The sequence below is a fragment of the Actinomyces sp. ICM47 genome, assembly GCF_000278725.1.
In the GTDB taxonomy this organism is placed as follows: Bacteria; Actinomycetota; Actinomycetes; order Actinomycetales; family Actinomycetaceae; genus Pauljensenia.
In genome coordinates, this window is the sequence record NZ_ALCA01000110.1 from 1 (window position 1) to 55991 (window position 55991).

The window sequence follows — 55991 nt, forward strand, 5'->3', positions numbered from 1 at the left end:
GCGGGGCGAGTGGCGAGAGCCGCTCGCCCCGTTTTCTTGGTCGGGCGCGCGCGTCAATACCGGGCAACCGACTGTGGTGTGTGCCAGAGTTGGGGTATGGCGGACACGACACCGAACGAGAGCGATGAACAGGCTACGCGGGAAACCTCGCGCCGGTTGTGGAGTGGCGTGCGTGGTTGTTTGCGTCTCGTGCTGGGGCTTTTCCTTGTCCTCGCGGCTCCTCTTCAGCTGGGAATCGCCATGTATGCCCAGGCCCATCACGGGATGGGGGATGCGGTGGAATGGCCGAATTGGACCGGCTGGATCATGGTGTTGTGCGGAATAGGCGTGCTGTGGCACGGTTGGAATCTTCGGTGCTCGGGACGTCAGAAAATGACGTTGATCGCAGAAAAATGGGCGGCCCTGGAGGGACAGCGCGGGCAGGTCGAGCGTGTGTTCTCCTCGCTCGTCAGTGCCGGGCACTACGAGGCCGGTCTGTCAGCGCGCTACGAGCGCGCCCAAGCCGAACACGCCAGGGTCGGCGCTCGAATCGCCGATTACCAGCCACCGGGTTTCTTCGCTTCGCTTAGCGAGACATCAAGAGGCGACGGTGATGAGATTCTTGCGGGCATTGCTCGCTTGGCGGATGCGGATGCCGCAATCATGGCTGCGCGCGACTTCTTCGCGTGTGCGCCCGGCTGGCGCGACGTGTGGAGCAACGAGGTCGGGCCGGTCTTTGAAGACTTGGACGTTCTCGACGACGTCGCGGATACCCTCGAAGGAATGGGCACGGATCCGCGCATCACGGCGGATGTAGAGGCTTTCAGAGAGCGTGTGGGTGATCATAAAGACACTGTGCACGACCTCGGGAAGCGCCTTGAGGGCGGGCAGATCGCTCCCGCCCAGGCGCTGGAAGAACTCGACCGGATCGCCAACGACGCGCGCACGCGCGTTGCCGAGCTCATCGAGGCGACGCTCGCAACCGATGCCTCGTCTCAGGGACGCGAACGTTACGCGAGGTGGAAGGGCACGGGCATCAGCCTGACCGCGGCTAACGCCGAGTACGACGAAGAGTACTGGAGCGAGGAAGCGGACGCTGACATCGAATACAACCCGGCAGCCACGATCCGACTGATCACAAACTCCGCAGGCGTTAACCTGGAAGGGCTGCCAGCCCCGGCGTCTGGTGTCCTGACGGCTGGTCGCTCGTTCGTCTATCTGCTGCCGATGTATCTTGACCGATACCTGACTAAGAATGTGGACGGCAGTGGCGACGCTTCCTCGTCGGCCTGAGCGGACTGAGGCGACATGTCATCCTTGTTGGTGCAAGCATGAGCGTACCGAGCGATTGCGTGGCGACCATGGCACAGTGAACACATGACTTCTGCGACGACTGATTCGGCACCCGAGGAACGCGGGCACATGTCACTGCGAGGCTTCCGGCGCTCGGCGCGAGGGATAGGCCGGATTCTGCTGGGTGTCGTTATGGTGATCTTTGTTCCCGCGTGGCTGGTATTCGCCGTCGTTGACTACAGTCAGCACACGGTGCTGACAAACGAGCTGGTTGCTCCATCCGTCGACGTGCATGATGAGACGGGAAGCTTCGAGCTGATCGACGGTCGTACGCTGACAGACACTCTCGGTGGCGTCAGGTTCGCGCGTCCCATTCACCTCGTCATCTTGTCAACGGACGACCTGGTGGGCGGCAACCTCGACGAGGCGACCCTCACGTACGCGCGGGCGGGGCATCAGGAGTGGATGTCGCCCAGTGGGTATAAGTGGGCCGACGGCTACCTGATCCTGTCGGTGTCGCCGACCCACCGTAAGGTGGGGACTTACTTCGGCGAGGACATTGCCCCAGTGTTGTCCGTCCAAAAGGAGATTCAGGACGCTGCGAAGGCTGATTTCCGGGCGGGTCGCTGGAGTCAAGGAATAGTCGCGGCGGCGACGACGGCAGCTGAGTACATTCCGAGCGAAGCAGGCCGGAGTATTGAGAACAGAGTCATCTGGCCTCATTGGACGTGGTGGCTCATCTCGCTTGCGGGTATCGGTGTTCTCGTGCGTGGGTGGAGCCTGCATCAGAAGGTGCAAGATAGCTCAAAACGCATTGCCGAGGCGTGGAGCGATATGGAGAAGCGCCGCTCAGAGGTGGATCGTACCTTCCACTCGATCATCGATGCGGGCTATTACAACAAGGGGCTGACCGTTCGCTACGGGTGCGCCAACCAAGAGCGCAAAAGGGTGCGCGAGCGCGTTGCTGTTCTGAAGTCCCCGGGGTTCTTCGGTTCCTTCAGCGCCGAGTCAGCACGCGAGAGAGAAGAGCTGGCCGCAGACATCGAACGTCTGTCGAGCGCTTACGACGCGATCATCGCCGCGCGTGACTTTTTCGCGCTGGCTCCGGGATGGCATACCCTGTGGGACAACGAGGTGGGTCCGGTCTTCGAAGATCTGTTGGCGGCGGACGTCGTCTCGATCAAGGTGCGAAAGCGAGTGAAAAAGCGAGAGGTCGTACGTAAGGTGGAGGAGCTAAACCGTTGGACGAATGACCAGCGCGACATCATCGTTGGACTCAGGACCAGCCTGGAGCGCGCTGAGGTGAGTCCGGGCGAGGCGCTCTATGAGCTGGATCGAATCGCGAACGAGGCCCGGGCGCGCCTGACACGGCTCATTGAACAGGCGCTTGATGCTGACACCTCCTCGGTTGGGCGCGAGCGCTACGAGCGGTGGAAACGCAACAAAGGTGGCACTGTGAGCGCCCATGATGTGCTCTACAAGGGCAGGTATCTCAGTGTCGGGCGCAGCCACGAGTACGATCCCGCCTCGACGATCCGTCTGACCGCAAATTCTGCGGGCGTGCGCCTCACAGGAAAGGCTGCGGAAAGGTCTGGTCGTTTCCAGGCGAACAACGTGTCCGTCTGGGCGTATCCGACGTATCTCGACCGCTACGTCGACGACGAACCATCCAGCTCCGCGACCAGCTTCGCGGACTATGGTTCCTCTTCGGGTGGCTTCTCAGGCTCGGGCTCGTCCTCGTCATTTTGAGAGTCATAGCGGTCGTGTACGGCGCCCATCAGACTGCTTGACAGAAGGAATGCGATATACCGAGCAACCGACTGTTATTCATGCCAGAGTGGAGCCATGACATCTATGACACTCGACGGGGCTGACAGGGAAGCGGAGCGTCCACCCGCATCCTTGCGCGCCCTGCGCTTCGTGGCCGGTCTCCTCCTATTCCTCGTCGCGCCCGTGTGGTTGGGCGCTGCCTACTACGTCAATGTTCATGCGGCACCGAAGCCCAGTGACCCGGTCACGCCCGTCGTGGAGGTCCACGACGAGACGGGGAGTTTTCGTGACATCGGCGGTCAGCCCCTGAATGCCGTCCTCGAGGACGTTCGTTTCACGCGCGCCGTTCACCTCGTAGTCCTGTCGACGGATAGTCTCAGCGGCGACGACATGGATCAGGCGGTGGTCACCTATGCGCGCGCCAATCATCCGGAGTGGCTGAGCGCGGGTGGATCGACCTGGGCGAATGGGTATGTAATCCTGGTCGTGTCGCCCGCTGATCATATGGTGGGCACCTACGTGGGCGATGATGTCGTTCTTCCCCTGGCTGCTCAGAAGGACGTCCAGGATGCGGCGAAGGATGACTTCCGCAATGGGCGTTGGAGCGAAGGCATCGTCGCCGCAGTGAACAAGGCAGCGGCGCTGATCCCGGGAGAGAACACTCAGCGTCGGGGGAATATCGTTCCGTGGCCTCCCCTTTACGCGTGGACGACGACGGCCGCCGGAATCGTCGTCTGGTTGATCGGAGGGACAGCCCGCCGTCGGCCAAACGAGGTCGCGAGGCCGCTCTCCGAACAGTGGAACGCTATGGAAAAGCGTCACATCGGGGTCGAGAGTTCCTTTGCTGCGCTCCTCGCCGAAGGGGGTTATGAGCGTGGTCTGACCGCGCGCTACCAGGCTGCGCGGGCGGAGCGCGAGAAGGTGCGTGCCCGCATCGCCTCGGCTCGGGGGAAACAGGCGACGATGCGGTCGCTCACCCAAGCCTTTCAGGACCTGTCGGACGCGGATGCAGCAATGGAGGCGGCGTGTGAGTTCTTCGCGCTTTCCCCGAACTGGCGCAGCGTGTGGGCCAATGAGGTGGGGCCGGTCTTCGAGGATCTGTACGTGGTGGACCTGGTCGCGCGTACGGCTGCGGACCGAACGAACTATCAGCACGTCATCACCTCGTATGCCGCCCTCAGCGCGTGGACGAACGAGCAGCGCGTGGCCGTGAAGAACCTGCAAGGCAGCATCGAGCGTGCAGAGGTGACACCTGCCACGGCCTTGGAGGGCCTTGACTGGATTGCGAACGAGGCCAGGGGCCGCCTCGCGGTGTTCGTCGAGAACGCGCTGGCGGCCGACACGTCGTGGATGGGACGCAGGCGCTACTCGCGCTGGCAGGCGGGCAAGGGAGAAAAACTCAAGGACTACGATCTGCGTTACATCGGCACGTACTCTGTCGACGGCTGGTCGCACTCCTACAATCCCGCTGTCACGATTCGCCTGACAGCGCACTGTGCGGGCATCGACCTGAGTGGAAGCGCAGCCATCCCATCGGGGCTTTTCATGGCCTACAACGCGCCGGTCTACGTGCCGCCCGCGTACTTCAACCGCTACATCGTCTATGACGGAATCGCGAGATATAGCTTCTCATACGAGACCTACCTGACGTCGCCGGCAAACCTTGGTACAGCGAATGATTATCGCAACCGTAGTCGTGTGAGCCTCTCGTCCTCCCATTCGCACGGCACGTCGAGTTCGGGTGGCTTCCACGGCTCAGGCTCATCCTCGTCGTTCTGAGCAGAGGAGAGGCCGACCTCCATAGCCGATCTCACGCTCACCTGATGGTGTCCATCTTTGAAGGCGTTGGGCTGCTGTGCCATAATGACATGTCGGCTTACCGGTTCACCGGCATGCCCCAGGCGCTTGCGCGCGCTGGAGGGCGAATCCCCGTCAGATGCGAGGAACGCTGCATGTCCGGACCCGGGGCACCAAACGATCCAGGAGAATCCCATGCGTAAGGGCATCCACCCCGAATACGTGGACACCGTCGTGACCTGCACGTGCGGCAACTCGTTCCACACCCGTTCCACGCTCACCTCCGGCGAGATGCGCGTGGACGTGTGCTCGGCCTGCCACCCGTTCTACACGGGCAAGCAGAAGATCCTCGACACCGGCGGCCGCGTCGCCAAGTTCGAGGCTCGCTACGGCAAGCGCGTGCGCCCCTCGAAGTGATGAGGGTGAGCGGATAGCTCGACGGCGGTGTCGTCGGCCTGAAGGCTGGCGGCGCCGCCGCTTTTTCAAACGTTTGACTCGTAAGGATGTGGTGAATCGTGGCCGCGACGGATGAGCTGGGCGCACTGGGCCCGTTGTTGGAGGAGTATGCGCAGGTGGAGGCCCAGATGGCTGATCCACAGACGCTGACGAACCCCCAGCTGATGCGCCGCGTCGGTCGCCGGTACGCTGAGCTTGGCCGCGTCAAGGCCGCTGCTGATCGGCTGAGCACGGCGGCGGGGGACCTTGAGGCTGCCCGCGAACTGGCTGCCGAAGACCGATCCTTCGCTGACGAGATTCCAGCTCTCGAAGAAGAGGAAGCAGCGGCTCACGAGGCCCTCGTCAAAATCCTGGCTCCTCGCGATCCCGAGGATGCGATGGACGTCATCCTCGAAATCAAAGCCGGTGAAGGCGGCGAAGAATCTGCGCTGTTTGCCTCCGACCTGGCGCGCATGTACGGCCGCTACGCCGAGGCACACGGCTGGAGCGTTACCGAGTTGAGCGCGACCCATACGGAGCTCGGCGGTTTCAAGGACATCACGCTTGCGATCCGCGCGAAGGGCACGCCCGCCCCCGACGAGGGTGTGTGGGCCCACCTCAAATACGAGGGCGGCGTCCACCGCGTGCAGCGCGTGCCCGTCACCGAATCCCAGGGACGTATCCACACGAGCGCCGTCGGTGTCTTCGTCATGCCGGAGATCGAGGACGACGACGAGATCGTCATCGACCCTAACGACCTGCGTATCGACGTCTACCGTTCGAGCGGCCCCGGCGGCCAGTCCGTCAACACGACCGACTCTGCCGTGCGTATCACCCACCTTCCCTCGGGCATCGTCGTGTCGATGCAGAATGAGAAGTCTCAGCTGCAAAACAAGGAAGCGGCCCTGCGTGTCCTCGCCTCTCGCCTCGCTGCGGAGGCCCGTGCGAAGAAGGAGGCCGAGGCCTCGGCCCAGCGCCTGTCCCAGGTGCGCACCGTGGATCGCTCCGAGCGCATCCGCACCTACAACTTCCCGGAGAATCGCATCGCGGATCACCGTACGGGCTTCAAGGCCCACAACCTCGACGCCGTCCTGTCGGGCGCGCTCGATGCCGTCATTTCCTCCCTGCAGGAGGCTGATGAGGCCGAACGCCTGGCCGCTGCCGCGAACGCATGAGCGCGCAGGTGGAGGGTCAGTGGGGACTGCACGAGGCGCGGGCGTGGGCGCGCGCACGCCTGGACGAGGCCGGGGTTGACTCGGTCGACGCCGACGTGCGCGAGCTCCTCGAGTGGGCGTGCGACGTCACCACGCAGTGGGATCTACCCACCGTCCTCGATCCCGAACAGGCGGAGAAGCTGCGCGGCGGCGTAGCAGAGAGAGCCCTGCGTATTCCCCTCCAGCACGTCACGGGACGCATGTTTTTCCGCTCGCTGGTCCTGACCGCAATGCCCGGCGTGTTCATCGTGCGCCCGGAGACAGAGGTCCTGGCGGGCCTGGCCATTGACGAGGCGCGCTCCGTCGTGGGTACCCGCGGCGAGGCGCGCGTCGTCGACCTGTGCACCGGCTCCGGGGCGATCGCGCTGGCCGTTGCCACCGAGGCCGCGCGCACCGAAGTGTGGGCCGTCGAAAAGGAACCGGATCCTTTCGCCTTGGCCTGCCATAACCGTGACCGTATCGGCGCGCGCGGCGTGCACCTGGAACGCGGCGACGCAACGAACCTAGCGACCCTCCACTTCCTGAACGGTCTGGTCGACGTGGTCGTCACCAACCCGCCCTATGTTCCAGCCGACGAGATGCCCACCCAGCCCGAGGCCAGCGCCGATCCGCATTCGGCCCTCTACGGGGGAAGCGAGGACGGACTGGATATTCCCGCGCGGATCATCCGCCGTGCCCTCACGCTGCTACGGCCTGGCGGCCTGCTCCTGATGGAGCACTCGCCCAGCCAGGACGAGGCGCTGCGCGCTTACGCGACCTCTGTCGGAATGGTTGACGCCGCGACCGAGGCCGACTTGACCGGTCGTATGCGCTTCCTGCGCGCCCGCACGCCCCGCTGATACCTCGCCCGCGATCCGTGACACAATAGCACCGATGAGTACTGAGACGATCCTGAGCGCAACACCGAACCTTGAGGCCGACGCGCTAGCGCACGCAATCCGCGAACTGAACGACGGCCGCGTCCTCATCGTTCCCACGGACACCGTCTACGGAATCGGATGCGACGCCTCCAACCCCGATGCCGTGAGCACGGTGCTGGCCGCCAAGGGGCGCGGTCGTCAGATGCCACCGCCTGTCCTCGTCGCGTCGGTCGACGCCATCGATTCCCTGTGCGTCGATGTTCCCGACTATGCGCGAGCCCTCGCGCGCGCCTTCTGGCCCGGCGGACTCACGCTCATCCTGCGTGCCCGCCCCGACCTCGGGTGGGACCTGGGGGAAACCGGCGGCACCATCGGCGTGCGCATGCCGAACCAGGACGCGCTCCTGACCCTTCTGCGTGACTTCGGCCCCATGGCGGTGACCTCCGCGAACCTGACCGGCCACCCGCCGGCCACGTCAGTCCAGCAGGCCATCGGTTACTTCGGCACCTCCGTCGCGGCCTATCTCGACGGCGGACCCACCCGGGGGACCACGGCCTCGTCCATCGTCGACTGTGCCCACGGCGACCCTCGCGTTATCCGCCTGGGGACCATCAGCCTCGCCGACCTGAGCGCGGTCGCCGACATGCCCATTCGGGAAACGGAGGGACGCCACCCGTGAAGGTTTACCTGCTGCTCGCCGCCATGGCAATGGCCTTGACGATCCTGCTGACCCCAGCTGTGCGCTGGGCCTGCCTGCGCTTTCATATCCTGCCGCCCGTGCGCGGGCGCGACATCCAAAAGACCCCGATCCCGCGCCTCGGCGGCGTCGCCATGACCATCGCGCTTATCGTCACAATGCTCGTCGCCTCGCGCATCCCCTACATGGCACCGCTGTTTACGACCACTGTCCCGTGGGCCGTCATGGCTGGTGCCGGTGCCATGTGCGTCCTCGGCGTCATCGACGACATCATCGAGCTCGACTGGATGGCTAAGCTCGGCGGGCAAGTCCTCATCGCGGGCGGCATGGCTTTCGGCGGCGTCCAGCTCGCGTCCTTCCCGATTTTCGGTATCACGCTGGGTTCCTCAAGGCTCTGGCTTTTCATCTCCGTCCTGTTCATCGTCGGCATCATGAACGCCGTCAACTTCATCGATGGACTCGACGGCCTGGCCTCCGGCATGATCGCAATCGGTGCCGGATCCTTCTTCATCTACTCGTACGTCATCACGCGCCTCATGGGGGCTGCCTCCTACGCGACAACCGCGAGCCTCATCGTTATTGCTCTCGTCGGAGTATGCGCGGGCTTTCTCTGGTTCAACTTCCACCCGTCCTCGATCATGATGGGTGGGGGAGCGGAGACCATGGGCCTCGTTCTGGCTGCCGTCGGCATCATCGTCACCGGCAAAATCGACCCGTCACTGCTCGGACGTCAGCAGGTAATCGTCTCAGCCCTGCCGCTCATCCTGCCGATGGCCGTTATCTTCATGCCTGTCGCCGACCTCGTCGTCACCTCCGTGCGACGGATGAGCCGTGGAAAGAGTCCATTCATCGCTGACCGCTCACATTTCCATGACCGCCTCCTCGTCGCCGGGCACTCCCACCGCGGCGTCGTGGCAATCCTGTGGATGTGGACCGCCATCGTGTGTCTCCCTTCCGCCGGGCTACTTGGCTTCGCGTGGTGGAAGGTCGCTTTAGGGGCGGTCATTGCGGCCGCCGTGGGTGTCACAGTCACGACTCGCGAATTTCCGAAGGACGAGATCGGGACGGACGTAGCATGACCTATCTCCTGGCCCTCGTCATGGTCGCCGTCATTTGTGGTGCCCAGTGGTTCTTCACCTCACGTGCTCTGGCCTCACCCGCCCGCTTCCTCGCGTGGGTGAGCGGCGGATATGTCGCGAAAATCGCACTGCTTGCCCTGGGCCTGTATGTTCCGCGCATGCTCGGTATGGACGTGCGCATTGCCGCCATTGCAACGATTATCGCCATCATTGTGTCCTCGAGCGTTGAGATGATCGTCATGGCCCGTAGGCGTACGATGAACGTGGATCCGCACCCTCACAACGACTAACTATTGCGCGCGCCGCGGGCGCGCTGATCTGTATAGAATGGAACAAGTTGCTCGTGAGGCAACACAACCAATGGAGTTCCGATGAAGGAGGCACGTTCCGTGTCCAATAACGCGCCCGCTCGCCGCGCTTCCGCGTCCAAGCCGCGCTGGTACTGGGTGAGCCTCGCGATCCTGCTCCTCATCATTGGCGCGACCGCCTACCCGGCGTTCACCCAGCATCCTCACCAGCCCGCCCTGGAGGACTTCTTCCCCTCGGTGATCTTCGGTGAGGGAACCTTTTACGAGTTCAACCGCCTGACTTTGGCCCGTGTCATCATGGGCGTGCTCGTGTGCCTCGTGCTGGTGGCCGTTGCGCGTAAGCCGAAGCTCGTTCCCACCCGCGGACAGATGGCCGTCGAGGCCATCGCCGGCTACATCCGCGACAACGTCGCCCTCGACATGCTGGGTCCGAAGACGGGCCGCAAGTTCTCCGGCTTCATCGCTTTCCTCTTCTTCGGTGTCCTGTCCATGAACATCGCGGGCATCATCCCGGGCATCAACATCGCCGCCTCGTCGGTGGTCGCCGTTCCGATGTTCTTCGCTCTCATCACGTACGTCACCTTCATCGGTGCGGGCATCGGCAAGCAGGGAGTGGGCGGCTTCTTCGCATCCCAGCTCTTCCCGCCTGGGCTGCCCGTTCCGATGTACCTCCTGATCACGCCGATCGAGTTCCTGTCGAACTTCATTGTTCGCCCCGTCACGCTGACGCTGCGACTCCTGTGCAACATGATCTCCGGACATCTGCTGCTCGGCATGACCTACTTCGGGACGGCAATTCTGCTCCACGAACTCTCCGTCCTGTCTGCCGCCTCCGCGCTGACCGGTGCCGCCATGTTCGTGATGACCGGCTTCGAGGTCTTCGTGGCCTTCCTGCAGGCATACATCTTCACGATCCTGTCGACCGTGTACATCAAGCTTTCCGTCGAACATCACTGACCCCCAACGCCACCCGGCGTTACTAACAGAAGGAAACCACTATGGGAACCGCAGCATTCGCCTACATCGGCTACGGCCTCGCCACCCTGGGCCCCGGCCTCGGTATCGGCCTCATGGTCGGCAAGAACCAGGAAGCGACCGCCCGTCAGCCCGAGGTTGCTGGCCGTCTCTTCACCAACATGATTATCGGCGCCGGCATGGTTGAGGCCCTCGGCCTCATCGGCTTCGTTATGCCGCTCATCGTTAAGTGATCGCTATGCACCAGATTGTCGCCGCTGCGGACCAGGAGGTCGGCGGCCTCGCCGTCATCCTGCCGCCGCTGTATGAGATTTTCTGGTCGGCTGTCGTTCTGCTTATCGTCCTGCTCCTCGTCGGACGCTACGCGCTGCCTCGCATCTACAAGACGATGGACGAGCGAGCTGCCGCAATCGAGGAAGGTCTCGGTGCTGCCGAGCAAGCGAAGGCCGACCAGGCTGCCGCTGCGCGCGAGCGTGAAGAGATCATCCGCCAGGCACACGCCGAGGCGCACACGATTCGTGAGCGCGCCAACGATGAGGCCAAGGCCATCGTGGCCGCAGCCCGTAACGAGGCAACCAACGAAGCGGGCCGTATCCTCGAGGGTGCGCAGCGCCAGATCCTCGCTGAAAAGCAGGCCGCGGAAATCTCCCTGCGCTCCGAGGTGGGTCTGCTCGCCTCCGAGCTGGCCGAAAAGATCATCGGTGAGCAGCTCACCGACACGGCCCTGACCTCTCGCGTCGTTGATCGTTTCCTTGACGAACTCGAGGCCGACAACGCGCTGGTCGAGGAGAAGCGATGACACAGATGCGCACGATCGAGTCAGTCCCGTTCGCGACCGACCTGGCGGCGGCCCTCGCCACCCCGGGCACCGACGCGATGCGGGTCGCCGAGGACTTCTTCGGCTTGGCCGACCTGTTTAAGGAGAATACTCGTCTCGCGCGTGCGCTGACCGATCCGGCCCGGTCATTGGCGGACAAGCAGTCCCTCGCGAAGGAAGCATTCGCCTCCCACGTGACAACTGCGACGATGACCGTCGTCAACCTTGTCGTCGCCGACCACTGGCGTCGCCCCACTGACGTCGATGACGCACTCGAAGTACTGGGCATCCTCAGCGTCTTGAATGCCGCAGGTGCGAAGGGGGCACTCGACCAGGTCCGTGAGGAACTGTTCCAGGTCCGTTACTTCCTGGACCATAACCGAGAGGTGCGCGTGCGCCTCTCCGACATCTCCACAGGCGACTCGCACGAGCGAGGAGACCTGGCCACGAGCCTGTTTGGCTCGCGAGTCAGCGTGTGGACGATGCGCCTGGTGCGTCGCGCCGTTGGCCGCTCCAACCACGGACGACTCCTGCACAACATCCGCAGGTACGCCCAGTGGGCAGCCACCATGCAGGATCGCCTCTTCGTCACGGTCGCCACGGCCTCGCCGATGACCGAGGCTCAGGTTGACCGTCTGCGAGCCATTCTCGAAAAGCGCTACGGCGTCACCGTTGACCTGGCAATCTCGGTGGATCCCACACTTATCGGAGGCTTCCGCCTGCGCGCCGGTCTGACCGCCATTGACGCGTCGCTGGCCACCAGGATCAGCGCCGCTCGGGACGCCATCGCTAGCTAGCGCCCCTCGTCCATCATTTACTTCACTTTTTCTTAGTTAGGAATCCTCATGGCTGACCTCAGCATCTCCCCGGAGGAAATCCGCGGAGCACTGGACTCCTTCATGGAGTCCTACCGTCCGGCGGACGTGGCCACCGAAGAGGTGGGTCACGTCATCGAAACGGCCGATGGTATTGCCCACGTCGAGGGCCTGCCTGGCACCATGGCAAACGAGCTGCTGCGTTTCGAGGACGGGACGCTGGGCCTGGCCATGAACCTCGACCGGCGTGAGATTGGTGCCGTCGTCCTCGGTGACTTCGGTGGCATTGAAGAAGGACAGCTCGTCCATCGCACGGGCGAGGTCCTCTCCGTTCCCGTTGGTGACGGCTACCTCGGTCGCACGGTTGATCCCCTCGGCCGCCCGATCGACGGTCTCGGTGATATCACGGACCTGGATGGGCGCCGCGCGCTTGAGCTGCAGGCCCCCGGCGTCATGATGCGTAAGAGCGTCCACGAACCCCTCGCCACCGGCCTGAAGGCCATCGACTCGATGATCCCGGTTGGCCGCGGCCAGCGTCAGCTCATCATCGGCGACCGTAAGACCGGTAAGACCGCGATCGCGCTCGACACGATCCTCAACCAGCGTGATAACTGGAAGAGCGGCGACCCGAACAAGCAGGTGCGCTGCATCTACGTAGCGATCGGCCAGAAGGGTTCGACCATCGCCTCCGTGCGTTCCACGCTCGAGGACGCGGGAGCCATGGAGTACACGACCATCGTCGCCTCCCCGGCCTCGGACCCCGCCGGCTACAAGTACATGGCTCCCTACACCGGCTCCGCCATCGGCCAGCACTGGATGTACCAGGGCAAGCACGTCCTCATCGTCTTCGACGATCTGTCCAAGCAGGCCGAGGCCTACCGTGCGGTGTCGCTGCTTCTGCGCCGCCCGCCGGGCCGCGAAGCATACCCCGGCGACGTCTTCTACCTACACTCCCGCCTGCTGGAGCGCTGCGCGAAGCTGTCGGACGCCCTCGGCGGCGGTTCGATGACCGGCCTGCCGATCATCGAGACCAAGGCAAACGACGTGTCGGCGTACATTCCGACGAACGTCATTTCGATCACCGACGGCCAGATCTTCCTGCAGTCCGACCTGTTCAACGCGAATCAGCGTCCCGCCGTCGACGTGGGTATTTCCGTGTCCCGTGTCGGTGGTGCCGCCCAGCCCAAGGCGATGAAGAAGGTCGCCGGTACGCTCAAGCTCACGCTCGCGCAGTACCGCTCGATGGCCGCCTTCGCGATGTTCGCCTCCGACCTGGATGCGGCGACCCGTCGTCAGCTGACCCGCGGCGAGCGCCTCATGGAGCTGCTCAAGCAGCCCCAGTCCACGCCCTACGCCATGGAAGACCAGGTCGCCTCGATTTGGATGGGCACGAACGGCTACCTCGATGACATCGAGGTCGAGGACGTGCTGCGCTTCGAGCGCGGTCTCCTCGACCACCTTCACGCGAACTCCACCGTCCTTGACACGATTGCCGAGACCGGCGACCTGTCTAAGGAGACGGAGGAAGCCCTGAAGAAAGCCGTCGAAGAGTTCCACCGCCAGTGGATCAGCGCCGGGCGCGGTGCTGCCTCCGCGGAGGACGGCGAGGTCGTGGCTGAGCGCACCCGCGAGGAAATCTCGCGCGGTCGCACGAACGAGAAGGCCTAAACGATGGGCGGACAGCAGAGGATCTACAAGCAGCGCATCGCTTCGACGACGACGCTCGCGAAGGTCTTCCGCGCCATGGAGATGATCGCTGCGTCTCGCATTGGCGCGGCGAGGCGCGCTGCCACCGAGGCCGGACCATACGAGAAGGCTCTGACTCAGGCAGTCGCGGCGGTTGCGGTTCATACAGACCTCGACCACCCACTGACCCTGGAACGCGAGGACACCAAGCGTGTTGCGATCCTGGTTGTGGCGTCGGATCGTGGCATGGCCGGAGCCTATTCGGCGACTATCCTGCGTGAGTCGGAGAAGCTTATCTCCGACCTGACGGCTGACGGCTTCGAGCCGTTGCTCTACACCTTCGGGCGCAGGGCGGCTGCCTACTTCCGTTTCCGCGGCGTTACTATCGAACGCGAGTGGGAGGGCGAGTCCGATTCGCCCTCGCCTGAGACCGCGCGTGACATCGCATCCGTGCTGCTCGAGCGCTTCTTGGACCCGGACCCGACGACCGGCGTCGGTTCCCTGCACCTCGTGTACACCCGCTTCAAGACGGTTATGAGCCAGGTGCCCGAGGTGCGTCAGATGCTGCCCCTCACGGTCGTGGACACCCCTGAATCAGACGAGGAACGCGAGGCCGAGCGCGGTTACGCGGATGATCCTGCTTCGGCGCTGCCCGAGTATGAGTTCATCCCGTCGCCCGAAGCGGTCCTGGATACGCTGCTACCTCTCTATGTTGAGGCGCGCATCCACAACGTCCTTCTCCAGTCGGCGGCGTCCGAACTCGCATCGCGTCAGCGTGCGATGCACACGGCAACGGACAACGCTGAGGAACTCATCACGAAGTACACGCGTCTGGCCAACTCGGCCCGCCAGGCGGAAATTACCCAGGAAATCACCGAAATCGTGGGCGGGGCCGACGCTCTGAGCGCGAGCTGACCCCTTCGAGACACGGAGTAAAACAATGACTGATACACCTGCAATCGCCGAGGGGCGCGTCGCCCGCGTCGTCGGCCCTGTCGTCGATGTGGAGTTTCCCCCGGATCGCATCCCGCCGCTCTACAACGCACTCACCGTCGAAGTGAATCTCGCCGGTCAGGGCGAGGGCGAGTCGACCTTCACGATGACACTCGAGGTTGCCCAGCACCTCGGTGACAACCTCGTGCGTACCATCGCGCTGAAGCCCACCGACGGCCTCGTGCGTGGTACCCCCGTCACTGACACCGGTGCCCCGATCTCCGTGCCCGTCGGCGACGTCACGAAGGGCCACGTCTTTAACGTGACCGGCGACGTCCTCAACCTCGAAGAGGGCGAGACCCTCGACGTCAAGGAGCGCTGGCCGATCCACCGCCAGCCACCGGCCTTCGACCAGCTCGAGGCGCGCACCAAGATGTTCGAGACCGGCATCAAGGTCATCGACCTGCTGACCCCCTACGTGCAGGGCGGCAAGATCGGCCTTTTTGGTGGCGCGGGCGTCGGTAAGACAGTCCTCATTCAGGAGATGATCCAGCGCGTTGCCCAGGACCACGGCGGTGTCTCCGTGTTCGCCGGCGTCGGCGAGCGTACCCGTGAGGGCAACGACCTCATCGGTGAAATGGAAGAGGCGGGCGTCTTCGACAAGACCGCCCTCGTCTTCGGTCAGATGGACGAGCCGCCGGGCACGCGTCTGCGCATCGCGCTGACCGGCCTGACCATGGCGGAGTACTTCCGCGATGTCCAGCACCAGGACGTGCTCCTGTTCATCGACAACATCTTCCGCTTCACCCAGGCGGGTTCCGAGGTCTCCACGCTGCTGGGTCGCATGCCCTCGGCGGTGGGTTACCAGCCCAACCTGGCCGACGAAATGGGTCTGCTCCAGGAGCGCATCACCTCGGCCGGTGGCCACTCGATCACGTCGCTGCAGGCGATCTACGTTCCCGCCGACGACTACACCGACCCGGCTCCGGCGACGACCTTCGCTCACCTGGATGCGACGACCGAGCTCTCCCGTGAGATCGCGGCCAAGGGTATTTACCCGGCCGTGGACCCGCTGGCCTCGACCTCGCGTATCCTCGACCCGGCCCTCGTGGGCCGCGAGCACTACGACGTCGCCACGCACGTCAAGGCCATTCTGCAGAAGAACAAGGAGCTGCAGGACATTATCGCGATCCTCGGTGTCGACGAGCTGAGCGAGGACGACAAGGTCACCGTCGCACGCGCACGCCGCATCGAGCAGTTCCTGTCCCAGAACATGTACATGGCGGAGAAGTTCACGGGCGTGCCCGGTTCGACCGTCCCGCTGTCGGAGACCATCGAGGCCTTCAAGCGTATTGCCGAGGGCCACTACGACGATGTTCCGGAGCAGGCGTTCTACAACTGCGGCGGCATCGACGACCTGGAGCGTAACGCTCACGAGCTGGCCAAGGAAGCCTGATGGCATCGGGCAAGTCCTTGCAGGTCGAGGTTGTCTCTCATGAGGGACGCCTGTGGCATGGCGCTGCGAGCGCCGTCCAGATCCCAACGGTTGATGGCAGCCTGGGCATTCTGCCCGGCCGTCAGCCGCTGCTCGCCCAGCTGGGCGATGGAATTGTCACGGTGACGTGTGCCAATGAGATCGTGTCCCTCGAGGTCAGTGGGGGATTCGCCTCAGTTGACTCCGATTTCATCACGGTCGTGGCTGACCGCGCTACAGTGGCATCACAGTAGGTTGACGCAACGCGAGGAGAACCTGATGAGCCTGATACATGTTTTGATCGCGGTAGTGGTTCTCCTCGCGTGCGCGGCGGTGATCCTGTGGGCGTACATGAATGTGCGCGCCCGCAGGATCGCTGCGCGTCTGGGCGCGTTTCGCTGTTGGTCGCGCCCGGACCATCATGCGGGGTGGACGGCCGGGATCGGCGTCTATGGCGTCGAAGAACTGCAGTGGTATCGCCTGGTGGCTATGTCCCTGAAGCCGGTGTATTCGATTCCTCGTCGCGGCATGGAAGTGTCCGCTCCGATCTCTCACTCGGACGATGGTGCCATGGTCGAGGTGCGCCTGGCCTATGGTGAGCATCGTTACGAGGTCGCCGTGGAACGCTTGACGTATAACGGATTGGTCTCCTGGGTTGAGTCCGGTCCTCCGCGCCGCCCGTGACCGGGATTGGTAAGCTCACGGGGTGCGTATTGTTATTGCTACCTGCACCGTTGATTATTCCGGTCGACTGAGCGCCCACCTGGACCCTGCTAAGCGCGTCATCATGCTCAAGGGTGACGGCTCTGTGCTCATTCATTCCGAGGGAGGTTCGTACAAGCCTCTCAACTGGATGACGGCTCCGTGCACAGTTTCCTTCGGTGAGCCGGGGGAGGGTGAGGAAGGCGTGGAGCAGGTGTGGACGGTTCAGGCCGACAAGACGGATGACAAGCTGGTCATCCGCATCCACGACGTCATTGCCGACGTCACGGAGGATCTGGGAGTGGACCCCGGCCTCGTGAAGGACGGCGTGGAGGCTCACCTGCAGGAGCTCCTCGCCGAGCAGGTTCCTCAGATTCTCGGTGAGGGGTGGGAGCTGGTGCGCCGGGAGTACCCCACGCCGGTGGGTCCTGTTGACCTGATGGTGCGTGACGCGGATGGAGCGTACGTGGCGATTGAAGTGAAGCGCCGCGGTGGCATCGATGGCGTCGAGCAGTTGACCCGTTACCTGTCTCTTCTCGGCCGAGATGCTCTCCTCGGCGACGTCACGGGGATTTTTGCGGCACAGGAGATTACGAAGCAGGCTCGCACGCTCGCCGAGGACCGCGGTATTCGCTGCGTGGTCCTGGACTACGATGCGATGCGCGGCTTTGACGACCCCGAGTCGCGTCTGTTCTGATGCCCGCTGACCTGCATACGAGCTTGTCACGCATCGTTTCCCAGGGGTTGGTGAGCGCGACCTGTGCGCACAGCCCGGTGGAGGCGGTCGAGTCTTTGCTCGCGCTTCAAGGCCAATTGGTGAGTGCCATTCCCTGGGCGATTGGGGTTCGCTGCCCGGGTTCGACTCGCGCCCAGGTTGAGGAGGCGTTTGCGCGCGGCGAGTTGGTTCGTTCCTGGCCGATGCGCGGCACGGTGCACGTCACGAGTGCTCGAGACCACCACTGGCTGCGACGTGTGCTGCGCCATCGTCGTGCGTCGTGGGAGCGTAGGGCGATCGAGCTGGGCCTCGTCGACGCGGTCGTTGAACGGGCGGCGGCCGCCTCGTATGCCGTGCTGGAGACCGCGCCGCAGGGCGTGAGTCGCGCGGAGCTGATCGAGGCGTGGCAGAGCGCTGGGATCGAGGTAATCTCTTCAGCCTCCTCCGAGGCTGGCCTGCGACGCCGTCATCTCATGATGCGCCTGCACCTCGATGGTTTTCTCACCTCGGGTCCAGTGCGGGCGGGGGAGCATCTGTTGATCGACGCGCGCTCGCTCCCGCAGGCCCCAGGTGTTGCGAAGGGGGAGGCTGGGCACGAGGAGGCGCTGGCTCTGCTTGCGGCGCGTTACGCGTGGGGGCACGGCCCCATCGATGCGGCCGACCTGGCCAGGTGGACTGGGCTGACACTCACCGAGGCACGGCGTGCGTTAGGGGGTGCCCTCGAGGTAGCAGAAACGGCTGGGATGAGGCTGTCGAGGCGCGGCGATGCAGTTGCTCGCGCTGACCTGGAGGACTTGGTGATGTCAGTCAGGGACGAGGCCGGGGGAACTTTCGCGCTGCCAGCCTTCGATGAGTTGCATGTGGGGTACAGGGATCGAACCTGTCTGACGGACGAGGCCGGGGAGAGGCTCATTTGTCCGACGAAGAACGGTATGTTTCGGCCTATCGTGGTGTCGGGTGGGCGCGTTGTTGCGGTGCGTGCGCCGGGTGGAGTTCTTTCGTTCGCAGACGGGGGAGAGGCGCATGCGCAGGAGGCTCGTGCGCTCATGAAGGACTGGGAGAATTGGATGTCGAAGTGACAGCGCTTGAGTGTCAGGTGTGCCACAATGAAGGTCATGACTGATTCTGTGCTGCGTGGCCGCCTGGTTCTCGAAAACTCGATTGTTGATGACGGAATTATCGAGATTGACGGCTCGACTATTACCCGTGTCTGCCCCGTATCCGACTATGACGGTGAGCTTCCCGAGGCCACCGATTCGACATTCCTGCCCGGCCTCGTCGATGTGCATTGCCACGGCGGGGGCGGCGAGTCCTTCCCGAACGCCGAGACAGCCGAGGCAGCGCTCGTCGCCGTCAAGGAACACCGCCGCCACGGTACAACGACCCTCGTTGCCTCGTGCGTGACTGCGTCTGCCGACGTGTTGCGCGCCCGTGCCAAGACGCTCGCTCAGCTCGCCGCCGCTGGTGAGATCGCCGGCATCCACTTCGAGGGTCCCTTCGTCTCCCATGAGCGCTGTGGTGCCCAGGACCCGACATACATCATCGATCCTGACGCGGATCTGACCCGCACTCTTCTGGAGGACTGCCAGGGGTACGCCCTGTCGATGACCCTTGCCCCCGAGAAACCGAACGCCTATGGGTCCGGCTCCGTTGCCGAAGCGCTCATTGATGGGGGAGCGCTGCCCTCGTGGGGACACACCGACTCCAATTCGACGAAGGCGCGTGAGGCACTGGCCTACTCGCGCGAGCGCTTCGCTCAGGTGCAGACCAAGCGCGGTGCTCGCGCGACGATCACGCACCTCTTTAACGGCATGCGCCCACTGCACCACCGCGACACTGGCCCCATCGCCGAGTTCCTCTCGGACGCGGCGCGGGGAGGTGCTGTCGCCGAGCTGATTTGCGACTCGATCCACGTCGATCCAACGCTCGTGCGAGACGTCTACGAAATGGTGGGTCGCGATCACGTCGTCTTTATTACCGACGCGATGGCGGCGGCCGGTATGGCTGATGGCGCGTACACGCTGGGTCCGCAGGATGTCGTCGTCAAGGACGGGGTTGCCCGCCTGGCGCAGGGCAATGCGATTGCAGGAGGCACCGCTCACCTCCTGGACTGCGTCCGCGTGGCCGTGACGAAGGGCGGTATCCCGCTCGTGGACGCGGTCTACATGGCGTCGGCGCAGGGGGCAGCCATCCTAGGCGACGACACCGTGGGCACGCTCTCGCCCGGAAAGAAGGCTGACATTGTCGAGGTCGACAAGGAGCTGAACGTGCGCCGCGTGTTCCGCCGTGGCACTGTGGTTGCGTGAGAGGTAAACGAAGCAAGAAACGGCCGTGGGGCGAGGCACGTCCACTCCAGATGGACCGCCTCGCCTCCGTGCCGCGCACGGAGCGAGGCCCGGACGGAGGCGACTACCAGGTTCGTCGTCTGCCCAGTGCGGTCAAGGAATACACCTGCCCCGCGTGCCTGCGTCCCATCCCGAGGGGAACGCCGCATGTTGTGGCGTGGCCCGAGGAAGCCCCCTTCGGTTTGCCGCAGGGTGTTGAGGGCCGTCGGCATTGGCACTCCGAATGCTGGCGGCGTGGGCTTCGACCCCTGTGAAATGAAATGTGATGTATCACTGCCTCGCCTGCGAATGCGCCTGTTCACTGGGTTTGCACGTAAAGTGGGGGCTGAAGAATGCCCGCAGTGTGGGCGTTGGATCTGAGGAGCTACCGTGGAACTCTTAAAGCGATACGTGGCGGCATCGTCGATGGGCGCTGTCGCACTCGTATGCATCCTTATTGGGCTGCTCGGCGTGACCGTGCTACGGCCGCCGGCGCAGCAGGTCTCAACGGTGGAATCCGCGACGGACCTGATCATGACGCGTGACAATGTGTTGTCGATCGTCAAGGATGACGTCACGGTGACCGCCACGTCGAAGTCGGGTGCCCCCGTCACGCTCGTGATCGGCACCTCGCAGGACGCGAAGGGCTGGATCGGCAATGCAGCCTACACCGAGGTCATCGGCGTCGAGGCTGATCGCACCAAGCTGAAGGCGGAATCGCATGCCGCGAACGGAACCGGCATGGTGAACCCGAACGCTCAGAATGCTGTGCAGTCCGGTGCACAGCCCCTTGATGACCCGACCTCAGCGCAGCTGGCCGATCAGCTGGCGAAGTCGCCCATGTGGTTCAAGCAGGAGAGCGGCACGGGTAGTGTCTCCCTCGATCTCGAAAACGTTCCCAGCGGGCGGTCGGCTGTCGCTGCCTCCGCGGGTGGCCCCGGTGATCTGACGTTCACGCTGACGTGGCAGGTCGAGCAGGTGAACCTGCTGGCGATCATCGCATTCCTGACTGCTGCGTTCTTCGCCCTCCTGGCCTTTGCTCTCTTCCTGACGCGCTGGCAGCTGCTGCGCCTGCGTAAGATCCGCGCACAGCGCATTGAGGAGCGCCGCAAGGCCGACACCCTGGACACCTCCACGATCGACGCGGCTGAGGTGGCTGAGATGGTTGCCGCCGCCCGCGAGTCTGGTTCCCGCGCTGCCCACGCCCCCGCTGTCTCGGAGCCCCCGCTCGCGCCGCCCCCCGCTGCGGAACCCGCCGTCGATGAGACCGCCGCAGACGAACCCGTCGTCGCTGACGATGACGATGACGAGGCTGTGGCATACACGTTCGAGGATGCTCAGTACGAGGAGATCGAGGATAGTACCCAGCAACAGGCTGCTCCAGCGTGGGGCGCTGCCGCCTTCGCGTCTTCAACCGGCCGAGCCCCAGCCTCAGAGAGGACACGCGACGAACTGCCCGCTCGGGACGCCGCAGTCCGTGAACCTCTTCCGCTTCGCTCGACGAGGGATAAGTCCATCGTCCGCGCGTCCATTGTTGGTGTCCCCGCCCCGGATATCAGCGCCCTGTCCGCACCCGACTATGAACCGGATCCGATGATGGACACCTTCGAGCGCCGCGGCCGACACGGTCTCGACGCCGGCCCCTTCGACGTGGATCCCCCGGAGCGCGCGACGACGGATACCGGTGTCATCGACCTGTCGGGCATCCGCGGAGGCCGTAACCTGCCCTCGCGGCGCGCTCTGCGTGAGGCGCGCAACAACGGTGAAGAGGTCGTCGTCGTGGACGGCCAGGAATTCAACACCGGTCTGATTCCGGTCACGCGCCCGCGTACCACCGAGGTGCAGGCCCCCCCGCCTGCACCCACGTCCGCTCCTGACGATGACGCGTCGGCGACCGGAGGCTGGACCTCGATTATGTCCGGCTGGCTCAAGGACCGTCAGGAAGGACAGTGATGAAAAGACGGACCCTCGCGGCTGCTACCGCCGCCCTGCTCATGACTTCTGCGCTCGGCATGAGTGCCTGCTCGAGTGAGCTTGTCGCCCAGTCGGGCAGTAGCTCCGCGCAGAGCGCCGCGAACCTGGACCACGAGCGTATTTCGTCCGTGCTCGAGACGGTTGGTGGCGTGATGGCGACGGCTGACGCTTCGCTGAACGCTGCCGACCTCGGCGATCAGGTGACCAAGGGTGCACTGGAGATGCGTACCGCGCAGTACGCGCTGGCGAACGCGAACGGCCAGGCGTTGCCGCCTTTGGACTTCGAACCGACGTCGCTGGCCATCACGAACTCGGATTCGTGGCCGCGCGCGATTTTTAACATCTCTGATACGTCCTCGACGGCGCTGCCCGTCCTTGAGGTCTATGTGCAGGACTCTGCGCGTTCGGACTACAAGCTCACGAACTATGCGCGCCTGCTCGGCGGCACGCATCTGACCCTGCCGTCCGTCGGTACTGGATCGGCATACGTCACCGGAGACTCGCAGGGCTTCACGGTTACCCCCGACACCGCTCTCGCGCAGTACATCACGATGCTGAACTCCGGCACCCAGGATACGACGCAGTTCGTGGCCGACGACTTCACCAAGCAGACGCTGCAGCAGGTGAGCGACCTCAATTCGTCGGTGAGCAGCGCCGGATCCGTGACCATGGCGGCCAGCGCGACGAGCTACCCGATCTCGGGCTTGGTCCTGCAGGATGGCTCGGCTCTGGTCGCAGCGAACGTCAAGTACACGCTGACCTATCAGCGTACGGTTGCCGGTTCGACGATGAACCTCGCTGGGAATACCGCCGCACTTAGTCCCAGCGGGACGAAGGTGGAAGGTACCGCGACCGCCGACTGCATCGCGACGATCATTATGCGTATCCCCTCGCAGAAGGCGGGCGGAAACGTGCAGATTGTCGGTGGCGAGCGAGCGATCACCAAGGTCGCGTTGGATCCGTCCAACAGTCCGGGCTGAGTTTCACCCATAGCGCACACGTCGTCCCCACGCCGATTGGCGTGGGGACGACGCTTATCATCGTTTGAGGATAGCTACGCGTTCTCGAGAGGACCACTATGAACACGCCTGACCCCCGCATCGGTGCCCCTGAAGCGACCGTGATTCCCGCCGATTCACACGGGGCCGTTGACCTGTCGGCACGCGCGAGCGCGCCCGCAGCCGAGGGCGCGGCCGCGCCCTCGGGGGAGGGGCTGCACATCCCGCTGATTACCACGACGGATGAGGAGAACTTCCAGGAAGTCATGTCCACCTCCCAGGCCGTGCCGGTCATCATGGTCATGTGGTCGCCGCGCTCGCTTGAATCGAAGCCCGCGCTGGCCATGCTTGAGGAGATTACGCGCGAGCATGCGGGTGTCTTCCAGCTCGTTGAAGTGGACATTGACAAGGCTCCTGCCATTGCTCAGGCCTTCCAGATCCAGACCGTTCCCACGGTCGTTGCTCTCGTCGGCGGTCGCCCGGTGCCGCTCTTCCAGGGTGGTGCGTCCAAGGAGCAGGTCCTCCCGGTCGTCTCTCAGTTGCTCGAGGCTTCGGCGCAGATGGGCATCACCGCGCGCATCGCGGTTGCAGCTGAGGATACCGCCGCGCCCATTCCCCCCGAGCATGAGGCACCGCTGGCCGCGGAGGAGGCCGGCAACCTCGATGAGGCGATCACCCTGTGGGAGCGCGTCGTCGAGCTGAATCCGCGTGACGAGGACGCGAAGTCTCACCTGTCCCGCGTGCGTTTCGCCGCGCGTGCCTATGGCGAGCAGAACCCTGACGACCCGGCCTCTCACGCTGATGCACTCTTCGCGGCAGGTGACGCAGCGGGAGCCTTCGATGTGCTCCTCGAACTCCTTGCCGCCACTACCGACGCCGAGGAACGCGACGCGTTGCGCCTGCGGCTCCTCGACCTCTTCCGTGTCGCAGGCTCGTCCCCCGAGGTTTCCAAGGCACGTACGCGCCTGGCGATGCTCCTCATGTGATATCGTCATGCCAACGCACAGTTGCGGAAAGGGGCCGTCATCATGGCATCATGGATCATTGTCGCAGTTGTGTTCGTCTTGGTTGTCGTGTGGTACGGATGGCATTCCACGCACAACGAACTGACAAAGAAGATCGACCGTGAGTCCGACCCGGACATCAGAAGCGAACTCATCAAGCTACAGGGGCAGATAGACCGGGGGAGGGCAGGCTTCTAAACCCCGTCCGCGCGTACGCGCCTGGCGATGCTCCTCATGTGATGCCGACGTGCGCCTGAGATATGCGCACCGAGCGCACAACGGACGAGGCCGGAGCAGGAATCCCTACCCCGGCCTCGTCCGTGTCTCGAGGAATGCTCGATCAGCGCGCCTGGGAGGCGGGCACCAGCCACAAGGCACCCAGCGGCGGCACGCGCAGCTGAGCGGAGACCGGGCGACCGTTCCACGGGGTGTCCTCCGCGATGATCGTGCCGACGTTGACCACGCCGGAGCCGCCGAACTCCTCGGCATCCGTGTTCAGGATCTCGACCCACTCGCCGCCGAACGGCAGGCCCACGCGGTAGCCCTCGTGCGGGTTGCCAGCGAAGTTCGAGACGCACACGACGACCTCACGGTTGCCGTCGGAGTCAGTACCCTTACGCAGGTAGGAGATCAGGTTGTGATCGCCGTCTGAGGCGTCGATCCACTCGAAGCCCGTGTAGTCGTCGTCCCACATGGCGGGGGAGTTCGCGTAAATCTTGTTGAGGCGCTCCACCAGCGCAGCGACACCGGCGTGGCCCTCCTGGTCCAGCAGCCACCAGTCGAGGGAGTAGGACTCGTTCCACTCCTGCTCCTGGCCGATCTCCTGGCCCATGAAGAGGAGCTGCTTGCCGGGGTGACTCCACTGGTAGGCGTACAGGGAACGCAGACCAGCCAGACGCTGCCACTTGTCGCCGGGCATCTTCGAAATCAGCGAACCCTTACCGTGCACGACCTCGTCGTGCGACAGCGGGAGCACGTAGTTCTCGGAGAAGGCGTACACCAGAGAGAAGGTAAGCTCGCCGTGGTGCCAGCGGCGGTTGACCGGATCCTCACTGAGGTAGCGCAGAGTGTCGTTCATCCAGCCCATATTCCACTTCATGCCGTAGCCGAGGCCACCGCCGGACGTCGGGGCAGTCACGCCGGGCCACGCCGTGGACTCCTCGGCGATCATGACGATGCCGGGGTGACGACGGTACGCGGTCGCGTTCGCTTCCTGGATGAAGTCGATGGCCTCCAGGTTCTCGCGGCCACCGTACTGGTTAGGACGCCACTGGCCGTCCTTGCGCGAGTAATCCAGGTACAGCATCGAGGCCACAGCGTCAACACGCAGACCGTCAACGTGGAAGTCCTCGAGCCAGTACAGGGCGTTGGCAACCAGGAAGTTGCGCACCTCGCGGCGGCCGAAGTTGAAGACGTAGGTGCCCCAGTCGGGGTGCTCGCCGCGCAGCGGGTCCGGATCCTCGTATAGCGGGGTGCCATCGAAGCGCGCCAGGGCGAAGTCATCCTTCGGGAAGTGGGCGGGCACCCAGTCCAGGATGACGCCGATGCCCGCGCGGTGGAAGGCATCCACCAGGTAACGGAAATCATCCGGCGTGCCGTAGCGTGAGGTGGGAGCGTAGTAGGAGGTCACCTGGTAGCCCCAGGAACCACCGAAAGGGTGCTCAGCCAGCGGCATGAACTCCACGTGCGTGAAACCCATCTGCTTGACGTAGGGGACCAGCTCGTCGGCCAGCTCGCGGTAGCCCAGGCCCTGACGCCACGAACCCGCGTGGACCTCGTAGATGGACATGGGGCCGGAGTGAGGGTTGCGGTCCTTGCGAGTAGACATCCACTCGTCGTCCGTCCACTCGTGGAAGTAGTCGGTGACGACCGAAGCCGTGGCCGGGGGAATCTCCGTGGCGCGAGCCAGCGGGTCGGCCTTCTGGAACCAGTTGCCGCCGGGACCCTGGATCTCGAACTTGTAGCGCATGCCGACGCCGACGCCGGGGACGAAAATCTCCCAGATGCCGGAGGAACCCAGCGACCGCATGGAGGTAGCCACGCCGTCCCAGAAGTTGAACTCGCCGACGACGCGCACGGCGCGCGCGTTGGGGGCCCACACGGCGAAGGCGGTACCGGTGGTTTCGCCCAGCTCGTCAGTGTAGGTCTTCACATGGGCACCGAGGACGTGCCACAGATTCTCATGGCGGCCCTCAGAGATGAGGTAGGTGTCCATCTCGCCCAGGGTCGGCAGGTAACGGTAGGGGTCGTCGCGAACGGTGGTGTTGTCGCCGTAGGTGACGGACACGCGGTAAGGGGGAATCTCCTTGCCGGGCAGAACCGCGACCCAAATGCCGCCACGCTCATGGGTGGCAGCGTAAGCACCGGTCGGTGTGATGATGTCGACCGCGTCGGCCAGGCGAGCCATGGTGCGGACGGTGACACCAGCCTCGCCCAGATGAGCGCCGAGCACAGAGTGCGGCGAATAGTAAGAGCCTGAGGCAACGGCGTCGAGAATGTCGTCATTGACCTGAATCGGCGTTAGTTCGCAGCTCATGGATTGTCCTTACTCCAGATGGTGTGAACTGCTCAGTTCACTGTCGTGTTTATAGTCTATCGTTTGCCCAGCAAAAATGGGAGCCGGGTCTCATTCAGGTGGTCGATTTTGACGGAGTGTGCCCGCTCGGTGTAGGTGGGTGGCCACACCGAGCGGGAGCAGCGACGTTAGGCCTGCGACCAGGGCGAGGAATGGGCGGGTTCGACCTTGAAGACGTGGCCAAGGCGCGTCACGGGGGACAGCTCCACCCAGTTAGACGAACCCCACACGTAGGAGTGCCCATCGAGTTCGTCGACGACGGTGATGTGGCCGCCCGGCGTGGCCAGGCCCATCTCCTCCAGGTCCAGGTAGACCGCACCGTCGACGCCCTCGTGCGGATCCAGCGAGATCACGCAGATGACGGTATCCGGGTTGCCGTCTTCAGTGAACTTGCCGGGCACCTGACGCGAGAACGCGATGAGACGATCCGAGGAGGTCGGGTGGATACGGATCTGGTGCAGCTGACGCAGCGCCGGGTGCTTGGCGCGCGCGGCGTTGAGCAGCGTAAACAAGCGAGAGATGCCGATCGGCTCGGCGTCCTCCCAGTGACGCGGACGGTACTCGTACTTCTCGTTGTCGTTGGGTTCCTGGAAGGCACCACGCGGTACGTTTTCGACGAACTCGTAACCCGAGTAAATGCCCCACGTGGGCGCACCCAGCGCGGCGAGCATGGCGCGGATTGCGAAGATCGCAGTGCCGCCGTCCCACATCTGCGGGGTGAGGATATCGTGCGTGGTCGGCCAGAAAGCAGGGCGCATGAGGTGCGCGGTCTCCTGGGAGATCTGCACCAAGTACTCCTCGATCTCCTGCTTGTACGTCCTCCAGGCGAAGTAGGTGTAGGACTGGTCGAAGCCGATTGCGCCAAGGGTGCGCATCATGGCAGGGCGCGTGAAGGCCTCGGCCAGGAAGAGCGTGCCCGGGTACTGCGCCTTGATGTCGGCGAGCAGGCGCTCCCAGAAGGGGATCGGCTTCGTGTGCGGGTTGTCGACGCGGAAGATCGTCACGCCGTGGTTGATCCACAGTTCGATGACGTCACGCACCGCCTGGTAGATGCCCTCCGGGTCGTTGTCGAAGTTCAACGGATAGATGTCCTGATACTTCTTCGGGGGGTTCTCCGCGTACGCGATCGTGCCATCGGCGCGCGTCGTGAACCACTCGGGGTGCTCGGTGACCCACGGGTGGTCGGGGGAGCACTGGAGGGCTAGGTCGAGCGCCACCTCCATGCCCAGGCCTCGGGCGCGTTCGACGAAACGGTCGAAGTCATCGAAGGTACCCAGATCCGGGTGGATGGCGTCGTGCCCTCCCTCGGGCGCGCCGATCCCATAGGGGGAACCTGGGTCACCGGGGGCTGCGATCAGGGAGTTGTTCTTGCCCTTACGGAACGTCGTGCCAATCGGGTGGATCGGCGTCAGGTAGACAACGTCGAAGCCCATGTCGGCGATGCGTGGCAGGTCCTCGGCGGCATTCGCAAGCGTGCCGGACACCCAGGAGCCGTCGGGGTTCTGGTAGGCACCCGCCGAGCGCGGGAAAATCTCGTACCATGCGCCGGCGAGGGCCTTGGTGCGGGCCACGTCGAGCGGGTAGACGCGGGAGGAATCAAGCAGATCCCGCAGCGGGTGGTCGCGGAAGACCAGGCGGATGCGCGAGGAGATACCGGCGGACAGACGCTGCTGGGGGGAATGCGAGCTGTCGCGCAGGCGACGCGCGGCGTCATGCAGGGCCTCGATGTCAGCGTCCGACGGGGGACGCTGACTCGGGTTGTGGAAGGCGTTGCCGGCGGCAGCGCGTTCCATGAGGCGCGCGCCCTCCTCCAGCATCAGCTCGACGTCGACACCGGCGCCGACCTTGACGGCTGCGTCGTGACGCCAGGTGGAGTAGGGGTCCGACCAGGAATCCACGCGGAACGACCACGCGCCGGGAGCGTCGGGGGCCACCCAGGCCTCGTAACGGTCCAGGCCGGGGGCAATATCGACCATGCGGGTACGGGAGTATTCACCTCCGTCCGGGCGTAGAAGGACGGCCTCGGCGGCGAATGCGTCGTGTCCTTCGCGGAACACGGTCGCACGAATGGGGAAAGGTTCGCCTTCGGTCGCCTTAGCGGGAAGCGTTCCGTCCTCGATGACGGGGAACACTTCGATGATCGGGATACGGGGCAACAGTTTCTCGCTCACATGTCCAACCCTAACCTATGGACTGACCTGCGGATAGGCGAAGATCACACCCCGGGATGTGACCGATCTCCTAGGTGTGTTGTGCGTGCTCAGAGTGTCGTGCGAGTCGCCAATAAATCAGGGCGGCACCCGAGTGATTCGGATGCCGCCCCCACAAGGACGCTTGCCGTGCGCCTCGACGTTACATGCTCGAGTCCGGGAGCGACGCCATGATCGCTGCGCCGAAGAGAACGAAGAAAAGAACCGCCACGAGTCCGCAGATGATCTGCCAGATGAGTGCGGCGCGCGCGAAGTTCCGCTTGGCGGGGGAGCCGCCGGAGCCGAGCGCAAGCACCAGCAGGTAGACGAAGCCGACCAGAGGAAGACCCATCAGGAAGAGGGTGAGCATCCAGCCGCCGACGGAATCGTCGGGGTGCTCAGGGAACTGGTTGTATGCCATGGTGCCTCCTAAGGAGAGTTGTGCGTGGGATTAATAGTTCATCTGCATCGCGGTGCGGACCTCAGACAGGGTTTGATCAGCCTGTTCGTTGGCGCGCTCGTTGCCGGCGTGCAGGATGGACAGCAGATAGTCCTCGTTTGCGATGAGCTCGGCGCGGCGCTCGCGCAGGGGAGCAAGCATCTCGTTGAGGGACTCGGTGACGAGGGCCTTCAGGGTGCCCGCGCCCGCGTCGCCGATACGGTCCGCGATCACTTCGGGCGCATCGCCCGTAGCCAGAGATGCGAGCATGAGGAGATTGGAGACCTCGGGGCGGCCAGCGGGATCGAAGGTGATACGGCGCTCGGCGTCCGTCTTTGCCTTCTTCAGGATCTTCGCGGTCTCGTCGGCGGTCATGCGCAGCTCGATGGTGTTGCCGCGCGACTTCGACATCTTCTGGCCGTCCGTGCCCAGCAGCAGCGGGACCTCGGACAGGAGGGCCTCCGGGCGTGGGAACACGGGACGCTCGGGAGTGGCGCGGCCGTAACGCTTGTCGAAGCGCTGGGCGATGAGGCGAGCCTGCTCCAGGTGGGGGAGCTGGTCCTGGCCCACGGGCACAATGTTGGCCTTGCAGAACAGGATGTCGGCGGCCTGGTGGACCGGGTAGGTGAGCATGAGGCCCGTCATCGCGCGGCCCTCGGTGGCCTCCAGCTCGGCCTTCACGGTCGGGTTGCGGTGCAACTCCGACTCGGTGACGAGCGAGAGGAAGGGCAGCATCAGCTGATTGAGGGCCGGGACTGCCGAGTGGTTGAAGATCGTGGAGCGCTCCGGATCGATACCCGCGGCCAGGTAGTCAGCGACGAGGCCGAGGACGCGTTCGCGGATCGGCCCCACGCCGTCGCGGTCGGTGATCACCTGGTAGTCGGCGACCAGAACCCATGTCTCCACCCCGCGATTCTGCAGCAACACGCGGTTGCGCAGGGTGCCGAAGTAGTGGCCCAGGTGCAGGTGGCCGGTCGGACGGTCACCCGTGAGGATGCGGAAACGCGAAGGATCCTGGTCGATCGCCAGATCGATCTCGGCGCTGCGGGCCTTCGAGCGGGCCAGCGAGGCATCAGAGGTTGCGGTTTCCAGGGCATCTTCACTGCGAGTCATGCGTTGATCCTAACGAGTGGAAGGGGGGAAAGAAAAGTCGGGGCGCGTCAGTGTTCGGGCTGAAACGCGATGTCGGAGAGCAGGATTGTCACGGACAGAGCCTCAATCGTCAGCGTGGTACGAGGCATGACATGCTCGACTTCGATGGAGAGTTCATTCGGGTCGAGCGAGGAACTGACGCCGCCGTCCGCGGGGGTTTCCCACACGGTGGAGTAGGCGATCAGCCAGTCCAGGTCGTGGCCCTCGGGCAGTGTTACTTGCGCGTCGTCGAGGTTCGCGTTGATGATGATGAGAGCGTCGCGGTCGCCCCATTTGACGCCCGAGCGCAGCATCTGGAACGTGCGGTGGCGCGAATCCGTCCAGCCGTAATCCGGCATGCGGGTGCCCTGGGCGGTGTACCACGACAGGTCGGGGAGCGAGTCGCCGCCGTAGGGGTGGCCGGTCGCGAAGCTGTCGGGGCGCAGTACCGGGTGCGCCTTACGCAGGGCGATCAGCCAGGAGACGGCGTCGATCTGCGCTTGTTGTCCTTCGGCCAGATCCCAGTCGACCCACGAGATCGGGCTGTCTTGGCAGTAGGCGTTGTTGTTACCGTTTTGGGTGCGCCCGAACTCGTCGCCGCCCGTGAGCATCGGCGTGCCTGAGGAGACGAACATGGTCGCCAGGATGTTGCGCTGCGAGCGGGCGCGCAGGCGCGCGATCGGCATGTTGGCGAGGATCGCGTAGGGGGTGGCGGCGTCCGGGTGGGTCGCGCCCGACGCGAGTGTTCCTTCGAGGCCGTGGTTCCACGAGCGGTTGTCATCGGAGCCGTCGCGGTTGTTCTCGAGATTGTCCTTGTTGTGCTTGCGGTCGTAGGCCGTCAGGTCGGCCAGCGTGAAGCCGTCGTGAGCGGTCACGAAGTTGATCGACGCGCGAGGTCCGCGCAGCCGACCGAGGCCGTGCTCGAAGACGTCCTGGGAGCCGGACAGGCGGGTTGCCAGGTCGTTGGGGCCCGAGACGATGTGGCCCGAGGCCTGGGCGCGCACGTCCGCGAGCCAGAAGTTACGCAGGGCACCGCGGTAGTGGTCGTTCCACTCGGAGAAGGGCACCGGGAAGTTGCCGGTCTGCCAGCCGCCGGGACCCACATCCCACGGCTCGGCGATGAGCTTCGTGTGGGTGAGGATATCGTCCGTCGCCATCGCGATGAGGAGCGGGTGCATCGGGCTAAAGCCGGTGGAGAACCGGCCCAGCGTGGCGGCCAGGTCGAAACGGAACCCGTCCACGCCCATGTCGCGCACCCAGTAGCGCAGGGAGTCCAGGACCATCTGGATGGTCTTGGGGCGGTCCATGTTCATCGTGTTGCCGGTGCCGGTCACGTCGATGGTCTGGATGGGGCGCGAGGTCGTATGGCGGTAGTACATGTCGGAGTCCAGGCCGCGCCACGACAGCGACGGGCCGGCGTCTCCGCCCTCGCACGTGTGGTTGTAGACGACGTCGAGGATGACCTCGATGCCCGCCTGATGCAGCAGGGAGACCATGCCGCGGAACTCGTCGACGACTGCCTGGGCACCGCGGGCACGCGATTCGGCGGTCGCGTAGGAGGGCTCGGGGGCGAAGAAGGAGAGCGTCGAGTACCCCCAGTAGTTCGTGAGGCCTCGTTCGGTGAGGAAGGGTTCGTCGCACTTGGCGTGGATCGGCAGCAGCTCAACGGCGGTGATACCCAGGTCCTTCAGGTAGGACACGGAGGCGGGGTGAGCGAGACCAGCGTAAGTTCCGCGTAGGGGCTGGGGCACTCCTGGCATGTTCTTCGTGAAGCCCTTGACGTGGATCTCGTAGATTACCGTGTTTTCCCAGGGCGTACGGGGCTGAGGGATGATCGGGAAAGAGGATTCGACCACGACCGAGCGCGGCATGTGCGGCGCGGAGTCGAGGGGAGAGCGGCGCATCGGGTACTCCGACGGGTACAGCTCATCGTCCACGCAGTGCGCGTACACCGCCGGCTTCAGGTCCACGACGCCGTCCACGCCTCGACCGTAGGGGTCCAGCAGGAGCTTATGGGAGTTGAAGAACTTTCCGCCGTCCGGGTCCCACGTACCGTGTGCACGGAAGCCATAGCGCGTGCCCACGCCGTATCCGCGGATGTGGCCGTGCCAGATGCCCGTCTTCGGACCCAGGAGGGCGAAGCGTGTCTCCGCCCCAGCCTCGTCAAAGATGCACATATCCACGGAGGAAGCACCGCGCGCGATCACCGCGACGTCGAGGCCGTCACCCGACGGGTGAACGCCCAAGCGCGTGGGCAGCGGGTTAGGTTCAGTGACGCGCCTTGTGGGAGCGTGGGACGAGCCGGATCGCTCGGACATACAATTGTGCCTCTTCCTGGTGAACGGCTGGTCAAGCCGTTACGTCGTGGATATAGCCTCCTCCTATCATACGGGACCACTCACATGCCGGTCGGATTGATGGGAAGAAAGGCCTATGACGAGGCGCACGCGCGACTGAGGTCCACCTACTCCGGGTGAGAGGCGCGGACTGTGGCATGCGCCGGTGAGGTGACCCTCATATGGGCGGGGGGCGCGGAATGTGGCACGCTAGAAGGCATGAGAATTGTCGTGTGTGTGAAGCATGTCCCGGACATGCAGTCCGAACGCCGTTTTGAGGGCGGCCGCCTGGTGCGCGGTGAGGACGATGTGCTCAACGAGCTGGACGAAAACGCCATCGAGGCCGCCGTGCAGCTGAAGGAAGCAGAAGAGGACGCGGGCCGCGAGGCCGAGGTCGTTGCCCTGACCATGGGGCCTGAGGACGCCGAAGACGCGCTCATGCGCGCCCTGCAGATGGGTGCTGACCGTGCCTACATCGTTTCCGACGAGTTCCTCGAGGGTTCCGACGTCATCACGACGGCGTCCGTGCTCTCCATCGCCATCGCGAAGATCGCTGACGAGTGCGGCCCCGTCGACCTGGTCATCACCGGCATGGCCTCGCTGGACGCAATGACCTCCATGCTGCCCGGTGCCCTGGCCGCCAAGGCCCACATGCCGCTGCTGGGCCTGGCCCGCTCGATGAGCGTCGAAGACGGCACCGTGACGATTGAGCGCTCCGTCGACGGTTTCACCGAGACGCTGCGCGCGGCCCTGCCAGCCGTGGTCTCCGTGACCGACCAGATCAACGAGCCGCGCTACCCGGCCTTCGCCGCGATGAAGGCGGCCCGCAAGAAGCCCTTGGACCAGTGGGGTATTGACGACCTCGTCGAGGTTCCCGGCGGGCAGGACCTGGTCCTGCGCCGCGCGCTCACCTCCGTGACCTTCAGCGAGGAGAACGTGCGCGACGGCTCCGGCACGATCATTCAGGACGCTGGCGAGGGCGGTCGCGCGCTGGCTGACTACATTCTTTCGGTGGTGAAGTGATATGACGCAGCAGATGCATTCCCCGATCCTCGTCCTGGCCGACCAGGCCGGGTCCCGCCTGACGTCCCTGGCGCGCCAGGCGGTGACGCTCGCGGCGTCGCTGACCTCCGGCGACGTGGTCGCGCTGTCTGTCGCCTCCGTCCCCGACACGGCTGCCCTGGCAGAGCTGGGTGCCACCCGCGTCCTGCACGCCGACCTGGGTGCTGCGGGTCACTCCTCTGTTGTCGCCTCCGACGCGGTCATCGCCGCTCTGGGCACCGACTCCTACGGCCTGGTGCTGGTGTCCTCGGACTACCGCGGTCGTGAGATCGCTGGCCGCGTCGCCGCCCTCACCGAGGCTGGCGTCGTCTCCGGTGCCTCCTCCGTGTCTTTCGACGGTGGCGTCCTCCAGGTTGGCAAGACCGCCCTGGGTGGTTCCTGGTCGATGGGCATCGTCCTCGAGGGACAGACCCCCATCGTGGGTATCTCCTCGGGCATTATCGACGAGGCGCCGGTGGCCTCGCCCGCATCCCTGATCCCCGAGCCTCTCGCCGTTGAGCTGAGCACCGAGGCGTCCGTGATTGAGGTTGTCTCCAGCGTGGCCGACGAGGAGGAAGGCGTGTCCCTGGCCGATGCCTCCACCGTCGTGTGCGGTGGCCGCGGCGTGGACGGCGACTTCGAGCTGGTTCGTTCCCTCGCCGACGCCCTGGGTGGGGCCGTGGGCGCGACCCGTGTTGCCTGTGACGAGGGCTGGGCTCCGCGAGCTGAGCAGATCGGGCAGACGGGCCTGACCGTCACGCCGAATCTCTACATCGGCCTGGGCGTTTCCGGTGCCATTCACCACACGGTCGGTATGCAGTCGGCCGCCCACATCGTCGCCGTGTGCGATGACCCGGATGCCCCGATCTTCGAGATCGCGGACTTTGGCGTGGTCGGCGACGTGACCGAGGTGGTCCCGGCTGCCTTGGCAATCATCGAGGAGGCGCGCGCCCAGGCGTGAGCGTCTACCTCGACCACGCGGCCACGACGCCGCTGCGCGAGTGCGCCCTCGAGGCGTGGACCCGCGCCCAGCGTGACCTGGCCGCCACCCCCGGCAACCCCGCCGCCCTCCACTTTGGAGGGCGGCGGGCCCGTCGCATGCTGGGCGACGCGCGCGAGCAGGTCGCAGCTGCACTCGGTGCCGACATCCACGAGGTCATCTTCACCTCCGGTGCCACTGAATCCGACGCTCTCGGCGTGATGGCCGCCGCCCGAGGTGTGCGTCGCCGCGAGAGTGCTCGCGACCTCATCGTCGTCTCCGGCCTCGAGCATGACGCGGTCGCCCACCAGCGAGAGGTAGCTGCGCGCGAGGGCTTCGAGTGGGAGGTTCTGCCCGTCGACGCGGGTGGCCTGTCGGTGCTGCCAGCGACTGAGGGCGCCAGTGCGCCCGCGTCCTGGGACGGACGCCTCGCGCTCGGATCCATGACCCTCGTGTCCTCCGAGATCGGTACGATCCAGCCGGTCGCCGACTTCGCTGCCCTCGTCCACGCCAGCGGAGGCCTCGCGCATTCTGACGCTGCTCAGGCGATCCCGACTCTGGATGTTTCTTTCGCAGAGCTTGGCCTCGACCTCATGAGCGTGGGCGGGCACAAGGTCGGCGCGCCCGCCGGCATTGGCGTCCTTCTCGCCCGGCGTGGCATCCCCATGGCGACCGACCGTCCCGGCGGCGGTCACGAGCGTTCGATCCGCTCGGGCACGCCCGACGTCGCGGGTGCCTGCGCGCTCGCCGCCGCCCTCACCGAGGCCGTTTCCGAACGCTCCGCTTTCGCCGAGCGCGCGGCATCCCTGCGCGCCCACCTGCTGAGCCACCTGCCGGACGGCACGTACCCGACGGTGGGGGAGTCGGCCTCGTCGAGCGCGATCATCCACCTGTCCCTGCCAACCGCCCGCCCCGAGGCCGTCCTCATGGCCTTCGACATGGCCGGCATCGCCGTGTCCGCCGGGTCCGCATGCCACGCGGGAGTGACGCGCCCCTCCGACATCGTCATGGCGATGGGACGCAGCGAGGAGGAAGCCCTCGGCGTCCTGCGCATCTCTCTGGGACACGAGACGACCGTCGTCGACATCGACGCCTTCCTGGCCGCCCTGCCCGCCGCGATCCGCGCGGGAGCCGCCCTGGACGGCGTCTCCCACGCGCGCAACGAACGAAACGAGGAACGCTAAATGCGAGTTCTGGCAGCACTGTCGGGCGGCGTGGACTCCGCCGTCGCCGCAGCGAAGGCCGTCAAGGATGGGCACGACGTCGTCGGCGTCCACATGGCCCTGTCCTCCCAGCCGCAGGAGTGCCGCATCGGCTCGCGCGGCTGCTGCTCCATCGAGGACGCGGGAGACGCCGCGCGCGCCGCTGAGATCATCGGCATCCCCTTCTATGTGTGGGACCTCGCCCAGGAATTCGAGCAGACCGTCATCACTGACTTCGTCGAGCAGTACCGGGTTGGGCGCACCCCCAACCCCTGCGTGCGCTGTAACGAGTTCGTGAAGTTCCGCGAGCTGGCCAGCCGTGCCCGAGCACTCGGCTTCGACGCAGTGTGCACCGGCCACTACGCCGCCATCATGGACGGGGAGGCAGGACCCGAGCTGCATCGCGGAGCTGACACCCTCAAAGACCAGTCCTACGTGCTGGCTGTCATGGGGGCCGAGGAACTGACCCGCGTCGTCCTGCCACTGGGGGACGCCCCCAACAAGGCGTGGGTGCGCTCCGAGGCCGAACGCCTGGGCCTGGGCGTGTCCAACAAGCCGGACTCCTACGACATCTGCTTCATCCCCGACGGCGACACGCAGGGCTTTCTGCGCTCCCACCTGGGCGCTGCTGAGGGCGACATCGTTACCCCCGACGGTGAGGTCCTGGGTCGCCACGAGGGCTATTGGAACTACACGGTCGGACAGCGCAAAGGCCTGGGCATCGGCGCGCCCGCACCCGACGGTCGCCCCCGCTACGTCCTCGAGACCAGGCCCGAGACTAACCAAGTCGTCGTCGGTGCCTCCGAGCTTCTGTCCATCTCCCGTATTGAAGCGACGGACGCCGTCTGGCTCGCCTCCGACGACGACGGCTCCGATGCCACCGACCTCTTTGTGCAGCTGCGCGCGCACGGCACGCCCGTTCCTGTCGCGTCGTTGATACGGGATGAGCAGGCCGGAACCATCAGCGTTGTTCTCGAAGCAAGCGCGCGCGGCGTGGCGCGGGGTCAGTCGATGGTCGTCTACAGGAGGACGCGCGTCCTCGGCGAAGGCACGATCAACGCCACCGCGCGCTGAGTCGTGCGGTGCGCAGGCGCTTCCCGGACCGCGCTGCCCCTTCTTGACAGGTCGTCCCCCCAGGCATACGCGCCCTACCCGCCACGCGTATGAGGGACACCACCCTGTGGCGGTAGGATGCCTCGTCATATTGTGTTCGGACGTGGCGGCTCCCATCGGTTAGACTTGGGTGCGCGCGCGAGTGGCGGAATTGGCAGACGCGCTGGATTTAGGTTCCAGTGTCTTTGACGTGTGGGTTCGAGTCCCATCTCGCGCACCGGCATCGCCCCCTCGCAGTGGGGGAGCGACCCTCATAGACTGAGGGGCATGAGCACTTTGGACATCGGCCAGCAGGCCCCCGATTTTACCGTCGACACCACCCAGGGGACGCTGTCCCTGTCGGATCTCCTCGCCGCTTCCCCGCGGGGTGTCGTTGTCTATTTCTACCCGAAGGCATCCACGCCCGGTTGCACGAAGGAAGCCTGCGACTTCCGTGATTCCCTGGCCTCCCTGACCGGTGCTGGCTACTCCGTTATCGGCGTGTCTGCCGACTCGATGGCTGCTCTTGAACGCTTTGCGGAGAAGCAATCTTTGACCTTCCCGCTGGCTTCCGACCCCGATCACGAGGTCCTCGAGGCCTACGGTGCGTGGGGGGAGAAGAAGAACTACGGTCGCACGTACGTCGGTATCATCCGCTCCACCGTCGTCGTTGCCCCGGATGGCACCGTGGCCCTGGCTCAGTACAACGTGAAGGCCACCGGTCACGTGGCTCGTCTGCGCAAGGCGCTCGGGATCGACTAACCCCTTGCTTCCTGAGTAATCATCTACTACGCTTGTTCAACAAGTGTTAGTTGAGTGTTGATGGAGGACTCATGGGGGCTGCAATGCCGGACGCATACCGGGTCGGCTCAGGATCGGTCACGCCCGACTATCCGGGAGGCGTGCCCACGCGTCTGGCTCACCGTCCCGCCCTGCCCGCCGAGGCCTCGGCCCCCACCACGCAACCCACGAAACAAGCCTTCACTCCCGCGCCCGAAGCGCCGACGAAGAATGGCCAGCCGCGAATTGCTTCCCTCTCGTCCGACGTCGAACGCACGGTCATCGCGTGCGTCCCACCCCGGAACGGGTACCCCTTAATCGCGCGGTCATCGCCGACCACCAAGCCCACGCCGGTCGTCACACCCGCACCGAAGGACGAATACACCTCGGCGGTCGTGACCCCCTCCGCCTCCTACACGCAGCCGAGCACGACCTCCGCGCCGCAGGTCGCCCCGCCCACGCTGCCGCTGAGCCGCTACTCGCCCCAGCAGCAGAGCTTCGCGCCACGCGAGGAGACCCCCACCGAGCGGGAATACGCCCACTGTGACGAGGCCTCGGCAGCCTTCTACGGGGACAGTGACGATGACTGGAGCGCCGAGCACGACCTGCCCACGCGTGCCGATGTCGCACTGAATAGGCGAGCGTCTCGCGTTCCTCGGAGCGTGCCGGGTGAGCAGGTTGTCGCCCGCTTTACCGAAGCCGACAAGGAACGCCGCCGGGACGCGCGTGCCTATCGCTACGAGGAACTGGACGAGCGCCCGCCCCTGCGCCGCGAGCGCCCCAAGCGGCGCACGCGTGCCAAGTACGGCCTCGCCATGTTTATCGTCGGTTTCCTGCTGGCTATCCTCCTGGCTGTCGGTGCCTACGTGGGGATGTCCTACCTGCGTACTGTGGCAGCCAACAACCTGGCGCACTCGCTCGATGCGTGCTCGGTGAGCGGTCCCTACGCCCGCCTGGCCTCCGACAAGGCCTCCCTGACTCTCGTGGCCTACGGGGACGGGGCCAACGGTCTGTCGCAGACGGACTTCCGCTGCATCCTGAATGAGCTCGACACTCCGTCGTCGGTGCGTGAGCGCATGCTGATCACTCGCGCGGTCGACGGTGCTCAGCACGAGGAATGGAAGGTCTACCGCGTGACCTGGACGTATCACCCCGAGGATGGACTCAGCGTCGTCCTAAGCACCCGATAGGAACACCATCAGGAGTCATCTCAGGGATCACGATCTGAGATATTGTGTCGGATGAGTCACGGCACCGCCGTAAAATCAACAGGCATTTCACGCGTGAAGGAGCCTGTTGTGTCCGATACACTGCCCGCCGCCCCCGTCGGCGACGATATTGCCTTGGCAATCCGAGGCCTCGTCAAGATATACGGAAACCTCGTCGCCGTCGCCGACCTCTCCCTCGACATTCCCACCGGGTCGTTCTACGGGATCGTCGGCCCCAACGGTGCCGGTAAAACCACGACGCTGACCATGGCCACCGGCCTGCTGACCCCCGACCGTGGCACCGCCTACGTGCACGGCGTCGATGTGTGGGGTGACACCCAGCGGGCGCGCGGCCTGCTCGGCGTCATGCCCGACGGCATGCGCCTCCTCGACCGACTCTCCGGCCCCGACTTCCTCGTCCACGTCGGCATGCTGCACGGGTTGGATGCCTCTACCGCCCGCGAGCGCGCCCAGGAACTGCTGGCCGCCCTCGATCTGGCCGAGGCGGGCAAGAAGCTGATCAGCGACTACTCGGCCGGCATGACGAAGAAGATCGCGCTGTCCGCCGCCCTCATCCACTCCCCGCGTGTGCTCGTCCTCGACGAACCCTTCGAGGCCGTCGACCCCGTCTCCGCGGCCAATATCCGCCAGATCCTCACCGACTACACGCGCCGAGGCGGCACCGTCATCCTGTCCTCGCATGTGATGGCGACCGTCCAGCAGCTGTGCACGCACGTTGCCATCATCGACAAGGGGCGCGTCCTCGTCGCCGGCACCACCGACGAGGTCGCCCAGGGCGGCGACCTGGGGGAGCGCTTCACCTCCCTGGTCGGCGGCGTCCACTCCGAGGAAGGCCTGTCGTGGTTGGGCAACTGATTCGCCTCAAGCTCCGCATCATCTGGAATACGGTTCGTCGCCAGACTGCCGTGCTGGTGCTCGCGATCCTCGGCACCCTGCAGTTCGGGACCATGTATGTGGGCGCGCTGGTGGGAACCGCCTTCCTTTCTCAATCCGAAGGAGCAGCGACCCTTGCGGCGGTGCTGCCCATCGTGGGTCCCATCGTCTTCCTCCTGTGGTTGATCCTGCCGATCCTGTTCTCAGCGATGGATAATTCGCTGGATCCCGTGCGCCTGTCGCCCTACGTCGGGCCGAGCAAACGCCTCGGTGCGGCGCTGGCGGCATCGACGGCCGTGGGTCCAGGCGGTCTCCTATCCGCCATGGCTCTCTTTGCGCCCGTCTGGTTTGCCCTGTGGCGTGCCCAGTGGGTGGCGGCCCTCGGGTGGCTCCTCGCAGGCATTGTCACTCTTCCTCTTGCGGTGCTGTGGGCGCGCGCGGTCGGAACCTGGTTTGCGGTGCGCCTGGATAGCTCGGGCAAGAAAGACACACTGACCATGGTCGGCTTCGTGACCTTCTTCGTCGTGCTGACCCCGCTGGGCTACTGGATGAAACTCCTGTCGGAGAATTTCTCAGCCGAGGTCTTCTACGCCGGGATGAACGTCGCTTTGTGGACGCCCGTCGGCGCGCCCTTCGGCGTCGTCGCCTCGCTGCTCGAGGGCGCGTGGGTGGCCGCCGCGATCCGTGCGCTCATCACGGTGGCCACGGCCGTCGTCGGCTGGCGTGCCTGGCTGGCCGTCCTGCGCCCCGTCATGAGCGGCTATGCCGGCCCCATTAGTGTCGACGCGCAGCACGCTATCGACGAGGGGCGCCACCTCATCGATGAGTCCGTCGAGGAGGACGCGCGAGGACAGCGCACTGCCCAATCTCGTGCGGCTGGCCTGCGCAGCGTCGATACGTTCACGCGGCTGGGCCTCGGGGGACGCAGCGCTTCGCTGGCTGCGCGTACGCTGCGCTACTGGGTCGTAGATCCCCGCCTCAACATGAACCTGGTGTTTGCCGTGATCTTCCCGATCATCGGAGTCCTCATGGGGCGCGTGGGTACTGAGGACCACATGAGTCAGCTCCTGTACACAGGCATTTTCCTCTACCTGGTGCCCATCACGTCGGGCATGGCCGTCGGCGCACTCATGCAATACGATTCGACGGGCGCGTGGATCGTCGTCTCATCCGGTATGAGCGGGCGTGAGGAGCGTCGCGGCCGCCTCGTGGGCTCCCTCATCATCCTCATTCCCCAGGTCATCGGATACCTCATTCACGATGTCGTCGCAGGAGTGAGTGCCGCGGACTTCGTGTTCCACCAGGTGATGGGTGTCGTCCTCTTTTCGGGCGCGACCGCCACGACCCTCGTCGTGAATGCGCGCTGGGTGTATCCGGTTCAGCCTCCGGGCGTCTCACCGATGGCGACGAAGGGCACCGGGTCGTTCCTGATGACGATGCTCCTGCAGCTCATCGGCTTCGCGGGGGTCGCGGTTCTGCAGCTGCCCTCCTATGTGCTCATCGCCTTGGCGTCCTTCGGCCTCATTCCGACGTGGGTTGCCTACGCGGTTGCTCTGCCGTGGTCCGTCCTCATCCTGGAGGGTGCCGTGCGCGTCGGTGGGCGCGTCTGGGACCGCTACGCGGTGGCCGCGCTCACCACGATTCGCAGCTGGCCGGGACACTGACCATCGTTCTGCGTCTCCTGCCCGAGGCCGGGGTCCCCCACGGGGTTCCCCGGCCTCGTCGTGTCAGGAGTGACCCGTATGCGGAAGATGGTCGTCACGGTGGGAGAGTGTCGCTTCGTGTGTCGGCGCAGGTCAGCGTGCGTGCAGCGAATACGAGCGAGAGTGAGGGATTCAGAAATACCGATATCGGTACGTAAATCAGCAGACAAGTAAATGGATACAGAGTAATCTCATGTCTGGAACGTAACCTATCAACACAAGGAAACCTCTATGCGTGCCCCATTGTTCAAGCGCGCCGTGGCTGTCGCCGCCACGCTCTGCGCTGCACTCGCTCCCAGTCTCCTGGCGCGGCCCGCGCTCGCGGCGGATGTTGCGGGACCAGCCACGTGCTACCTCGCGGACGAGAATGACAACATCCTCGAGCCGAGACGTCAATACGTGCCAAATGACGGGGCCGGTGAGATTCCCGTGCATCCCAGCCCGGTCGTTCCCGGCCAGTACACACTGGAAATCAGCGCACCGGCGCTCAACTTCGATCCCGACCAGCCCGATGTCCATTTCGTGTGCGAAGTCTTCTATTCCGCCCTGGGGAGCGTGCGCCTCGTGGACGCCGATGGAACCGTGCTGGCGACGCAGCGCTACGGCAATGATCCGTACAATCCCTCGCGCGCTGCTGCGACGCCCCTGCCCGCACTTCCCGAGGGATATGAGATTGTCCCCGGCCAAGCCGTCTTTGGCTACGATGCGGCCGCCGGGACAGTCGATCCCAACAACCCTGCTCACGCGCGCGCTGTCGGCGTGAACACGGACATTCAGGTGCGCAAGGTGGCTGCTGACCCAACGCCGGAACCGTCACCGTCGAACCCCGTGGTACCCGTACCGGGGGAGACTCCTGCCCCAACTCCCAGGGCACCTGAGACTCCGACCCCTGCTGAGTCCACGACTCCTGCTCCTTCGACGCCCATGACTCCGACTCCCGCGGCGTCCTCACCTACCCCGCGACTGGCGCACACGGGTGCCGATGCGTCGGGACTGACGAGCGTGGTTGCCTTCCTCGCCCTCCTCGGTGTCAGCGCAGTCGCTGTGCGCAGATTCCGCGGCTGACGAGGCCGCTCCGCCCAAAGTGCAGACCACCTCGCCGAAAAATGGCAAAAATGGGCTGTTATGGGTGAGGTGGTCTGCGATTTGGGCGAATCCGGGAACGCGACGCCCCCTTCGGCACCCTCCACCCACGGGTCTGCGCAGGACCCTGACCACAGCTCCAGCTAGCTCACGTCGTGGGCTTCATCCGGTGCTCTAACCGCCTGTTCGTTTCCCATCCTCCCCTCGCCCCAACCTGGCTGCCGACGCCTGAGCCGAGTCCCACCAGGCATACATCCCCCTGACGACGACGGCTGGGCAGCCACTCCACGAACTCATCACAATGCCTCGCCGCGGAGTTGATGCCGTTCAGCGTCGTGATATAGCGGGGGTTGACACCGCCAACGCGAACGACCTGTAGACGTCTGACCGTGGCGGATTATTGGGCAGCCATACGCGGGGTTCGATGCAATAGTGACAGGAACGAGGCAAACGCGACCACCCACAACCGTGACTTTCCCGCGCAACACGGCCGCAAAGTCACCGCCCCAGCAACACGATATGTCCACCCTTCAAGTTGACTCCCACCACCTACAACACCGACTTTCCCGCACCAACAAGCCGACAAGTCACCACAAAACCAACACGTTGTGTCCTTTAACCCATGTTCGGGTAGTCGAATTGCGTGCGAGTGTCTGGGGGCCTTGAGGTGCCTGCCGGCGGTCCGCATGGACCGGGGGGCTGAAGGGGAGTAGTCACCCAGATACGAAAGACCGGTGATCCGAGGATCACCGGTCTTCTGTGCGTCATGGGGGACTTGAACCCTCAACCCGCTGATTAAGAGTCAGCTGCTCTGCCAATTGAGCTAATGACGCGGGAACTCTCACCGGCGGTAGCCGGGAAAGCTGTGCGTCATGGGGGACTTGAACCCTCAACCCGCTGATTAAGAGTCAGCTGCTCTGCCAATTGAGCTAATGACGCGGGGGTTTTGCAACCGAGAGATAAATATACACAGATTGGTGGCTGCGTACAAGTTAATGCGCCCATCAGTGTCCTATGTCGCATCCTGGGCGGTTGGGGAGGGCGTTCTTGCCTACAATGGGAGCCCGGATGAAAGGGAGAGCATGTCGGAGGCGTCGAGCGACTACTCAACGGTCGTTGAGGACATCCTGAAGCTCGTGTGGAGCGCCGAGGAAGCCGGCCGTGACGGCGTGAAACCGAAGGATATCGGCGAGCACATGGGAGTGGTTCCCTCGACGACGACGGAGAACGTGCAGCGCCTCGTACGACAGGGACTGGTCACGCACGAACCGTACGGGCGCGTGCGCCTGACGGAGCAGGGGCGCGGGGTCGCCCTGGGGATGGTGCGCCGCCATCGGCTCCTGGAGACCTACCTGCATGAGGCCCTCGGCTTTTCCTGGGATGAGGTGCACGAGGAGGCGGAGATTCTTGAGCATGCCGTCTCCGAGCGGCTCCTCAATCGCCTCGACAAGGTGCTCGGTTATCCCACGCGCGATCCGCACGGCGACCCGATCCCGCGTGCGGATGGTTCGAGCGACGAGATCCCAGGAGCTCCTCTGGACACCCTCCCGGTTGGGAATGGGGGAGAGGTCGAGCGTTTGCCCGATCGTGACCCGCAGGCGCTGCGCGCGTGGGAGGAAGCGGGACTCGTGCCCGGTGCCCACGTCGTCGTCCGTGCCAGTGAGGCTGGTGGGATTGTGGTCTCCCTCGAGGACGGGCAGATGGTGCACATCAAGGACACCCAGGCCTCGGGCATCATTGTGCGCGGCTGAGTGCGCTTTCGCCTCTCGCTCAACGTTGCCAGTGACGAGGCCGTGGCCGCGCCCGCTGATCCGCGCTGCGTGGGCGGGAGTGGGGCGAGGCCACGGCCTAGCTGAGTGAGAGGGTGATGGGTAAGCGTCAGGCGAGTGCCGGGGAATTCATGGTCGCGGGCACGTGGGCCTTGTGGCCCGCGGCGAGGAGCGCTTCGCGCAGTGCGGCCATGGTGGCGTCGAGATCCTTGTCGGAGGCCGGGGTAGCCTTCGACAGGAGAATGTCGGTCTCGTCGCGCAGGGGGATGACGTGCAGGTGGGTGTGGGGCACCTCGAAGCCAGCGATGGCCAGGCCCGCGCGCGGAACGCCGAATGCCGCCTTCTGGGCGAGACCAATCGCGCGCGCCACCTTCATGAGGTGCGCTGCGACGTCCGAGGGGGCATCGGTCCACGCCTCATAGGGGCAGCGCGGGACGACCAGGACGTGCCCGGGTGAGGTGGGTTCAATCGTGGCGAATGCGACGCACAGGTCGTCGGCCCACACGAAGCGTCCGGGCCAGACGCCCGAGATGATGTTTTCAAAAACAGTGCTCATGCGACTATTGTCACCTATTTGTGCTCGCTTCGGTGGGCGGGCGCATCCGGCGACGTGGGCGGGCGTGAACTACCCTGGTGAGGAGTATTGTTACGCGACCCATCGTTAAGCGAGGAACGCACAGATGAGCGAAAATCCGCAGAGTGCCCCGGCCCAGCGCTACACCGCGCAGCTCGCCGGTCAGATCGAGACGAAGTGGCAGGACCGTTGGGAGGAGCTGGGCACGTTCTACGCGGACAACCCGACCGGTGCCCTGGCTGGCCCGCTGGCGTCACGCACCCCCTACTTCATCCTCGACATGTTCCCCTACCCCTCGGGTAAGGGCCTGCACGTGGGGCACCCGCTCGGCTACATCGCGACCGATACACTGGCGCGCTACCGCCGTATGAAGGGCGACAACGTCCTGTACACGATGGGCTACGACGCTTTCGGCCTGCCCGCCGAGCAGTACGCCGTCCAGACCGGCCAACACCCGGCCATCACCACGAACCAGAACATCGCGAACATGCGCCGCCAGCTGCGCCGCATGGGACTGTCCCACGACTCGCGCCGCTCGTTTGCGACCACCGACATTGAGTACGTGCACTGGACGCAGTGGATCTTCCTGCAGGTCTTCAACTCGTGGTTCGACCCGCAGGCCACGGCACCCGACGGTTCGAAGGGTGCCGCTCGCCCGATCAGTGAGCTGATCGCCAAGCTCGAGTCCGGTGAGATCCTCCCCGAGGACGGCTCCGATTACAACTCGCTCGACCGCGCCGCCCAGGCGAAGGTCGTCGACTCCTACCGCCTCGCCTACGTCTCCGAGGCACCCGTCAACTGGTGCCCCGGCCTCGGCACGGTCCTGGCCAACGAAGAGGTCACCGCGGACGGACGCTCCGAGCGCGGCAACTACCCGGTCTTCAAGCGCAATCTGCGTCAGTGGATGATGCGCATCACCGCCTACGGCAAGCGCCTGGCCGACGACCTCGACACCATCAACTGGCCCGAGAAGGTGCGCACCATGCAGCGCAACTGGATCGGTCGCTCCGAGGGTGCCACCGTCCGCTTCGACGTGCCCGGCGCGCGCGAGGCGGGGGCCTGCCTCGACTCCCTGGACGTCTACACGACGCGCCCCGACACCCTCTTCGGCGCGACCTTCATGGTCGTGGCCCCCGAGCACCCGATCCTCGGTGGCACCGTCGGCGGCGACGCGGGCGACGAAGCCGCCCTCACCCTGCCGGCCTCCTGGCCTGAGGGCACGAAGGACGCGTGGACGGGCGGTGCCGCCACCCCTGCGGCGGCCGTGAGCGCATACCGCGCCCAGGCCTCGGCCAAGTCCGAAGCCGAGCGTGCCGACGAAGAGCGCACCAAGACCGGCGTATTCACCGGCCTGTTCGGCATCGACCCCGTCAATGGTCGCGAGGTCCCGATCTTCGTCGCCGACTACGTCCTGTGGGGTTACGGCACGGGTGCCATCATGGCCGTGCCCGCCCACGACGACCGCGACTGGGCCTTCGCTCGCGCCTACGACCTTGACGTCGTGCGCACCATCGGACCCGCCGACGATCCCTACGGCCCCGACCTCGAGGTCGGCGCGTACACGGGTGACGGCGTCGCCGTCGACTCCGCAAACGACGAGATCGACCTCAACGGCCTCGGCAAGGACGAGGCCAAGGCTGCGATGACCGCCTGGCTCACTGAGAAGGGCCTGGGCAAGCGCACCGTCACCTACCGCCTGCGCGACTGGCTCTTCAGCCGCCAGCGCTACTGGGGCGAACCTTTCCCGATCGTCTGGGACGAGGACGGCGTCGCACACGCCCTGCCCGAGGAGATGCTCCCCGTCGAGCTGCCCGAGGTCAGCGACTACAGCCCGCGCACCTTCGATCCGGACGACGCCGACTCCTCGCCCGAGGCTCCGCTGGGCCGCGCCGAGGACTGGGTGAACGTCACCCTCGACCTGGGCGACGGTCCCAAGCGCTACCGCCGCGAGACCAACACGATGCCCCAATGGGCGGGTTCGTGCTGGTACGAGATGCGCTACACCGACCCGACGAACTCGGAGCGCTTCGCCGATCCGGAAAACCTCGACTACTGGATGGGGCCGCGCGAGGGCAAGGTCAGCGGCGGCACCGACATGTACGTCGGCGGCGTCGAGCACGCGGTCCTGCACCTGCTCTACGCGCGCTTCTGGCAGAAGGTTCTTTTCGACCTGGGCCACGTGCCGGACTCCGAGCCCTACCACACGCTCTTCAACCAGGGTTACGTGCAGGCCTACGCCTACACTGACGCGCGCGGCCAGTACGTGCCCGCCGACGAGGTTGAGGGCGACGAGACGGAGGGCTTCACCTACCAGGGCCAGCCCGTGGGCCGCGAGTACGGCAAGATGGGCAAGTCCCTGAAGAACATTGTCACGCCCGACGAGATGTACGACGCTTACGGTGCCGACGTCTTCCGCGTGTACGAGATGAGCATGGGTCCCCTCGACCTGTCGCGCCCGTGGGAGACCCGCGCGGTCATCGGCTCTCAGCGCTTCCTGCAGCGCCTGTGGCGTAACGCCATCGACGAGGAGACCGGCGAGCTCACGGTCACTGACGAGCCTGCGGATGAGAAGACGCGCCGCCTCGTGGCCCGCACGATCGCCGAGGTCACCGAAGAGTACGAGAACCTGCGCATCAACACCGCGATCTCGAAGCTCATCGTCCTCAACAACCACCTGACCAGCCTGGATACCGCCCCGCGCGACGCCATCGAGCCGCTGGTTCTCATGCTCGCCCCGGTTGCTCCGCACCTGTGTGAGGAGCTGTGGAGTCGTCTGGGACACGAGGATTCCCTGGCTCGTGAGCCCTTCCCGGTCGTCGAGGACGCTTCGCTGCTGGTGGAGGACACTGTCACGGCCGTCGTCCAGGTCAACGGTAAAGTGAAGGCCCGCATCGAGGTCGCCCCCTCGATTTCCGAGGAGGACCTGATCGCGGCCGCCCTGGCAGAGGCCCCGATCATCAAGGCCCTCGGTGGCTCCGAGCCGCTCAAGGTCATCGCCCGCGCGCCGAAGCTGGTCAACGTCGTCGTTAAGAAGTGAGGTCGCATGCCTGAAGGCGATGCAGTCCGTCGCCTAGCCGGTACCCTCGACGAGCTTTTCGTCGGGGGTATCGTCTCGGCGTCGTCCCCGCAGGGACGTTTCGCGTCCTCAGCAGCCCTCCTGGACGGGTGGGTCATGCAGCGGGTGCGCGTGCACGGTAAACACATGTTCATCGGTTTCGTGCCGCCCGCCCCGGGCGAGACGTACGAGGCCGGGGTGGCCCTCCTCGAGGGGGCTGCGGCCGGCAGTGGGGAGCCGATCCTCGGTGAGGACGCCCCCTGGCCAGACCGCTGGGTGCACATCCACCTGGGGCTGTACGGCTGGTGGCGATTCAACGGCGATGAGACCGTCATCGACGAGGGGCACGGTGTTGCTCACCGCATCCCGAACGTCCAGAAGGGGGAGTGGAACGGCCACACCGAGACCCGCTGGGGCGAGGGCTTCGGCGAGGCCAAGGCGGGGGAATGGGAGCCTCCAGAGCCGGTCGGCGCCGTGCGCCTGCGCGTGTATAACGACCATGCGGTCGCCGACCTGATCGGACCCAACCGCTGCGACCTCATTACCGATGAGGAGCGCATCACAGCGGAGTCGAAGCTGGGGCCGGATCCCCTGGATGCCGGGGCACGCTCCGACGTCGAGGCCATGGAACGTTTCGCCCAGGTCGCCCACTCGAAGAAGCGGGCCATCGGCGAGATCGTCATGGACCAGTCGATCATCGCCGGCGTGGGCAACATCTACCGCGCCGACGCCCTCTTCCTCGCGGGCATTTCGCCGCACCGCAAGGGCGCAAACATTTCGCTCAAGCGCCTGCGCGAGCTGTGGGTCCTCATCTGCGACCTCATGAACCGCGGTCTGGCCGCCGGTCGCCTGGATACGATGGACCCGGACGAGGCCCCGAACCCACCGATTGAGGGTGACGAGGAAGCCTCGCGGTGGTACGCGTACCACCGCACGGGCCGTCCGTGCCTGCGCTGCGGGACGCCGATCCGCGAGGCGCTCATGCAGAACCGGCGCCTGTTCTGGTGTCCATCCTGCCAGCGCTGAGCGCGTGAAAAATCGTCAGGGGGGTGCGGGCCGAGAGGTCCGCACTCCTCGCCATTTGTCAGGCGATCTCCTCGAAGCCGAGCATCGAGTACAGCTCGCGAGCACCGCCGTGGCGCGCATCCAGGCGCAGGGCGAGGGAGTCGAAACCCCAGTGGGTGCACCTGGAGGCCACCTCCGAGACGAGGGCGGTTGCGATGCCTCGCCTGCGGTAGTCCGGCGCGACGATGAGGTCCACGACGAAGGGACCATTCGGCGCGTCATCCCAGGGGGATTCACGTACCACGAGGATCGCGCCGACGAGGGTGCCGCCGTCCCAGGCTCCCACGAAGGAATCCTCGGTGGTATCACCGAAGGCACCTTCAAAGGTAAGACGGAGTTCCTCGGATGTTTCAAGGAGCGCCTCGGGCGTGACAGCATCGTCGTACGCCTCGAGGGTGAGCACCGCAAGAGCGGGAATGTCGAATGTTGTGAGCGTGGCGATCTCAATACCCTGGGGGCGATTCGCCGCTGACAACGCGTCCAGTGGGGCATGTAGAGTTCGAGCTTCCATAAACCAACTATAGGTGAGGGTGCTCACTTTGTCGCGGGCCGCAATCAAAATGCCCCATTGCGGCCCGACCAGCGGTGTTGGGGGCTCAGATGTAGAGCGCCGGCTCCTGGAAGAAGTACGCGGGATCGACGATCAAATCGCGGTCGCGCGTATCCTTTTCGGGCTTGGGCAACAGACGCGCGGGCACGCCAATCGCGACGTTTCCGCAGGGCACGTCCTTGACGACGACGGCGTTCGCGCCGATCTTGACACCCGTGCCCACGGTGATGGGGCCGAGCACCTTCGCGCCCGCGCCGATCATCACGTGATCGCCGACCGTGGGGTGGCGCTTGCCTGGTGTCATGGCGACGCCGCCCAGGGTAACTCCGTGGAAGATGACGACGTCGTTGCCGACCTCGGCGGTCTGGCCGATGACGACGCCGGTCGCGTGGTCGATGAAGACGCGGCGTCCGATACGTGCCTCAGGGTGGATGTCGACGCCGGTGAGGGCGCGGGCCGCTGACGAAAGGACGCGCGCGGGAGTGCGGGCACCACGGGTCCACAGGGCATGGGAGACGCGGTGGGTCCACAGGGCGTGCACGCCCGGGTACGTCAGGGCGATCTCCAGAGCGGAGGTGGCCGCTGGGTCGCGGCGCTGCGCCGTCACCAGATCTTCGCGAAACAGACCGATCGCCTTGGTGGGCAGCGTCCGAGACAGGGCACGCGACAGGGTGCGAACGGTGAGCTTCACGGGAGTCCTCCTACGGTGGATGGATGGGTGAATGCACAGGTGGCCCCGGACATTCTCTCCGGGGCCACTCTAGCGCGTCATAGCAGGTTGTTCAGTCCTCAAGACCGGCGAAAAGAGCAGTCGAGAGGTAACGCTCACCCGTGTCGGGCAGGAGTGTGACAAACTTCTTGCCGGCCAGCTCGGGGCGGGCTGCCACGACCGCGGTTCCGGCCAGGGCTGCGCCCGACGAGATACCCACGAGCAGGCCCTCCTCGGCGGCTGCACGGCGAGCAAACTCGAGTGCGGTAGCGGTCTCCACGGACACAACCTCGTCGATGAGATCGGCGTCGAAGGTGTCGGGCACGAAGTTGGGCATGAGGCCCTGGATGCCGTGCGGGCCGGGGGCACCGCCGGTGAGCAGCGGTGACTCGGCGGGCTGGACGGCGACGATGCGCACGTTCGGGTTCTTATCCTTCAAGACTCGCGCGACGCCCGAGATGGTGCCGCCCGTGCCCACGCCGGCGACGAACACGTCGACCTGACCCTCGGTGTCCGCCCAGATCTCCTCGCCCGTGTGGGCGATGTGCGCGGCGGGGTTCGCGGGGTTCGTGAACTGGGAGGCGATGATCGCGCCCGGACGCTCGGAGGCGATGCGCTCGGCCTCGGCGACTGCGACGGAGACGCCGCCCTTGGGGTCAGTGAGAACCAGTTCGGCACCGAAGGCGCGCACAATCGCGCGTCGCTCAACGGACATCGAGGCGGGCATGACGATGACGACCTTGTAGCCGCGAGCCGCGCCCACCATTGACAGGGCGATACCCGTGTTACCCGAGGTGGCCTCGACAATCGTGCCGCCGGGGGCCAGCGCGCCCGAGGCCTCAGCCGCGTCGATGATCGAGCGGGCGATGCGGTCCTTGACGGAGGAGGCGGGATTGAAGGATTCAACCTTTGCGACGACGTCCACGCCGTCGCCGGCGACATGGTTGATGCGAACGAGGGGAGTGTCGCCGATCAGATCGGCGACAGTGGAGGCGATGCGAGCCATGAGGGGTCCTTCCATAAGCGGTGTACCCCAGAATTCTCAACCAGCTGTCGGAGCCTCGTCTAGTTCAACCTGGCGGGTTTCCACGTAGCGAAACTTTGCAACACCGGACGAGGCCTGGGCCAGACATGCGTCAATCGGCTCCCGGTCGCTCGGATTGATCGCGATGCGCAACGTCACGTTCGTGCCCCAGATCGTGTCCACGACCGTGGCTCCGCGGCCTCGTAGCTCCGCCTCGATACGCCCCGCATCCCCGGGGCGGAGCTGCGTTTCAAGGATGTCGCGTCCGACCAGGTAGGCGATGGGAGCGCGGGCGACAGCCTCGGACACCGACGTCGAATACGCGCGCACGAGGCCGCCTCCGCCAAGTAGGATCCCCCCGAAGTAACGCGTCACGACAGCCGTCGCGTTCCACGTGTCAGAGGCGCGCAGGGCCTCCAGCATCGGAGTACCCGCCGTGCCCGACGGCTCCCCGTCGTCCGAGGAATGCTGCAAGGGAGCGGCATCCGGCGGATCGATCAGGTATGCGGAGCAGTTGTGACGCGCCTGCGGGTGCTCGGACTTGACCGCGTCGATGAGTGCACGAGCTTCCTGCGGAGTGTCCGTCCTGGCGAGCGTCGTAATAAAGCGGGAACGCTTGATCTCAATCTCGTGGGTGAGAAGCGTGCCAGAGGCGAGCGTGCGAAGAACGGACATGAGGCCAGTCTAGGGGAGAGTTCCCAGCTCCCAGTCTGTAACCAGAATCGCAGGCGCACCCGCCCGCGCGATATGCCACACGCGCAAGGTCCGTGGTAGTCTAGTCGGGTTGTCGCCGTGCGCCCGCGTGGCGCACCGAACCAGAATAGTCGTCGAGAAAGAAGAGGAGCGGTAAGACATGGCAGTTCCCAAGCGTAAGATGTCCCGTGCGAACACCCGCACCCGCCGGTCTACCTGGAAGGCTGATCTTACCGAGCTGAACACCGTCAAGGTCGCCGGCCGTGAGATCCGTGTGCCCCGCCGCCTGGCCAAGGCATACAAGAACGGCCTCCTGGACGTCGAGGGCTGACCTCGCATCCACGCACGGGCCCGGGACTAGTCGTCCCGGGCCTTTGTCATGCCCGCAATTCGACGCGACGCGCCCGCGTGTTACGCGGCACCGCACCATCGATCCTTTTGCCCCGTCAGGAGCGCACATGAACATGCCGATCACCATCCTCGCCGCGACCGATGCAACGAGCCACGGCCTCGTCGCCTCCTCCACAGCGACCGACACTGAGGGATCTATCGTCTCCCTCTTCATCATCGCAGCCGCAGCCGCCGTCGCACCTCTCCTCGCTTCTCTGACGCACAAGCGCGTACCTGACGTCGTGTGGCTGCTGATCCTGGGCGTCGCCGTCGGGCCGAACGCGCTGGGCTTCGCCTCGCTGACCGAACCGATCTCCGTGTTCCGTGAGGTCGGCATGGGCATGCTCTTCCTCATCGCGGGCACCGAAATTGACGTGCAAGAAGTGCACGGGAGCGCCGGTAAGCGCTCCCTGGCCACGTGGCTGGCCTGCTTCGGGATCGGCCTGGCAGTGTCATGGGTGGCCGTCGCTGCCTCCGGGACCACCGGCGTGGGGTACTCGACCTACATCGCGCTCGCTATCGCGCTGACCTCGACCGCGCTGGGCACCCTTCTGCCTATCCTCATGGAGGCCGGTGTCATGGGCACCACCATCGGCAAAGCCGTTCTGGTGCACGGTGCCATCGGCGAACTCGCGCCCATCGTCGCCATGTCGCTGCTGCTCTCCGCACGCAGCCCCTGGCTCTCCTTCGGCGTCCTCATGTTCTTCGTACTCGCCACCATCGTCGCCGTCGCAATCCCCACGCGATTCGTGCTGCGCCACCCCGAGATCGGGCGGACGATCCTGCACGGTGCCCAGACCTCGCAAAAGACCCTCATGCGCGTCGTCATGGTCATCCTGACGGGCCTCATGGCCCTGTCAGCGGTCCTGGACCTGGACATGGTGCTCGGCGCTTTCGCCGCCGGTATCATCGTGCGCGCCCTCGCACCCGGTAACTTCACCATGATCGAAGGGGAACTGCGCACGCTCGGCTTCTCTTTCCTGATCCCCCTGTTCTTCGTCACGTCCGGAATGGCCATCTCGCTGAGCGCCGTCGCCGCTCACCCGTTCCTGCTCGTGAGCTTGGTCGGCGCGATCCTCCTCGTGCGTGGCGTGCCCATCGTCGCTCTCGAGCGCTTCCATGGGACCATCGAGCGGGTCGGCTGGTCGGACGCGACGCGCATCGGCCTGTACGGCGCGACCGGCTTGCCGATTATCGTCGCCGTTACCGGCCTGGCATCCTCAACGGGCATCATCCCGACCTGGCTGGCCTCCCTGCTGGTCGTCGCCGGTGCCCTATCGGTCCTGCTATTCCCGCTTCTGGCCTTCCTACTGGGCCGCGCCGTTGGAAAGCGCGGCTAACCTCCGCTAGTCTTACAGGCAGCGCACATGCGCCATGCCTCCGTAGCTCAATGGATAGAGCGAGGGCCTTCTAATCCCGAGGTTGCAGGTTCGAGTCCTGTCGGAGGCGCCACCGATCCGCACCGGACGCGCGTTGCTGTGCTCACTCCCGCGTGAGACGCGCCGACGCCGAGCGGGGAGCCGACCAGCCGTCGTCGTCCGGATCCCCGGCTCTGTGTGCTCTCAACGCTCCTCAATGGGAATGATGGACCGGGCGCGTCGCTGGTCCTCAGTCAACGGAGCGATCACCTCGGCGAGAGTATCGGCCATCGGAGTGTGATCGTGGTAGTCCTGAAAGTAATAGCGCGCCGCGACGAAACGCTCACGAACAGGATTCGTGACGCCCGCCAGTCGATCCTCGCGGCTCGGAGGCAGGAATGCTCTCGCATCCAGGTGGTAGCCCGCGTGGTGGGCGAGTTCGGAGAAAAACACGAGCTGCGAGCGCGTGTTTCCCTCGCGGAAGGAATGCACGACGTTGAGAGACACCCAGCGCAGTGCCAGGTTGTCGACGAACTCACTCAGCGCCAGTCCGCGTAGATAATCGGCCTCCTGAAGGAGCGCGTACTCGTGCGTCGCGGCCTCGGTCAGCTGCCGCCCTGCCGGCGCATATTCGTGCGGGACCGAATAGTCGCGCGGGTCAAAGTCGGGGAACGCTGACACGTCGGGGCCGAACTTGATCATTGGTCCGCCCATTGGTGCACTGCGCTCCTGGCCTGCCCACGCAAAAGTGTCCTGGAAGATGTGACGATGAATTGCCTTCATGTGGTCGTAGTCGAAGCGGCCCAGGAGAGGGGAACGTACGAGCTCAATGAGGCGCAGCCGCGCCCAGTGCTCCTCCAACGCACCGACCGCCACCATCGACGGTATACCGTCGGGGAAACGCCCACCGCGAGTGAACTTGTTACGCATCGCGTGGGTCCCTGGGATGAAATAGGCATCCCATGATGGATCACTCATGGTTCACACCAAACTTCGCGTAGAGGTACTCCTCACCGAGATGCCCCGCTTCCTCGACGGTGATCTCGCCGCTCGCTGCCTTGGCGTGAAGCTCGCGCAGATAAGGATCTGAGACCGTGTGCCCCGCGAGATACAGGGCGGCGTCAGCAAAATTCAAGCAGTCTTGCGGTGTCACGGATGGTGCCGTGCGGATGTCGGACATATGAATGCTCCTCATCGGGTGACCGGCGTCCATGCCGGAACAGTTCTAAGAGGTGAGACGACAGCTCAGTTGAACGAGGCCGTGGCCCCCGCCTTGGGGCACGTGCGGCGCTCGCGCAGCGGCGTGGACTGCTACGTCGCCACCTCCACATGATACTCGCGAACCAAGCGCGGGCGGGGGAGCGTGGATCGTCTCGGGTGTGGAGACATCGGTGTCGCCCATGATGGAAGTATCGACGCGGGCATGCTCATCTGCGTCCCGAGCGACTCTGTCGCGCAGTCCATGGGCCGACGGAGGTTCATCCTACGGGGCGCAGGGGTTCGTGCTCCGCGCTGCGCGACCAGTGTGTCATAATAAGGGGAGTCGAACAGTTGCTGCTGTCCGACTCCCCGGTTTCCGGGATGGTCTTAGCTACCCATGAGGGTGCTCAGCAGGAATGCAATCGCCCAGATCAGCTGTGGCAGTGTCGTTACCACTGCTACAGCGATCTGGGCTTTCTGCTTCCCATCCAGACCAGTCCGCCTCCGTTGACGCGAACGTCGGCCTTGTGCCAACCCAGTCACCTCCTCTCATCGGTATCAACTCCCCGGCAGGAGTGCTGCTGGCCCGGGGGCGATGCCGTGGAGGCACCACCATCGTCGCACCGCCCACCCTCATGTCGTGTCGCGTGAGACAGCGCTGTCACAAACTCCCGTTCCGCGGACCCCTTCTGCGGGCACCTCTCGGTGGTGACCATACTGGGTGGCATGAACGCACGAACGATTGTCACCCGTCGCATGTACGGGTCGATTCGTGCCCGAATGTGCAGCTGACGCCGACGTCCGCCATTCCCTAGGCTACGCCCCGCCGCTACAACACCAGCTGCACACACGTGCACTCAGACGGGACGATGCCGCTACCCGAGAGTTTCACCGTGCCCTTCTCCGACGACGACTACGCCTGTCCCTGTACCCATGACCACGAGCCCACGCTCCTCTCCTTCGAGGTGATGCCCCCGCGCAAGCCTTCGTTGGAAGCCCCCTTCTGGGACACGGTTGATCGCCTCCTCCAGGTTCGCCCGGACTTCATGTCCGTGACCTACGGTGCCGGAGGTAAGGATCGTAACAATGCCCGCTCGACGGTC

53 protein-coding genes and 4 tRNA genes (1 of these 57 running past the window's edge) are annotated in these 55991 nt (G+C 65.1%); 43 read left to right on the forward strand and 14 right to left on the reverse strand.

Annotated elements, in window-relative coordinates; translation table 11 throughout:
• The first annotated feature begins 372 nt into the window (after positions 1 to 372).
• From HMPREF1136_RS07670 to HMPREF1136_RS07790, 26 genes are all read left to right on the forward strand, one after another.
• A complete protein-coding gene (locus tag HMPREF1136_RS07670) occupies positions 373 to 1272 on the forward strand; it encodes a DUF5129 domain-containing protein (RefSeq protein WP_232204195.1) in 900 nt (299 codons plus the stop codon).
• 84 nt (positions 1273 to 1356) lie between these two features.
• Positions 1357 to 3021, forward strand: a complete 1665-nt coding sequence (locus tag HMPREF1136_RS07675) for a DUF5129 domain-containing protein (protein ID WP_156791863.1) — start codon at positions 1357 to 1359, stop codon at positions 3019 to 3021.
• 96 nt (positions 3022 to 3117) lie between these two features.
• Complete coding sequence (locus tag HMPREF1136_RS07680) at positions 3118 to 4821, forward strand: DUF5129 domain-containing protein (RefSeq protein WP_083836273.1); 1704 nt, start codon at positions 3118 to 3120, stop codon at positions 4819 to 4821.
• Positions 4822 to 5034: 213 nt separating this feature from the next.
• Positions 5035 to 5256 (forward strand): 50S ribosomal protein L31, encoded by a 222-nt coding sequence (gene rpmE / locus HMPREF1136_RS07685; protein ID WP_009648831.1) that lies wholly within the window; start codon positions 5035 to 5037, stop codon positions 5254 to 5256.
• Positions 5257 to 5354: 98 nt separating this feature from the next.
• Positions 5355 to 6449 (forward strand): peptide chain release factor 1, encoded by a 1095-nt coding sequence (prfA, locus tag HMPREF1136_RS07690; RefSeq protein WP_009648837.1) that lies wholly within the window; start codon positions 5355 to 5357, stop codon positions 6447 to 6449.
• On the forward strand, positions 6446 to 7327 hold the full coding sequence (locus HMPREF1136_RS07695) for a N5-glutamine methyltransferase family protein (protein ID WP_034505404.1): 882 nt from the start codon (positions 6446 to 6448) through the stop codon (positions 7325 to 7327). Before prfA ends, HMPREF1136_RS07695 begins: the two co-directional genes overlap by 4 nt.
• A 34-nt stretch (positions 7328 to 7361) precedes the next feature.
• Positions 7362 to 8027, forward strand: coding sequence for an L-threonylcarbamoyladenylate synthase (locus tag HMPREF1136_RS07700; protein ID WP_009648830.1), 666 nt, complete (start codon positions 7362 to 7364; stop codon positions 8025 to 8027).
• Positions 8024 to 9124 (forward strand): MraY family glycosyltransferase, encoded by a 1101-nt coding sequence (locus tag HMPREF1136_RS07705; protein ID WP_009648822.1) that lies wholly within the window; start codon positions 8024 to 8026, stop codon positions 9122 to 9124. Before HMPREF1136_RS07700 ends, HMPREF1136_RS07705 begins: the two co-directional genes overlap by 4 nt.
• Positions 9121 to 9414: a hypothetical protein gene (locus HMPREF1136_RS07710; protein ID WP_009648829.1), complete on the forward strand. Its 294-nt coding sequence runs from the start codon at positions 9121 to 9123 to the stop codon at positions 9412 to 9414. Before HMPREF1136_RS07705 ends, HMPREF1136_RS07710 begins: the two co-directional genes overlap by 4 nt.
• 81 nt (positions 9415 to 9495) lie before the next feature.
• Positions 9496 to 10389, forward strand: coding sequence for a F0F1 ATP synthase subunit A (gene atpB / locus HMPREF1136_RS07715; protein WP_009648788.1), 894 nt, complete (start codon positions 9496 to 9498; stop codon positions 10387 to 10389).
• A gap of 41 nt (positions 10390 to 10430) precedes the next feature.
• A complete protein-coding gene (gene atpE, locus HMPREF1136_RS07720; protein ID WP_009648812.1) occupies positions 10431 to 10640 on the forward strand; it encodes an ATP synthase F0 subunit C in 210 nt (69 codons plus the stop codon).
• Positions 10641 to 10645: 5 nt separating this feature from the next.
• On the forward strand, positions 10646 to 11206 hold the full coding sequence (gene atpF / locus HMPREF1136_RS07725; RefSeq protein ID WP_009648809.1) for a F0F1 ATP synthase subunit B: 561 nt from the start codon (positions 10646 to 10648) through the stop codon (positions 11204 to 11206).
• The gene (locus HMPREF1136_RS07730; RefSeq protein WP_009648801.1) at positions 11203 to 12021 is read left to right on the forward strand and encodes a F0F1 ATP synthase subunit delta; all 819 of its coding nucleotides are present in this window, start codon (positions 11203 to 11205) and stop codon (positions 12019 to 12021) included. Before atpF ends, HMPREF1136_RS07730 begins: the two co-directional genes overlap by 4 nt.
• Before the next feature lie 48 nt (positions 12022 to 12069).
• Positions 12070 to 13707 (forward strand): F0F1 ATP synthase subunit alpha, encoded by a 1638-nt coding sequence (gene atpA, locus HMPREF1136_RS07735; protein WP_009648804.1) that lies wholly within the window; start codon positions 12070 to 12072, stop codon positions 13705 to 13707.
• Positions 13708 to 13710: 3 nt separating this feature from the next.
• Positions 13711 to 14640, forward strand: a complete 930-nt coding sequence (locus HMPREF1136_RS07740) for a F0F1 ATP synthase subunit gamma (protein ID WP_009648838.1) — start codon at positions 13711 to 13713, stop codon at positions 14638 to 14640.
• 25 nt (positions 14641 to 14665) lie between these two features.
• Entirely contained in the window at positions 14666 to 16114 is a 1449-nt protein-coding gene (gene atpD, locus HMPREF1136_RS07745; protein WP_009648783.1) for a F0F1 ATP synthase subunit beta, read from the forward strand.
• Positions 16114 to 16386 carry a F0F1 ATP synthase subunit epsilon gene (locus tag HMPREF1136_RS07750; protein ID WP_009648833.1) on the forward strand — a complete coding sequence of 91 codons (273 nt, stop codon included), beginning with the start codon at positions 16114 to 16116 and terminating at the stop codon, positions 16384 to 16386. Before atpD ends, HMPREF1136_RS07750 begins: the two co-directional genes overlap by 1 nt.
• A gap of 25 nt (positions 16387 to 16411) precedes the next feature.
• Positions 16412 to 16816 (forward strand): DUF2550 family protein, encoded by a 405-nt coding sequence (locus HMPREF1136_RS07755; RefSeq protein ID WP_009648814.1) that lies wholly within the window; start codon positions 16412 to 16414, stop codon positions 16814 to 16816.
• A gap of 22 nt (positions 16817 to 16838) precedes the next feature.
• Positions 16839 to 17531, forward strand: coding sequence for an endonuclease NucS (gene nucS / locus HMPREF1136_RS07760; protein ID WP_009648791.1), 693 nt, complete (start codon positions 16839 to 16841; stop codon positions 17529 to 17531).
• Complete coding sequence (locus tag HMPREF1136_RS07765; protein ID WP_009648826.1) at positions 17531 to 18628, forward strand: winged helix DNA-binding domain-containing protein; 1098 nt, start codon at positions 17531 to 17533, stop codon at positions 18626 to 18628. Before nucS ends, HMPREF1136_RS07765 begins: the two co-directional genes overlap by 1 nt.
• 36 nt (positions 18629 to 18664) lie before the next feature.
• Positions 18665 to 19855: an N-acetylglucosamine-6-phosphate deacetylase gene (locus HMPREF1136_RS07770; protein ID WP_051023541.1), complete on the forward strand. Its 1191-nt coding sequence runs from the start codon at positions 18665 to 18667 to the stop codon at positions 19853 to 19855.
• Between the two features lie 50 nt (positions 19856 to 19905).
• On the forward strand, positions 19906 to 20148 hold the full coding sequence (locus HMPREF1136_RS10715; protein WP_009648821.1) for a hypothetical protein: 243 nt from the start codon (positions 19906 to 19908) through the stop codon (positions 20146 to 20148).
• A gap of 151 nt (positions 20149 to 20299) precedes the next feature.
• A complete protein-coding gene (locus HMPREF1136_RS07775; protein WP_034505423.1) occupies positions 20300 to 21826 on the forward strand; it encodes a hypothetical protein in 1527 nt (508 codons plus the stop codon).
• The gene (locus HMPREF1136_RS07780) at positions 21826 to 22827 is read left to right on the forward strand and encodes a hypothetical protein (RefSeq protein ID WP_009648784.1); all 1002 of its coding nucleotides are present in this window, start codon (positions 21826 to 21828) and stop codon (positions 22825 to 22827) included. The genes HMPREF1136_RS07775 and HMPREF1136_RS07780 overlap by 1 nt, the downstream gene beginning before the upstream one ends.
• A 98-nt stretch (positions 22828 to 22925) precedes the next feature.
• A complete protein-coding gene (locus HMPREF1136_RS07785) occupies positions 22926 to 23831 on the forward strand; it encodes a tetratricopeptide repeat protein (RefSeq protein WP_009648832.1) in 906 nt (301 codons plus the stop codon).
• A gap of 42 nt (positions 23832 to 23873) precedes the next feature.
• Positions 23874 to 24047, forward strand: a complete 174-nt coding sequence (locus HMPREF1136_RS07790) for a hypothetical protein (protein WP_009648802.1) — start codon at positions 23874 to 23876, stop codon at positions 24045 to 24047.
• Positions 24048 to 24189: 142 nt separating this feature from the next.
• On the opposite strand, the gene glgB is transcribed toward HMPREF1136_RS07790, so the two are convergent.
• From glgB to glgX, 5 genes are all read right to left on the reverse strand, one after another.
• Entirely contained in the window at positions 24190 to 26385 is a 2196-nt protein-coding gene (gene glgB / locus HMPREF1136_RS07795) for a 1,4-alpha-glucan branching protein GlgB (protein WP_009648839.1), read from the reverse strand.
• Positions 26386 to 26552: 167 nt separating this feature from the next.
• On the reverse strand, positions 26553 to 28595 hold the full coding sequence (locus HMPREF1136_RS07800) for a maltotransferase domain-containing protein (protein ID WP_009648807.1): 2043 nt from the start codon (positions 28593 to 28595) through the stop codon (positions 26553 to 26555).
• Between the two features lie 181 nt (positions 28596 to 28776).
• Positions 28777 to 29034, reverse strand: a complete 258-nt coding sequence (locus HMPREF1136_RS07805) for a hypothetical protein (RefSeq protein WP_009648800.1) — start codon at positions 29032 to 29034, stop codon at positions 28777 to 28779.
• 30 nt (positions 29035 to 29064) lie between these two features.
• A complete protein-coding gene (trpS, locus tag HMPREF1136_RS07810) occupies positions 29065 to 30165 on the reverse strand; it encodes a tryptophan--tRNA ligase (RefSeq protein ID WP_009648820.1) in 1101 nt (366 codons plus the stop codon).
• A gap of 47 nt (positions 30166 to 30212) precedes the next feature.
• Positions 30213 to 32501, reverse strand: coding sequence for a glycogen debranching protein GlgX (gene glgX, locus HMPREF1136_RS07815; RefSeq protein ID WP_009648782.1), 2289 nt, complete (start codon positions 32499 to 32501; stop codon positions 30213 to 30215).
• Positions 32502 to 32738: 237 nt separating this feature from the next.
• On the opposite strand from glgX, the gene HMPREF1136_RS07820 reads away from it, so the two are divergent.
• The 10 genes from HMPREF1136_RS07820 to HMPREF1136_RS07865 all read left to right on the forward strand — a co-directional run bounded on the left by HMPREF1136_RS07820 (position 32739) and on the right by HMPREF1136_RS07865 (position 42483).
• Positions 32739 to 33542 carry an electron transfer flavoprotein subunit beta/FixA family protein gene (locus tag HMPREF1136_RS07820; RefSeq protein ID WP_034505410.1) on the forward strand — a complete coding sequence of 268 codons (804 nt, stop codon included), beginning with the start codon at positions 32739 to 32741 and terminating at the stop codon, positions 33540 to 33542.
• A gap of 1 nt (position 33543) precedes the next feature.
• Positions 33544 to 34521, forward strand: a complete 978-nt coding sequence (locus tag HMPREF1136_RS07825; protein ID WP_009648793.1) for an electron transfer flavoprotein subunit alpha/FixB family protein — start codon at positions 33544 to 33546, stop codon at positions 34519 to 34521.
• Positions 34518 to 35723 carry a cysteine desulfurase family protein gene (locus HMPREF1136_RS07830; RefSeq protein ID WP_009648836.1) on the forward strand — a complete coding sequence of 402 codons (1206 nt, stop codon included), beginning with the start codon at positions 34518 to 34520 and terminating at the stop codon, positions 35721 to 35723. The genes HMPREF1136_RS07825 and HMPREF1136_RS07830 overlap by 4 nt, the downstream gene beginning before the upstream one ends.
• Positions 35724 to 36815, forward strand: a complete 1092-nt coding sequence (gene mnmA / locus HMPREF1136_RS07835; RefSeq protein WP_009648797.1) for a tRNA 2-thiouridine(34) synthase MnmA — start codon at positions 35724 to 35726, stop codon at positions 36813 to 36815.
• A gap of 175 nt (positions 36816 to 36990) precedes the next feature.
• Positions 36991 to 37071: transfer RNA gene (locus HMPREF1136_RS07840), tRNA-Leu, on the forward strand.
• Between the two features lie 50 nt (positions 37072 to 37121).
• Positions 37122 to 37595: a peroxiredoxin gene (locus HMPREF1136_RS07845; RefSeq protein WP_034505413.1), complete on the forward strand. Its 474-nt coding sequence runs from the start codon at positions 37122 to 37124 to the stop codon at positions 37593 to 37595.
• Positions 37596 to 37666: 71 nt separating this feature from the next.
• A complete protein-coding gene (locus tag HMPREF1136_RS10325; RefSeq protein WP_009648798.1) occupies positions 37667 to 38803 on the forward strand; it encodes a hypothetical protein in 1137 nt (378 codons plus the stop codon).
• Between the two features lie 108 nt (positions 38804 to 38911).
• A complete protein-coding gene (locus tag HMPREF1136_RS07855) occupies positions 38912 to 39697 on the forward strand; it encodes an ABC transporter ATP-binding protein (RefSeq protein ID WP_009648790.1) in 786 nt (261 codons plus the stop codon).
• Entirely contained in the window at positions 39682 to 41379 is a 1698-nt protein-coding gene (locus tag HMPREF1136_RS07860; protein WP_009648806.1) for a hypothetical protein, read from the forward strand. Before HMPREF1136_RS07855 ends, HMPREF1136_RS07860 begins: the two co-directional genes overlap by 16 nt.
• Before the next feature lie 270 nt (positions 41380 to 41649).
• Positions 41650 to 42483 (forward strand): hypothetical protein, encoded by an 834-nt coding sequence (locus tag HMPREF1136_RS07865; protein ID WP_009648828.1) that lies wholly within the window; start codon positions 41650 to 41652, stop codon positions 42481 to 42483.
• Between the two features lie 778 nt (positions 42484 to 43261).
• Here the strand turns inward: HMPREF1136_RS07865 and HMPREF1136_RS07870 are convergent.
• Positions 43262 to 43334 (reverse strand) — tRNA-Lys (locus HMPREF1136_RS07870).
• A gap of 33 nt (positions 43335 to 43367) precedes the next feature.
• Positions 43368 to 43440 (reverse strand) — tRNA-Lys (locus HMPREF1136_RS07875).
• A gap of 143 nt (positions 43441 to 43583) precedes the next feature.
• Here HMPREF1136_RS07875 and HMPREF1136_RS07880 point away from each other — a divergent pair.
• Entirely contained in the window at positions 43584 to 44252 is a 669-nt protein-coding gene (locus tag HMPREF1136_RS07880; RefSeq protein WP_009648819.1) for a metal-dependent transcriptional regulator, read from the forward strand.
• A 127-nt stretch (positions 44253 to 44379) separates the two neighbouring features.
• Here the strand turns inward: HMPREF1136_RS07880 and HMPREF1136_RS07885 are convergent, their stop codons facing one another.
• A complete protein-coding gene (locus HMPREF1136_RS07885) occupies positions 44380 to 44826 on the reverse strand; it encodes an HIT family protein (protein WP_009648834.1) in 447 nt (148 codons plus the stop codon).
• Positions 44827 to 44950: 124 nt separating this feature from the next.
• On the opposite strand from HMPREF1136_RS07885, the gene HMPREF1136_RS07890 reads away from it, so the two are divergent.
• Together HMPREF1136_RS07890 and HMPREF1136_RS07895 are read left to right on the forward strand one after the other, a co-directional pair.
• Positions 44951 to 47881, forward strand: a complete 2931-nt coding sequence (locus tag HMPREF1136_RS07890; protein ID WP_009648813.1) for a leucine--tRNA ligase — start codon at positions 44951 to 44953, stop codon at positions 47879 to 47881.
• Between the two features lie 6 nt (positions 47882 to 47887).
• On the forward strand, positions 47888 to 48925 hold the full coding sequence (locus HMPREF1136_RS07895; protein ID WP_009648786.1) for an Fpg/Nei family DNA glycosylase: 1038 nt from the start codon (positions 47888 to 47890) through the stop codon (positions 48923 to 48925).
• A gap of 58 nt (positions 48926 to 48983) precedes the next feature.
• Here the strand turns inward: HMPREF1136_RS07895 and HMPREF1136_RS07900 are convergent, their stop codons facing one another.
• From HMPREF1136_RS07900 to HMPREF1136_RS07915, 4 genes are all read right to left on the reverse strand, one after another.
• Positions 48984 to 49475 (reverse strand): GNAT family N-acetyltransferase, encoded by a 492-nt coding sequence (locus HMPREF1136_RS07900; RefSeq protein WP_009648805.1) that lies wholly within the window; start codon positions 49473 to 49475, stop codon positions 48984 to 48986.
• A gap of 85 nt (positions 49476 to 49560) precedes the next feature.
• Positions 49561 to 50205, reverse strand: coding sequence for a serine O-acetyltransferase (gene cysE / locus HMPREF1136_RS07905; RefSeq protein ID WP_009648799.1), 645 nt, complete (start codon positions 50203 to 50205; stop codon positions 49561 to 49563).
• 91 nt (positions 50206 to 50296) lie between these two features.
• On the reverse strand, positions 50297 to 51229 hold the full coding sequence (gene cysK, locus HMPREF1136_RS07910) for a cysteine synthase A (RefSeq protein WP_009648781.1): 933 nt from the start codon (positions 51227 to 51229) through the stop codon (positions 50297 to 50299).
• 36 nt (positions 51230 to 51265) lie between these two features.
• Positions 51266 to 51922, reverse strand: coding sequence for an IMPACT family protein (locus tag HMPREF1136_RS07915; protein WP_009648816.1), 657 nt, complete (start codon positions 51920 to 51922; stop codon positions 51266 to 51268).
• A 178-nt stretch (positions 51923 to 52100) separates the two neighbouring features.
• On the opposite strand from HMPREF1136_RS07915, the gene rpmF reads away from it, so the two are divergent.
• The 3 genes from rpmF (at position 52101) to HMPREF1136_RS07930 (ending at position 53782) form a co-directional block, all read left to right on the forward strand.
• Positions 52101 to 52271: a 50S ribosomal protein L32 gene (gene rpmF, locus HMPREF1136_RS07920; RefSeq protein ID WP_003792889.1), complete on the forward strand. Its 171-nt coding sequence runs from the start codon at positions 52101 to 52103 to the stop codon at positions 52269 to 52271.
• A gap of 127 nt (positions 52272 to 52398) precedes the next feature.
• The gene (locus tag HMPREF1136_RS07925; protein WP_009648808.1) at positions 52399 to 53670 is read left to right on the forward strand and encodes a cation:proton antiporter; all 1272 of its coding nucleotides are present in this window, start codon (positions 52399 to 52401) and stop codon (positions 53668 to 53670) included.
• Positions 53671 to 53706: 36 nt separating this feature from the next.
• A tRNA-Arg gene (locus HMPREF1136_RS07930) sits at positions 53707 to 53782 on the forward strand.
• Positions 53783 to 53892: 110 nt separating this feature from the next.
• Here HMPREF1136_RS07930 and HMPREF1136_RS07935 read toward each other — a convergent pair.
• Complete coding sequence (locus HMPREF1136_RS07935; RefSeq protein WP_034505430.1) at positions 53893 to 54666, reverse strand: Fic/DOC family protein; 774 nt, start codon at positions 54664 to 54666, stop codon at positions 53893 to 53895.
• Positions 54659 to 54868 carry a hypothetical protein gene (locus tag HMPREF1136_RS07940; RefSeq protein ID WP_009648796.1) on the reverse strand — a complete coding sequence of 70 codons (210 nt, stop codon included), beginning with the start codon at positions 54866 to 54868 and terminating at the stop codon, positions 54659 to 54661. The genes HMPREF1136_RS07935 and HMPREF1136_RS07940 overlap by 8 nt, the downstream gene beginning before the upstream one ends.
• 913 nt (positions 54869 to 55781) lie before the next feature.
• Here HMPREF1136_RS07940 and HMPREF1136_RS07945 point away from each other — a divergent pair.
• Positions 55782 to 55991 carry the beginning of a methylenetetrahydrofolate reductase gene (locus tag HMPREF1136_RS07945; protein WP_034505433.1) on the forward strand. The gene runs 774 nt beyond the window's last position, so only the first 210 of its 984 coding nucleotides appear in the window; the start codon lies at positions 55782 to 55784; its stop codon lies beyond the right edge, outside the window.

What these genes read in the sequence shown, in the direction of transcription:
- HMPREF1136_RS07765 (WP_009648826.1), top strand. Translation starts at nt 17,531, where the DNA reads ATGCCCGCTGACCTGCATACGAGCTTGTCACGCATCGTTTCCCAGGGG.
- atpD (WP_009648783.1), top strand. Translation starts at nt 14,666, where the DNA reads ATGACTGATACACCTGCAATCGCCGAGGGGCGCGTCGCCCGCGTCGTC.
- HMPREF1136_RS07670 (WP_232204195.1), top strand. Translation starts at nt 373, where the DNA reads ATGACGTTGATCGCAGAAAAATGGGCGGCCCTGGAGGGACAGCGCGGG.
- rpmF (WP_003792889.1), top strand. Translation starts at nt 52,101, where the DNA reads ATGGCAGTTCCCAAGCGTAAGATGTCCCGTGCGAACACCCGCACCCGC.
- glgX (WP_009648782.1), bottom strand. Translation starts at nt 32,501, where the DNA reads ATGTCCGAGCGATCCGGCTCGTCCCACGCTCCCACAAGGCGCGTCACT.
- mnmA (WP_009648797.1), top strand. Translation starts at nt 35,724, where the DNA reads ATGCGAGTTCTGGCAGCACTGTCGGGCGGCGTGGACTCCGCCGTCGCC.
- trpS (WP_009648820.1), bottom strand. Translation starts at nt 30,165, where the DNA reads ATGACTCGCAGTGAAGATGCCCTGGAAACCGCAACCTCTGATGCCTCG.
- HMPREF1136_RS07915 (WP_009648816.1), bottom strand. Translation starts at nt 51,922, where the DNA reads ATGTCCGTTCTTCGCACGCTCGCCTCTGGCACGCTTCTCACCCACGAG.
- cysK (WP_009648781.1), bottom strand. Translation starts at nt 51,229, where the DNA reads ATGGCTCGCATCGCCTCCACTGTCGCCGATCTGATCGGCGACACTCCC.
- HMPREF1136_RS07865 (WP_009648828.1), top strand. Translation starts at nt 41,650, where the DNA reads ATGCGTGCCCCATTGTTCAAGCGCGCCGTGGCTGTCGCCGCCACGCTC.
- HMPREF1136_RS07805 (WP_009648800.1), bottom strand. Translation starts at nt 29,034, where the DNA reads ATGGCATACAACCAGTTCCCTGAGCACCCCGACGATTCCGTCGGCGGC.
- HMPREF1136_RS10325 (WP_009648798.1), top strand. Translation starts at nt 37,667, where the DNA reads ATGGGGGCTGCAATGCCGGACGCATACCGGGTCGGCTCAGGATCGGTC.
- HMPREF1136_RS07675 (WP_156791863.1), top strand. Translation starts at nt 1,357, where the DNA reads ATGACTTCTGCGACGACTGATTCGGCACCCGAGGAACGCGGGCACATG.
- HMPREF1136_RS07775 (WP_034505423.1), top strand. Translation starts at nt 20,300, where the DNA reads ATGGGCGCTGTCGCACTCGTATGCATCCTTATTGGGCTGCTCGGCGTG.
- glgB (WP_009648839.1), bottom strand. Translation starts at nt 26,385, where the DNA reads ATGAGCTGCGAACTAACGCCGATTCAGGTCAATGACGACATTCTCGAC.
- HMPREF1136_RS07820 (WP_034505410.1), top strand. Translation starts at nt 32,739, where the DNA reads ATGAGAATTGTCGTGTGTGTGAAGCATGTCCCGGACATGCAGTCCGAA.
- HMPREF1136_RS07680 (WP_083836273.1), top strand. Translation starts at nt 3,118, where the DNA reads ATGACATCTATGACACTCGACGGGGCTGACAGGGAAGCGGAGCGTCCA.
- HMPREF1136_RS10715 (WP_009648821.1), top strand. Translation starts at nt 19,906, where the DNA reads ATGGACCGCCTCGCCTCCGTGCCGCGCACGGAGCGAGGCCCGGACGGA.
- HMPREF1136_RS07790 (WP_009648802.1), top strand. Translation starts at nt 23,874, where the DNA reads ATGGCATCATGGATCATTGTCGCAGTTGTGTTCGTCTTGGTTGTCGTG.
- HMPREF1136_RS07710 (WP_009648829.1), top strand. Translation starts at nt 9,121, where the DNA reads ATGACCTATCTCCTGGCCCTCGTCATGGTCGCCGTCATTTGTGGTGCC.
- HMPREF1136_RS07695 (WP_034505404.1), top strand. Translation starts at nt 6,446, where the DNA reads ATGAGCGCGCAGGTGGAGGGTCAGTGGGGACTGCACGAGGCGCGGGCG.
- atpF (WP_009648809.1), top strand. Translation starts at nt 10,646, where the DNA reads ATGCACCAGATTGTCGCCGCTGCGGACCAGGAGGTCGGCGGCCTCGCC.
- HMPREF1136_RS07925 (WP_009648808.1), top strand. Translation starts at nt 52,399, where the DNA reads ATGAACATGCCGATCACCATCCTCGCCGCGACCGATGCAACGAGCCAC.
- HMPREF1136_RS07730 (WP_009648801.1), top strand. Translation starts at nt 11,203, where the DNA reads ATGACACAGATGCGCACGATCGAGTCAGTCCCGTTCGCGACCGACCTG.
- rpmE (WP_009648831.1), top strand. Translation starts at nt 5,035, where the DNA reads ATGCGTAAGGGCATCCACCCCGAATACGTGGACACCGTCGTGACCTGC.
- HMPREF1136_RS07825 (WP_009648793.1), top strand. Translation starts at nt 33,544, where the DNA reads ATGACGCAGCAGATGCATTCCCCGATCCTCGTCCTGGCCGACCAGGCC.
- HMPREF1136_RS07770 (WP_051023541.1), top strand. Translation starts at nt 18,665, where the DNA reads ATGACTGATTCTGTGCTGCGTGGCCGCCTGGTTCTCGAAAACTCGATT.
- HMPREF1136_RS07740 (WP_009648838.1), top strand. Translation starts at nt 13,711, where the DNA reads ATGGGCGGACAGCAGAGGATCTACAAGCAGCGCATCGCTTCGACGACG.
- atpA (WP_009648804.1), top strand. Translation starts at nt 12,070, where the DNA reads ATGGCTGACCTCAGCATCTCCCCGGAGGAAATCCGCGGAGCACTGGAC.
- HMPREF1136_RS07785 (WP_009648832.1), top strand. Translation starts at nt 22,926, where the DNA reads ATGAACACGCCTGACCCCCGCATCGGTGCCCCTGAAGCGACCGTGATT.
- atpB (WP_009648788.1), top strand. Translation starts at nt 9,496, where the DNA reads ATGAAGGAGGCACGTTCCGTGTCCAATAACGCGCCCGCTCGCCGCGCT.
- HMPREF1136_RS07700 (WP_009648830.1), top strand. Translation starts at nt 7,362, where the DNA reads ATGAGTACTGAGACGATCCTGAGCGCAACACCGAACCTTGAGGCCGAC.
- HMPREF1136_RS07900 (WP_009648805.1), bottom strand. Translation starts at nt 49,475, where the DNA reads ATGGAAGCTCGAACTCTACATGCCCCACTGGACGCGTTGTCAGCGGCG.
- HMPREF1136_RS07895 (WP_009648786.1), top strand. Translation starts at nt 47,888, where the DNA reads ATGCCTGAAGGCGATGCAGTCCGTCGCCTAGCCGGTACCCTCGACGAG.
- HMPREF1136_RS07845 (WP_034505413.1), top strand. Translation starts at nt 37,122, where the DNA reads ATGAGCACTTTGGACATCGGCCAGCAGGCCCCCGATTTTACCGTCGAC.
- HMPREF1136_RS07885 (WP_009648834.1), bottom strand. Translation starts at nt 44,826, where the DNA reads ATGAGCACTGTTTTTGAAAACATCATCTCGGGCGTCTGGCCCGGACGC.
- HMPREF1136_RS07880 (WP_009648819.1), top strand. Translation starts at nt 43,584, where the DNA reads ATGTCGGAGGCGTCGAGCGACTACTCAACGGTCGTTGAGGACATCCTG.
- HMPREF1136_RS07750 (WP_009648833.1), top strand. Translation starts at nt 16,114, where the DNA reads ATGGCATCGGGCAAGTCCTTGCAGGTCGAGGTTGTCTCTCATGAGGGA.
- HMPREF1136_RS07780 (WP_009648784.1), top strand. Translation starts at nt 21,826, where the DNA reads ATGAAAAGACGGACCCTCGCGGCTGCTACCGCCGCCCTGCTCATGACT.
- HMPREF1136_RS07940 (WP_009648796.1), bottom strand. Translation starts at nt 54,868, where the DNA reads ATGTCCGACATCCGCACGGCACCATCCGTGACACCGCAAGACTGCTTG.
- HMPREF1136_RS07755 (WP_009648814.1), top strand. Translation starts at nt 16,412, where the DNA reads ATGAGCCTGATACATGTTTTGATCGCGGTAGTGGTTCTCCTCGCGTGC.
- HMPREF1136_RS07890 (WP_009648813.1), top strand. Translation starts at nt 44,951, where the DNA reads ATGAGCGAAAATCCGCAGAGTGCCCCGGCCCAGCGCTACACCGCGCAG.
- atpE (WP_009648812.1), top strand. Translation starts at nt 10,431, where the DNA reads ATGGGAACCGCAGCATTCGCCTACATCGGCTACGGCCTCGCCACCCTG.
- HMPREF1136_RS07935 (WP_034505430.1), bottom strand. Translation starts at nt 54,666, where the DNA reads ATGAGTGATCCATCATGGGATGCCTATTTCATCCCAGGGACCCACGCG.